The sequence below is a fragment of the Streptomyces sp. NPDC031497 genome (genome assembly GCF_055580905.1).
Window position 1 is genome coordinate 113,459 of record NZ_JBVIKO010000012.1, and the last position, 57,671, is coordinate 171,129.

Sequence of the window (57,671 nt, forward strand, 5' to 3'; positions counted from 1 at the left end):
CCGCCGACCGCACCGGTCCTGGTGATCACCGACGGCTGGTGCGACGTCCTGCGGGTGCGCCGTGAGCACGCCTACCTCGTCCCCGACGGCCGTCGCCTGCCGTTCACCCCCCGTGGGCCGGTCTTCCGCGTGCGGTGAGCCGGGATGTGATCGGATGGAGGCAGCGAAACCGGTTCTTTCGCCTTCACACGCTGAAAGGAACAACCATGGCCGTCACGCGCATCGCGCACACCGTCTGGGAGGGCAACCTCCTTGAGGGCAACGGTGTCATCACCTTCGACTCGTCCGGTATCGGCGACCAGCCGGTCACGTGGGCCTCACGGTCCCAGGAGTCGAACGGCAAGACCAGCCCCGAGGAGCTGATCGCGGCCGCCCACTCCGGCTGCTTCTCCATGGCTCTCTCGCACGCCCTGGCCGGGGCCGGCACCCCGCCCACCAGGCTGGTGACCAACGCCGACGTGAAGTTCCAGCCGGGTGAGGGCATCACCGGGATCCACCTGACCGTCGAGGGCACGGTGCCCGGCCTGGACGAGGCCGGCTTCGCCGCCGCCGCCGAGGACGCCAAGAAGAACTGCCCGGTCAGCCAGGCCCTGGCCGGCACCACCATCACCCTGGACGCGAAGCTCGCCTGACCGTCGTACCCCTTCGGATGCCGCGTCCCCGTCCTGGGGCGCGGCATCGTCGTTTACGGGGTCCCCGGCATTGACAACGGCCCGCTCAAGTTTTGTGCTGGAGTCGGGGAAGTGCCCCGGGCGGAAGGGGACGGACATGACACGTGCGGTCGGGATCGACCTCGGTACGACGAACTCGGTGGTGGCCGTCCTGGAGGGAGGTGAGCCCACCGTCGTCACCAACGCCGAGGGGGCGCGCACCACCCCGTCGGTGGTGGCCTTCGCGAAGAACGGCGATGTGCTGGTCGGTGAGGTCGCCAAGCGGCAGGCGGTGACCAACGTGGACCGCACCGCGCGCTCGGTGAAGCGGCACATGGGCGACGGTGCCTGGCGGTTCCCGGAGAGCGGGAGCGTCGACGGAGCGCGGTACCGGGCCCAGGAGCTGTCGGCGCGGGTGCTGCAGAAGCTGAAGCGGGACGCCGAGGCGTACCTCGGCGAGGACGTCACGGACGCGGTGATCACCGTGCCCGCGTATTTCGACGACTCGCAGCGGCAGGCCACCAAGGAGGCCGGGGAGATCGCGGGCCTGAAGGTGCTGCGGATCATCAACGAGCCGACCGCCGCGGCGCTCGCCTACGGCCTCGACCGGGGCGAGGAGCAGACGGTCCTCGTCTTCGACCTCGGGGGCGGCACCTTCGACGTCTCCCTCCTTGAGATCGGCGACGGCGTGATCGAGGTCAAGGCCACCAACGGCGACACGCACCTCGGCGGCGACGACTGGGACCAGCGGGTCGTCGAGCACCTGGTCAAACGCTTCAAGGGGCAGTACGGCATCGATCTGGGCAACGACAAGATGGCGCTGCAACGGCTGCGCGAGGGCGCCGAGAAGGCGAAGATCGAGCTGTCCTCGTCCACCGAGACGTCGGTCAACCTGCCGTACATCACGGCCTCCGCCGAGGGGCCGCTGCATCTGGAGGAGAAGCTGACGCGTGCTCAGTTCCAGGAACTGACCGCGGACCTGCTGGACCGCTGCAAGAAGCCGTTCCACCAGGCCGTCAAGGACGCGGGCGTGGAGCTGTCCGCGATCGACCATGTGATCCTGGTCGGCGGCTCGACCCGGATGCCCGCCGTCACCGACCTGGTCAGGGAACTCACCGGCAAGGACCCGCACAAGGGCGTCAACCCGGACGAGGTGGTGGCGGTCGGCGCCGCCCTCCAGGCGGGCGTCATCCGCGGCGACGTCAAGGACGTCCTGCTGCTGGACGTCACCCCGCTGTCCCTGGGCATCGAGACCAAGGGCGGCATCATGACGAAGCTGATCGAGCGCAACACCACGATCCCGACCCGGCGTTCGGAGATCTTCACCACCGCCGCCGACAACCAGCCCTCGGTGGGCATCCAAGTCTACCAGGGCGAACGGGAGATCGCCGCCTACAACAAGAAGCTCGGCGTCTTCGACCTCACCGGCCTGCCGCCGGCGCCGCGCGGGGTACCGCAGATCGAGGTCGCCTTCGACATCGACGCGAACGGGATCATGCACGTCTCGGCGAAGGACCTGGCGACCGGGCGTGAGCAGAAGATGACCGTGACCGGCGGCTCCGCCCTCCCCAAGGACGACATCGACCGCATGATGCGGGAGGCCGAGCAGTACGCCGAGGAGGACCACCGCCGCCGCGAGGCCGCCGAGACCCGCAACCAGGCTGAACAACTCGTCTACCAGACCGAGAAGTTCGTCCGCGACAACGAGGACCGCGTGCCGGCCGACACGAGGACCGACGTGGAATCGGCGATCACCGAGCTCAAGACCCTGCTGGACCACGACGCCGACACCGCGGAGCTGCGCCAGGGCGTGGAGAAACTGGCGACCGTCAGCCAGCGCATGGGCCAGGCCATGTACGCGGGTGCGGGTGCCGCCGGCGGCTCGGCCGAAGAGCAGAGGGCGCCCGAGGCCGACGAAGAGGGCGTGGTGGACGCGGAGATCGTGGACGACGAGAGGGGTACGGCTGGGTGAGGCACCGCCGTAGTCCGCCGTCGTGGCTGGTCGCCGCTGCGGCGGAGAGAGAGGGAGGGGCTGGGAGTCAGTGGTGGGTGGTCTCCCAGCCTCGGCGTTCCGGGCGGGGGCCCAACTGGTGGGGGTCTCGGGTGCGGTAGATCACGTAGGGGCGGAAGAGGTACTGGAGAGGGGCGCTGAACATGTGGACCAGGCGGGTGTAGGGGACCAGGGCGATCAGTGTCATGCCGATGACCGCGTGGATCTGGTGGAGGACCGGGACGCCGGCCATGAGGGCCGTCTCCGGCTGGAGGGTGAAGAGGCTGCGGGCCCAGGGGGCGATCGTCTCGCGGTAGGGGTAGCCGTCGCCGGAGGTGCTGCTCAGCTTGGCGGTCATGCCCATCAGGAGCGCGGCCACCAGGAACAGGTACATCACCTTGTCGTTGGCCGTCGTGGCGCGGAAGACCGGTGCCCGGCTGCGGCGGCGGTAGATCAGCAGGGCCAGGCCGGCCACCGCGAGGATGCCCGCCACCGTGCCGCCGTACAGGGAGAACAGGTGGAAGGTGTGCTCGCGCACGCCGATCGCGTGTGTCCAGGACATCGGGACGAACAGGCCGACGAGATGGCCGGCCAGGACGAACAGGATGCCGTAGTGGAAGACGGGCGAGGCGATGTCGAGGAGCTTCGACTCGTAGACCTGGGAGGAACGGGCCGTCCAGCCGTACTTGTCGTAGCGGTACCGCCAGACCAGGCCGGCGACGAGCAGCGCGCATGCGACGTAGGGCAGGGCGCCCCACAGGAGGATGCTCATCGGCGGGCTCCGGCGCGTGCGGTCGGCAGGGCCGCACAGACCGCGTCCAGCACGCACGCGTACGGAGTGCCGAAGTCGGCGAGGCTGCGCCGGAGTTCCGACAGGCAGTCTCGGTGCTCGGTGAGCAGGTCCGTGTTGCCGGTGCGCGCCGTGAACTCCAGGACCGCGGGCAGGAAGTCAGGCAGCTCCTCGCCGGTGAACTCCATGCCGTACGCCTTGTAGACGTCCTTGAAGCGGACCAGGGACATGCCCCGGCGGCTGGTGTCGCCGTCGTGCCACCAACTCAGATAGAGGCTGTGCCGGTTCTTGAAGTCGAAGACCTGCACATAGTGCGCGGCCAGCTCCTGCGGCGGGGTCACCGCCGCATGGTCGGTGAACTCCCGCAGTTGCGGGGCAGCTTCGCGCAGCAGCGGCAGCCGGGCGACGAAGTCGTCGTCCGGGTAGGTGAGGCAGAGCGCCGCCGCCTGGTAGAACACCGCGTCCGTGGACATCAGGCCTCCTTAGCCTCGTCCGGGGTGTCGGCGGTCTGCCGTCTGCGCAGCAGGTGGAAGTTCTCCACCGACACCAGGGGGAGCAGTTTCCGGCCCGAGTCCTGGCCGAGGGGTCCGTCGCCGCCCATGCCCGGGCCGCCGTCGTGGTCGAGGCTGCACCCGTCCGGGAGCGCGGACTCCTCCAGCCGGCGTGCGTCGCCGACCGCCGCGGTCGGGATCACATACCGGTCCTCGTACTTGGCGATCGCCAGCAGCCGGTACATCGACTCGATCTCCGCCGCGGTCATCCCCACCTCGGCGCAGATCCGCGCGTCCGGTTCCTCGCCGAGGTTGAGCGCCCGCATGTGGGAGCGCATGGCGGCCAGCTTCTCCAGGGACGCCCGCACCGGCGCGGTGTCGCCCGCCGTGAACAGCTCGGCCAGGTAGGCGAGGGGGATCCGCAGGGTGTCGATCGCGGCGAAGAGGTTCTGGGCGTCCTCGCCGTCGTGGCCCGTCTCGGACAGGGCCTCCACGACGGGGGACAGCGGCGGGATGTACCAGACCATCGGCATCGTGCGGTACTCCGGGTGCAGGGGCAGGGCCACCCGGTAGGTGTGGATCAGCCGGTACACGGGAGAACGGCGGGCCGCCTCCAGCCAGTCGTCCGGGATGCCCGCCGCCTCGCAGGCCTGCCGCACCGCCGGATCCTCCGGGTCCAGGAAGACGCCCAACTGTGCCTCGTACAGCGCCTTCTCGTCCTTGGTCTCGGCCGCCGCGGTCACCCGGTCGGCGTCGTAGAGGATCACCCCGAGATAGCGCAGCCGGCCCACGCAGGTCTCCGAGCAGACCGTCGGCAGCCCCACCTCCAGGCGCGGATAGCACAGGGTGCACTTCTCGGCCTTGCCGGTGGCGTGGTTGAAGTAGACCTTCTTGTACGGGCATCCGGTCACGCACATCCGCCAGCCCCGGCACCGGTCCTGGTCGACGAGGACGATGCCGTCCTCGGCCCGCTTGTACATCGCCCCGGACGGGCAGGAGGCCACGCACGACGGGTTGAGGCAGTGCTCGCAGATGCGTGGCAGATAGAACATGAAGGACTGCTCGAACTCGAACCGCACCTTGTCCGAGGCCTGTTGCCGGGTCCGCTCGAGCATCGGGTCCAGGTCGCCGTGGGCGGGGGCGCCGGCCAGGTTGTCGTCCCAGTTCGACGACCACTCGATCTTCATCGGCTTGCCGTCGAGCTGGGAGACCGGCCGGGCGACCGGGTAGTCGTCGCCGAGCGGGGCGTCGGTGAGGTTCTTGTAGTCGTACGTCCAGGGCTCGTAGTAGTCCTTGATCTCCGGGAGCCTGGGGTTGGCGAAGATCCCGGCGAGCTTGTGCAGCCGGCCGCCCGCCTTGAGCTTCAGCGCGCCGCGCCGGTTCAGCTCCCAGCCGCCGCGCCAGGTCTCCTGGTCCTCGTAACGACGTGGATAGCCCTGGCCGGGCCGGGTCTCGACGTTGTTGAACCAGGCGTACTCCATGCCCCGCCGGTTGGTCCACGCCTGCTTGCAGGTGACCGAACAGGTTTGGCAGCCGATGCACTTGTCGAGGTTCATGACCATCGCGATCTGGGCCATGGGACGCATCAGTACTCGACCTCCTGGCCGCGTCGGCGGATCACCGTCACCTCGTCGCGCTGGTTGCCCGTCGGGCCCAGGTAGTTGAAGGCCCACGAGAGCTGCGCGTAACCGCCGATCAGATGGGACGGCTTGAGGATCAGCCGGGTGAGCGTGTTGTGGACGCCACCGCGCGTGCCGGTGGTCTCCGTCCTGGGGACGGCCACCGGGCGTTCCTGCGCGTGGTGCGTGTAGACCGTGCCGGGCGGCATCCGGTGCGAGACGACCGCCCTGGCCACGACCACGCCGTGGCGGTTGACCGCCTCGATCCAGTCGTTGTCCGACACCCCGATCGCGTCCGCGTCCTGAGGGGACATCCAGATGTTCTGGCCGCCCCGGGAGAGCGCGAGCATGAACAGGTTGTCCTGGTACTCGGAGTGGATCGACCACTTGTTGTGCGGGGTGAGGTAACGGACCGTCACTTCCGGCTGTCCGTCCGGGCCGAGGCGCGGCTCGCCGAGGAGCCGGTTCGTGTCCAGCGGTGGCCGGTAGACCGGGAGCGCCTCGCCCAGTTCGTGGATCCAGTCGTGGTCGAGGAAGAAGTGCTGGCGGCCGGTGAGCGTGTGCCAGGGCTTGAGATGCTCGGTGTTGAGGGTGAACGCCGTGTAGCGGCGGCCGCCGGACTCGCTTCCCGACCACTCCGGAGAGGTGATCACCGGGACCGGCGCCGCCTGGGTGTCGGCGTACGTGACCCGCTTGCGCTCGTGCTCGGCGGCGAGGTGGGCCATCTCCTGCCCGGTGCGCTGCTCCAGGGTGCGGAAACCCTGGGTGGCGAGCCGGCCGTTGGTGGTGCCGGACAGTGCCAGGATGGTGTTCGCCGCCTTGACCGCCGTGCCGAGGGAGGGGCGGCCTTCGAAGCCGGTGCCGTTCAACTCCCGAAGATACGCGACCTCTTGGTCCGGCCTGAGGGCGATGCCCTTGGCGGGCAGACCCAGTTGCTCCACCAGGGGGCCCAGTGCCGCGAATTTACCGCCGATCGCCGTGTAGTCCCGTTCGACCACGACCAGGTTCGGCATGGTCTCCCCGGGCACCGGTTCGCACTCCCCGCGCTTCCAGTCCCGCACCACCCCGCCGGGCTGGGCGATCTCGCCCGGGGTGTCGTGCTGGAGCGGCGCGGCCACCAGGTCCCTGCGTACCCCTAGATGGCGCACGGCCAGCTCGCTCAGCCGCTCGGCCAGCGCCTTGAAGATGTCGAAGTCGGTGCGCGCCTGCCAAGGCGGGTCCACGGCCGGGGTGAACGAGTGCACGTAGGGGTGCATGTCGGTGGACGACAGGTCGTGCTTCTCGTACCAGGTCGCGGCCGGCAGGACGACGTCCGACAGCAGGGTGGAGGAGGTCTGCCGGAAGTCCAGCGAGAGCAGCAGGTCCAGCTTGCCCTCGGGTGCCTCCTCCCGCCAGGTCACGTCACGGGGCCGCTCGCCCGGGGCCGCCTCCTCGGCGCGCGGCGAGGAGTGCGTGCCCAGCAGGTGCTTGGTGAAGTACTCGGCGCCCTTTGCCGACGAGCCCAGCAGGTTCGCCCGCCACAGCGTCAGGACCCGCGGCCAGTTCTCCGGGGCGTCCGGGTCCTCGCACGCGAACTTCAGCGTCCCCGCCCGGAGTTCGGCCACCGCCTTGGCCACCGGGTCGCCGAACACACCGCCCAGTTCCAGGGGGTTGCGGTCGAAGGTCGGGTACGACGGCATCCAGCCCGAACGGGCCGACAGCGCCAGGCAGTCCGCGCCCGTCATCCCGGCGAACCTGCCCTCGCCGAGCGGCGAGGCCAGGACGTCGGCGCCGAAACGGTCGTAGCGCCACTGGTCGGTGTTGAGGAACCAGTAGGCCGTGCCGATCATCTGGCGCGGCGGCCGGGACCAGTCGTCGGCGGATGCCAGAGTGGCCCAGCCGGTGACCGGGCGGCACTTCTCCTGGCCGACGTAGTGCGCCCAGCCGCCGCCGTTGCGGCCCTGGCAGCCGGTCAGCTGGAGCAGGGCCAGGAAGGTGCGGTAGATGGTCTCCGAGTGGAACCAGTGATTGGTGCCCGCGCCCATCAGGATCATGCAGCGGCCCTTGGAACGCTCCGCCGTCCGCGCGAACTCCCGCGCGATCTTCACGCACTTGGCGGCCGGGACCGAGGTGTGCCGCTCCTGCCAGGCGGGGGTGCCCGGGGTACCCGCGTCCTCGTAGCTCGCCGGCCAGACGCCCGGCAGGCCGTGCCGCCACACCCCGTACTGCGCCACCAGCAGGTCGAACACCGTCGTCACGAGCGGGCCGTCCGCGCCGCCCAGCCGGGTCGCCGGCACCCCGCGCCGCAGCACCTCCCCGTTGCCCTGCCCGTGTTCGCCGCCGTCCGTGTCGAAGCGCGGGAGCAGTACCTCGACCGGGCTCGCGACCTCGGTGCCGTACAGGCTCAACCGGGGCTCGATGGCGCCGAGTTCGAGGTTCCAGCGGCCCTTGCCGGTGTCGGTCCAACGGAAGCCCAGGGAGCCGTTCGGGACGACCGCGCGGCCGGACGCCGTGTCCAGGACGACCGTCTTCCACTCGGCACCCTCGCCCCGCTGCCCGAGATCGGTGGCGCGCAGGAACTTGCCCGGCACGTACGCGCCGTCCCGTTCGGTGAGGGTGACCAGGAAGGGCAGGTCGGTGAACCTCCGTACGTAGTCCGCGAAGAACGGGGTCTCCCGGTCGACGAAGAACTCCTTCAGGACGACGTGTCCCATCGCCAGTGCCAGTGCGCCGTCCGTCCCCGGGTGCGGGTGCAGCCACTCGTCGGCGAACTTGGCGTTGTCCGCGTGGTCGGGGGCGACGACCACCACCTTCTGACCGCGGTAACGGGCCTCCGCGATCCAGTGTGCGTCCGGGGTGCGGGTCGCCGGGACGTTCGAACCCCACATCATCAGATAGGCCGCGTCCCACCAGTCGCCCGACTCCGGGACGTCGGTCTGGTCGCCGAAGACCTGTGGTGAGGCCACCGGGAGGTCGGCGTACCAGTCGTAGAACGACAGCATCGGGGCGCCGATGAGGGAGTGGTAGCGGGCGCCGGCCGCGTGGGACACCATCGACATCGCAGGGGTGGGTGAGAAGCCGGCGATCCGGTCCGGCCCGTAGGCCGCGATGGTGTGCACCTGGGCGGCGGCGACGATCTCCACCGCCTCGTCCCAAGTGGCCCGCACCAGACCGCCCTTGCCACGCGCCCGCTGGTAACGGCGGCGCCGCTCGGGGTCGTTCTGGATGTCCGCCCAGGCGGCCACCGGATCCCGCAGCCGGCGCTTCGCCTCCCGGTACATCTCCAGCAGCACGCCCCGGACGTACGGGTACCGCACCCGGGTCGGCGAGTACGTGTACCAGGAGAACGCGGCACCGCGCGGGCAGCCGTGCGGCTCGTACTCGGGGCGGTCGGGGCCGGCCGACGGGTAGTCCGTCTCCTGGGTCTCCCAGGTGATGATCCCGTCCTTGACGTACACCTTCCACCGGCAGGAGCCCGTGCAGTTCACGCCGTGCGTGGAGTGCACGACCTTGTCGTGGCTCCGGCGGTCCCGGTAGAAGGCGTCCGCCTCCCGGCCGCCGGTCAGGGCCACACTGCGCAGATCGGGCGAGGGCGTGCCGGGGCGGAAGAACCGGGCGGCACCGAGCAGCGCCGCACCGGGCTCCCTGGGAGGTGTCTGCGTGTCGGTCACCTGCGCTCCCTTGCTCACCCGTCGCTTCGACGCTAGGGGCGGGCACGGGAACGCACCTGTCCAGACGATCCGAACGGGTCACCCGGCCGAGCCGTACGAGCGGGTCGTCGGTCCGGGGCGACCGAACGGCTCAGGCCTTGCGGGCCACAGCTCCGTACACCGGCACGATGCCCTCCTGCTGGAGGGCCACGTCCTCGGGGTCCGGGCGCCAGCCGGAGACCGGGATCACGCCGGGGCCGAGCAGCTCCAGTCCGTCGAAGAAGCGGTGGAAGGCGGTCAGCGGACGCGGGTGGAAGGGCGTCCCGCTGCGCCGGAAGTGCGCGGCCGCCTGCGCCACGGCCTCGGGGCTGAGATCCGGGGTGACCTGGGACAGGATCAGATGGCTGCCCGGCGCGAGCGCGTCGACGTACCTCTTCAGCAGGCCGTGGACGTCGTCGCCGTCCGGGTCGTCGTCGAGGTAGTGGGTCAGCGCCACCAGCGACAGGGCGATCGGCTCCGCGAAGTCCAGGGTCTCGGCGGCGCGGGCCAGCAGGGTGCCGGGGTCGCGGACGTCGGCGTGGACGTAGGCGGTGCTGCCCTCGGGCGTGCCGCGCAGCAGGGCTTCCGCGTGCCGCAGCACGATCGGGTCGTTGTCCGCGTACACCACCCTCGACTCCGCCGCGACGCCCTGCGCCACCTGGTGCAGGTTCGGTTCCGTGGGGATGCCGGTGCCGATGTCCAGGAACTGGCGGGTCCCGGACTCGGCGACGGCGCGTACCGCCCGCTGCATGAACCGGCGGTTGGCGCGCGCCCCGCGCAGCACCGTGCCGTCCACGGCGAGGATCCTCCGGGCGAGCTCCTCGTCCACCGGGTAGTTGTCCTTGCCGCCCAGCCACCAGTCGTACACCCGCGCCGGATGCGGCCGGCTGGTGTCGACGGCGGTGGGCGCGGGCTCGGATGCGGTCACGGTCTCTGCTCCTCAGAGGTTGTCACGGTACTCCCGCAGCAGTTCCTCGGTCCGCTGCGCCGACGCGGCACGGGCCGTCATGTGGTCCAGCACCTCCAGATGGGCGCCGACCTCGTCGCGGGAGTCCAGGTACAGGGCGCCGGTCAGATACTCGGTGAAGACCATGTCGGGCAGCTCGGGTTCGGCGAACCGGAACAGCGTGAACGGCGCGTACGTCCCCGGGTGCGGGCCGCTCGCGAACTCGGCGATCTGGAGCGTGATCCGGTCCCGTTCGACGAAGGCGAGGAGCTTGTCGACCTGCTCGCGCATCATCCCGCAGTCGGTGCTGACCGGGCGCCGCAGCACCGTCTCGTCCATGATCACCCACAGGTGCGGCGGATCGTCCTGCTCCAGCAGCCGCTGCCGGGTCAGGCGCAGCGACACATGCCGTTCCACGGCCGTGGGGTCGCTGTGGCCTATCGTCCCGGCCTCCAGCACGGCCCGCGCATACGCCTCGGTCTGCAACAGGCCGGGCAGGAAGTGCGGTTCGTAGGAGCGGATGACCCGGGCCGCGCCCTCCAGGCTCACGTACAGGCTGAACCAGTCCGGCAGCACGTCGTGGAACCGCTGCCACCAGCCCGGCTGGTTGGCCTCCTCGGCCAGCCGCACGAACGCGGCGTGCTCCTCCTCGGGCACCCCGTACGTCTCCAGCAGCACCTGGACGTACGGGATCTTCAGCGCGACCTCGGCCATCTCCATCCGCCGTACGGTCGCCTGCGCCACCCGCAACACCCGCGCCGCCTCGTCCCGGCCGAGGCCCGAGGCCTCCCGCAGTTCCTGCAACCGCTTGCCGAGCACGACCTGCCCTACGGTGGGCGCAGCACGCCGTTCACTCACGCCACGCCTCCCCTACGTGCACAAGTACGGGGAGCAGTGTGCCACGCGATGCCGCCTCGCACACCTGGTCGAGACAACGTCTTGCGTCAACTTGCCAGGGAGTGCAGGTACTTGCTCGTCGCGGGGTCCGCCGGCAGGAACGTCTCGATGGCCAGCTCGGCGACCGTCACGTCCATCGGGGTGTTGAACGTCGAGATCGACGACACGAACGACAGCACCCGCCCCTGGTGCTCGATCCGCATCGGCAGCGCGAACCAGGCGACGGGTTCGGCGGGTTGGCCGTCGTCCACGCCCGCCGGGGCCGGATAGCCGGCGACCTCCTCGTACAACTCCCGCAGCGCGTCCGAGCGGTGCAGCGCGATCTGCCGTTCCATCTGCTCCAGCAGATGCCCGCGCCACTCGCGCAGGTTGCGGATGCGCGGTGCCAGGCCCTCCGGATGCAGGGTCAGCCGCATCGCGTTGGGCGCGGGCGTGAGCAGCGACTCCGGCACGCCCTCCAGCAGCATCGCGATGCCCCGGTTGGCGGCGACCACGGTGTACGTGGCGTCCACCACCAGCGCCGGATACGGCTCGTAGCCCTGGATCAGCCGCTCCATGCCGTCGCGCAGCGCGTCCAGCGCCGGGTCGTCCAGCGGGGTCTCCGGGTAGTGCGGAGCGTAACCGGCCGCCAGCAGCAGCGCGTTGCGCTCCCGCACCGGCACCTCCAGGTGCTCGGCCAGCCGCAGCACCATCTCCTCGCTGGGCCGCGAGCGGCCGGTCTCGACGAAGCTGATGTGCCGGGCCGAGGAGTCGGCGCGCAGGGCCAGCTCCAGCTGGCTGACCCGCCGCCGCTCCCGCCAGGCACGCAGCAGCGGGCCGACGCCCTTCCCGTCGGGGGCGGGCGGGGAGGCGGCGGGGCCGGCGGCGACAGTGGTCATACGGACGACCGTAGCCGAGGGCCCCCGGGTGACGGCGGCCGAGAAGGGGGCGGGTGGCCGTATCCGAGGAGGGGCGGCCGACCGGGGCGAGCCGGCGGCTCCCGTCGAGGGCGTCGGCCGCGAGGCGACGCGCACCGCGGTGCGCACGCGCCCGGAGGGCCCGGTCGTGGCAGGCTGAACCCACGTACGCCTCCGGGCATCTCAGGGAAGGAAGCCGCACCATGGCCGTCGCACCGCTGGCGCAGCAGGAGATCGAGGACCGGTTGGCCGAGCTGCCGGGCTGGTCGGTGGACGGCGACCGGCTCGTCCGCGTCTACCGTCTCGACTCGCACTTCGCCGCCGCCGCACTCGTCGTGCACATCGCCCGGATCCAGGACGAGCTCGACCACCACTCCGACCTCACCCTCGGCTACCACACGGTCACCCTCGCCGTGAACACCCACAGCGTGGGCGGCGCCGTCACCGGCCTGGACTTCGAACTCGCCCGCAGAGTGGAGGACATCGCCCCAGGCCACGGCGCACACTGAGCCATGTGCTCGACTACGACAAGGAAGCCGGGGCCTACGACGCGACGCGCGGTGGCGAAGCGCGCGCCGAGGCGGCCGCCGGCGCCGTCCTCGGGCTGATCCCCGACCGCCCCGGGCGTCTCCTCGACCTCGCCTGCGGCACCGGCATCGTCACCCGCCGCCTCGCCGCCGCCCGTCCCGCGCTCCAGGTGACCGGGGCGGACCGCGCCCAGGGCATGGCGCGGCTGGCCGCGGCCCGGCTGCCGGGGTCGGTCCTGCTGGCCGACAGCCGCCGACTCCCCTTCCCGGACGCCACGTTCGACGCGGTGACCACCATCTGGCTGCTCCACCTCATAGCGGACACCGCCGAGGTCCGCGCCGTCGTCGCCGAGTGCGCACGGGTGCTGCGGCCCGGCGGGGTGTACGTCACCACCGTCGACAAGGCCGCCGCGCACGACGTCGGCAGCGACATCGACGCGATCCTCGCAGCGCGCCCGCGCCGCCCGGCCCCGGACGCGGCCGCTGTCGTCACGGCACACGCCGCGGACAGCGGACTGTCTCCCGCCGGACAGGCCGCCTTCCTCGGCCACGGCCAGGGCCGCACCCCCCGCTCCACCATCGCCGACCTGCGGCGCGGCTGGTTCACGGTGATACGGCCCGGCGACCCCCGCGCCGAGGAGTTCGCCGGGCGACTGGCGGCCCTGCCCGACCAGGACCGCCGCCGCCCCGACCCCCGCTTCGGCGTCCGGGCGTTCGGGAAACCGGCCCACGGCTGAAGCCCATCGCCCTCGAACTGGCCGAAAGACACGGCAACTCCCGGACGGACGGCGCCGACTGACGGAGGACCCCGTCCGTCTCCCGGAAGGCATGTCCCGTGCAGCAGCACCCGCATCGCAGACGCCGCTCAGCCGTCCTGGCAGCGCTCGCCACCGCGGCCGCCCTGGTCGGCGCCAGTCTGACCGTCCTCTCCGCGGGCCCGGCCGAGGCGGCCACGGCCCGCCAGGTCGAGGCCCTCGACCGGGGCGTGGTCAGCGTCCACACCGACGCCGGCAACCTGGTCAGCTGGCGCTGGCTGGGCACCGACCCGGACAACGTCTCCTTCAACGTCTACCGCGCCGGTACGAAGGTCAACTCCACTCCCGTCACCGGCTCCACCGACTACTTCCACGCCGGCGCCCCGGCCCAGGCCGACTACACGGTCCGCGCGATCGTGAACGGCGTCGAACAGGCGGACTCGGTCCACGCGATCCAGTTCCGCACCGGGTACAAGGACGTCCCGATCACCCCGCCCGCGGGCGGCACCACACCCGACGGGGTGTCGTACACCTACGAGGCGAACGACGCCTCCGTCGGCGACCTGGACGGCGACGGCCAACTGGACTTCGTCCTCAAATGGCAGCCGACCGACGCCAAGGACAACTCCCAGTCCGGCTACACCGGCGACACGATCCTCGACGGCGTCAGACTCGACGGCACCCGCCTGTGGCGCATCGACCTCGGCCGCAACATCCGCTCCGGCGCCCACTACACCCAGTTCCAGGTGTACGACTACGACGGCGACGGCAAGGCCGAGATCGCCACGAAGACGGCGGACGGCACGGTCGACGGCACCGGCACCGTGATCGGCAGCGCGTCCGCCGACTACCGCAACTCCAGCGGTTACGTCCTCTCCGGCCCCGAGTACCTGACCATGTTCAACGGGCAGACCGGCAAGGCGATGGGCACGGTCGACTACGTCCCGGCCCGCGGCACGGTGTCGTCGTGGGGCGACTCCTACGGCAACCGTGTCGACCGCTTCCTCGCCGGCACCGCCTACCTGGACGGCTCCCGACCGTCCCTGATCATGGCGCGCGGCTACTACACCCGGACGGTGATCGCCGCCTGGGACTGGCGGAACGGCGCCTTCACCCGCCGCTGGACCTTCGACACCAACTCCTCCACCAACACCGGCAAGGGCTACGACGGCCAGGGCAACCACCAGTTGTCCGTCGCGGACGTCGACGCGGACGGCAGGGACGAGATCGTCTACGGCTCGATGGCCGTCGACGACAACGGCAACGGCCTGTGGACGACGAAGAACGGCCACGGCGACGCCATGCACGTCGGCGACCTCGACCCGTCCCGCCCCGGCCTGGAGGAGTTCAAGGTCGACGAGGACAGCTCCAAGCCCTCCTCCTGGATGGCCGACGCGAAGACCGGCCAGGTCCTCTGGTCCACCGCCCCCAACGGCGACAACGGCCGGGGGGCCTCCGGCGACATCTGGGCGGGCAGCCCGGGCGCCGAGTCCTGGTCGTCACGCGCGGACGGGGTGCGCGACCCGAAGGGCACGGTGGTCGCGAGCCGCAAGCCCTCCAGCATCAACTTCCTCTCCTGGTGGGACGGCGACCCGGTCCGCGAACTCCTGGACGACACCCACATCGACAAGTACGGCACGACCGCCGACACCCGCCTCCTGACCGCCTCCGACGTCCACTCCGACAACAGCACCAAGGCGACCCCGTCCCTGTCCGGGGACATCCTCGGCGACTGGCGTGAGGAAGTGGTCTGGCCGACGACGGACAACACGGCCCTGCGCATCTACTCCACCCCGTACGAGACCAGTACGAAGATCACCACCCTTCTCCACGACACCCAGTACCGCACGGCCCTGGCCTGGCAGAACACCGCCTACAACCAACCTCCGCACCCGAGCTTCTTCATCGGCGACGGGATGGGCACGGCACCTCGCCCGACGGTCTACACACCCTGAGCGGCGGCGGGCGCGTGCCGGCGGTGGCACGCGCCCGCGCCCGGTGACGCGCACGGTGCTGCATCGCACCGGTTGCGGCCGGTCGCTCGGCGCGCGCTCCGTCGCGTGCACCGGACGGAATGCTTGACTGGCCGGAGGAATTGGACATTCGGCAACCACTCCACATCAAGGTGCTAAATCGTGCAGACGATCATGACGGAATCCCCGAACCTCCGATCCGACGCGTTCGACGCGTTGATCCGCGAGCTCGTCGGACCGCTCGCCGACGAGGTGGACCGGAGCGGCCGCTTCCCACGGGAGGGGATCCGGGCGCTGGGCGAGGCCGGGCTGCTGGGGCTGCTCAGCGCGCGGGAGCACGGTGGAGCGGGCGCGGGACTGCGTGAGGCCGCCCAGGTGATCGAACGGCTCGCGGGTGCGTGCGGGTCGACGGCCATGGTGCTGCTCATGCACTACTCGGCCGTCACCGTCCTCGACCGGCACGCTCCCGAGGACGTCCGGCGCGAGATCGCCGCCGGCCGCCATCTGACCACCCTGGCGTTCTCCGAGCGCGGCTCCCGCAGCCACTTCTGGGCCCCGGTGAGCACCGCCGAGCCCCAGGGCGCCGACGCGGTGCGCCTGGACGCGCAGAAGTCCTGGGTCACCGCGGCCGGCGAGGCCGACAGCTACGTCTGGTCCAGCAGGCCGCTGCGGGCGGAAGGACCGATGTCGCTGTGGCTGGTGCCCGCAGGCAGCGCCGGACTCGAAGTACAGGGCGACTACGACGGGTTCGGGCTGCGCGGCAACGCGTCCAGCCCCGTGTCGGCGACGGCCGTCGCCGTGCCCCGGTCCGCGCTGCTGGCCGCCGACGGGGAGGGGCTGAGCACCGCTCTCGAAGTGGTGCTGCCGTGCTTCCTCGTACTGAGCGCGGCCTTCTCGCTCGGCGTGACCGAAGCACTGCTCGGCCTCACCGCCGCGCACCTTCGCCACACCCGCCTGGTGCACCTGGACCAGACGCTGGCCCAGCAGCCGATGACCCGCAACCAGTTCGCGGGGCTGCGACTGCGGGCCGACGCGCTGCGCGCCCTGCTGGAGGAGACGCTCACCGCGACGGAGACCGGACGCCCCGAGGCGACGCTGCGGGTCCTGCAGATCAAGGCCCTCGCCGCGGAGACCGCCGCCGAGGTGGCGGACGGCGCGATGCGCCTGTGCGGCGGCGCCGCCTTCCGCCGCGAGACGGGCGTGGAGCGACGGTTCCGGGACGCCCTCGCGGCCCGTGTGATGGCACCCACCACCGAGGCGCTGCACGACTTCTGCGGCCGCGTGGAACTGGGCCTGCCGCTCTTCGAGGAGGCCTGATGCCAGAGCTGGTCCTCGGCGCCGTCGCCTACGACCCGAAGGTCGTGACCATCTGGTCGGGCTTCCGGTCCTGGCTCCTCGCGCAGGGTCTGGCCTTCGACTTCGTGCTCTACGCCCACTACGAGCGGCAGGCGCAGGACCTGGTCGACGGGCGGATCGACGCGGCCTGGCACTCACCGCTGGCCTGGCTGCGCACCCGCCGGCTGGCCGCCGCCGCGGGCGCGGAGGTGACGCCGCTCGTGATGCGGGACACCGACCGCGACCTGACCTCCGTGGTGGTGGTCCGGGCGGACGGCGAGATCCGCTCGACGGCCGATCTGAAAGGCCGGACGGTCGCCGTCGGCGCGGTCGACTCGCCCCAGTCGACCCTGATCCCCCTGCACCACCTGGCCGATCTCGGCCTGGTCGCGGGCACCGACTTCGAGGTACGCCGCCATGACACCGGGGTGGGCCTGCACGGCGACCACATCGGCGGCGAACGGGACGCGGCCCGCGCACTGATGGCGGGGGAGGCGGACGCCGCCTGCATGATCGACGCCGGCCACCTGCTGTTCGGGCAGGAGGGCACCCTGCCGCCCGGTGGCACCCGGCTGCTGTCGCGCACCGAGCCCTACGACCACTGCGTACTGGCGGCCGGACCGTCCCTGGACAAGGAGCTCGGCGACCGGTTCTCGGCGCTGCTGCTCTCCATGTCGTACAGCGATCCCGAGGTGCGCCGGCTCCTGGACCTGGAAGGGCTCACCCGGTGGCTGCCCGGCCGGGAGACCGGCTTCGGCCAGTTGACCGCGGCCGTCGACGCCACCGGCTTCTACGACGCGAGCGGCCGGATCACCGCGGCCGGCTACCGGCCGTGACCGCCGCCGGCGCGGTCTCGGCCGACCTCGGCACACTCGGCTTCGAGCAGGGTGCGCGGCTGCTGCTGAGCCGCGCCCTGCGGCAGGCACCGCCCGGAACCCGGGTCGACGTGCTCGGGACGGACCCGGCGCTCCTGCCCCATCTGGCCGTCTGGTGCCGCCACGAGGGGCACGAGCTGGAGGCCGCGGACCCGCGGGAAGCGCCGGTGGTCGCGCGGCTGCGGGCGGGTCCTGTCGCCGGCGCCCGCCTGCACGGGGCGGAACGCGCCGGTGGCGTGTCGGCCGGGGGGATCGCGGACCGGGCACCCCTGCACTGGGGCCTCGCCGCGCGCGGAGCGCTGGTGGAGGCGGGCGGACCGGACGTGCCCTTCGCCGTCGTCGACAGGGACGTCGCGTGGACCGACCTCGCGCCCCGTCTGTACCGGCAGGCGGTCACCTCGCAGTGGGACCCCTACCGCGCGGTGGACTGGGACGAGGACTTCACCCTGCCCGACGAGATCGAGACCGCCGTCGTCCAGGTCATGACCTACCTGGTGGAGAACGAGCAGGCCGCCCTGGTGGTCCCCGGGCGGCTGCTGGTCCAGGTCCATCCGCACTTCCGCGAGGTGCTCCAGCTGCTCGCGGTGCAGGCGGCCGACGAGGCCAGGCACGTGGAGGTCTTCACCCGGCGGGCGCTGCTGCGCGGCGGCGAGATGGGCACCTCCTCGGTGGGCGGCCGGGCGTCCCTGGCGACCCTGCTGACCGAACCGGACTTCTCCATCGCGTCCTTCCTGCTGTCCGTGCTCGGGGAGGGCAGCTTCCTCAACCTCCTGTCCCTCCTGGAGCGGCACGCCCCTGACCCGGTCACCCGCCGCATCAGCCATCTGGTCCGCCAGGACGAGGCACGGCACGTGGCGTTCGGTGTCGGGCATCTGGAACACCGGGCCTCCGTCGACCCCCTGCTGCACGGCCGGCTGCGTGCCGCGGTGGAGCGGCGGCACGACGCGCTGACCGGCACCGCGGGACTCAACCAGGACGTCTTCGACTCCCTGGTGCTGCTCGCCGCGGGCTCCTGGGCGCCGCGGGACATCGCCCGCGGCTGGCAGGCGGTGCGGCACCTGCAGAAGGAGATGGACGAAGGACGCCGCCACCGCCTGGCCCGCCTGGGCTTCCCCGACGACGAGGCGGCGGAACTGTCCGCACTGCACACCCGCAACTTCATGTGACAGCCTCGGGCGTCACAGTCGTAGCCGTCGCCGTAGCCGCACCCAGAACCCGGCTCCGTCCGCGACGGCATCGGCCGACGTGGACCGGGCGGCCGGGATGCCGGCCGACGCCGCACGCTCGCTCGCCACCGCAGGTCAGGCCGGGTCCCGGCCCGAGGCGCCCTGAACTTGCCGCGGGCCGCCCCGCGGGTAGCGTGGAGACGAGGTCGGGGGCCCTGACGCGAAGGAGCGGGCGGATGGGCGTGAAACGGTGGGCGGACCTGTGGCCGGTGTACCGGCAGATCACCGGAGCCGACCGGCTGGGCCGGGGCAGGGCGGTCGAGTCGAAGCGGTCGAGGACCCTCACGCCCCATACCGAGGACGCCGACCGGGTCGTGCAATCGGTCTGCCCCTACTGTGCCGTCGGCTGCGCCCAGAACGTCTACGTCCAGGACGAGCGGGTCACCCAGATCGAGGGGAACCCGGACAGCCCGGTCTCACGCGGCCGCCTGTGCCCCAAGGGTTCCTCCAGCAAGCAGCTGGTCACCGGACCGCAGCGCGAGGACAAGGTGCGCTACCGGGCCCCGTACGCCACCGAATGGCAGGACCTGGACATGGAGACGGCCCTCGACATGGTGGCCGACCGGGTCCTCGACGCCCGCCGCCGGGGCTGGCAGGACACCGACGAGCAGGGCAACCCGCTCCGCCGCACCATGGGCTTCGCCAGCCTGGGCGGAGCGGCGCTGGACAACGAGGAGAACTACCTCATCAAGAAGCTGTTCACCGCCCTGGGCGCCCTGCAGATCGAGAACCAGGCGCGCATTTGACACTCCGCCACGGTTCCCGGTCTGGGAACCTCGCTCGGCCGTGGCGGTGCCACGGACACCCCGGAGAGCCTGACGGACGCCGACTGCATCATCATCATGGGCTCCAACATGGCCGAGGCCCATCCGGTCGCCTTCCAGTGGGTCATCGAGGCCAGGAAGCTCGGTGCCCGGGTGGTCCACATCGACCCCCGGTTCACCCGCACCAGCGCGCACGCGGACCAGCACGTGCGGATCAGGGCGGGCAGTGACATCGCCTTCCTCGGCGGTGTCGTCAACCACATCCTCTCCAACGACCTGCACTTCGAGGAGTACGTGCGGGCCTACACCAACGCCACGTTCCTGGTGCGCGAGGACTTCCAGGACACCGAGGACCTGGACGGCCTGTTCAGCGGCTACAACCCGGAGACCGGCAAGTACGACAGCAGCAGCTGGGCGTACGAGTGCGTCGGCGGCGAGGGCGACGGCAGGCAGGGCAGCACCCTCATCTCCGCCACCCCCGCGCAGTCGGCCGGAGGCCACGAGGCGCTGCCCGGCACCGCCGGCCGGATCGCGACGGACCCCACGATGCGGCACCCGCGCTGTGTCCTCCAGATCCTCAAGCGGCACTTCTCCCGGTACACCCCGGAGATGGTGGAGCGGGTCTGCGGCATCACCCGGCGGCAGTTCCTCGACGTGTGCCGCGCCTGGACCGAGAACTCCGGCCGGGAGCGGACCACTTCGCTCGTCTACAGCGTGGGCTGGACACAGCACTCCGTCGGCGCCCAGTACATCCGGGCCGGCGCCATCGTCCAGCTCCTCCTGGGCAACATGGGGCGGCCCGGCGGGAGCATCCTGGCGCTGCGCGGCCACGCCAGCATCCAGGGCTCCACGGACATCCCGACCCTGTACAACCTGCTGCCCGGCTACCTGCCGATGCCCAACGTCACCCACACCAGCCTCACCAAGTTCGTGGACGACGTACGCCATGTGATGCGCAAGGGGTACTTCGCGAACGCCAGGACGTACATGGTCTCCATGCTCAAGGAGTACTGGGGTGACGCGGCCACCCCGGAGAACGACTTCCGCTACGACTGGCTGCCACGGATCAACGGCGACCACGGTACCTACCGCACCGCGATGGACATGATCGCCGGCACGGTGTACGGCTTCTTCCTGGTCGGGCAGAACCCGGCGGTGGGGTCGGCCCACGGACGGCTCCAGCGGCTCGGCATCGCCAACCTGGAGTGGCTGGTCGTACGCGACCTCGCGATGATCGAGAGCGCCACGGTCTGGAAGGACGCCCCCGAGATCGAGACGGGCGAGATCTCCACCAAGACCTGCAAGACCGAGGTGTTCTTCTTCCCGGCCGCCTCGCATGTCGAGAAGTCCGGTACGTTCACCCAGACCCAGCGCATGATCCAGTGGCGCGACCAGGCGCTCGAACCGATCGGCGACCGCCGCTCCGACCTGTGGTTCTTCTACCACCTCGGGCGGATCGTCCGGGAGAAGCTGGCGGGCTCGCAGGACGAACGCGACCGGCCGGTCCTCGATCTGGCCTGGGACTACGCGCTGGAGCACGGGGACGAACCGTCCGCCGAGGACGTCCTGCGCCACATCAACGGCATCGACCTCACCACCGGACGCACCGTCAACTCCTACGAGGAGCTCAGGGACGACGGGACCACCGCGTGCGGCTGCTGGATCTACAGCGGCGTCTTCGCGAACGAGACGAACCAGGCCCGGCGCCGTACCTCGCGGTTCGAGCACCCGATCACGGACAACCAGTGGGGGTTCGTGTGGCCGCTCAACCGCAGGGTCCTCTACAACCGGGCGTCCGCGGACCCCGACGGCCGGCCGTGGAGCGCGCGCAAGGCTCTCGTCTGGTGGGACGGCGACCGCGGTGAGTGGACCGGCCACGACATCCCCGACTTCCAGCGGCGCAAGCCGCCGCACCACCAGCCGCCGCCGGAGGCGACCGGTACGGACGCGCTGGCCGGGGACGACGCGTTCATCATGATGGGCGACGGGAAGGCGGCGCTGTTCGCACCGACCGGCCTGGTCGACGGGCCGCTGCCCACCCACTACGAACCCGAAGAGTCCCCGGTGCGCAACCCGCTCTACACGCAGCAGTCCAACCCGACCCGGCTGACCTACGCCCGCACCGACAACCCGTACAACCCCTCGCCTCCCGAGCCCCACACCGAGGTGTTCCCGTACGTGTTCACCGCCTCCCGGTACACCGAGCACCACACGGCAGGCGCGATGAGCCGTCAGCTCCCCTACCTCTCGGAGCTCCAGCCCGGACTGACGGTGGAGGTCTCCCCGGAACTCGCCGCCGAGCGCGGACTGCACCACATGGACTGGGCACACGTGATCACCAGCCGGACCGCGGTGGAGGCCAAGGTGGTCGTCACCGACCGGCTGGCCCCGCTGCGGCTCGACGGCCACACGGTCCACCAGATCTGGATGCCGTACCACTGGGGCAGCCGCGGCCTCACCACCGGCGACGTCGTCAACGACCTGATCGGCGTGGTGGCCGACGCCAACGTGCTGATCCAGGAGAGCAAGGTGCTCACCTGCGACATCCGGCCCGGGCGGCGCCCGCGCGGCCCCGCACTCCTCGCGTACGTCGAGGACTACCGGCGCCGCGCGGGGATCACCACGAGGACCGGCACCAGCGAGGTGACGGCCCACGGCCACCGGACGGACGAGCCCCCTGACGACGGCCGCCCGGCCACCACCGAAGGGCCGGAGGAACCCTGATGAGCGAGCACGAGAACAGCTTCTTCGGCCCGCTGGCGGACCCGGCCGGGGACGCCGGCCACCCCGAGGACCACCCGCCCCGGGTCGGTTTCTTCACCGACACCTCCGTCTGCATCGGCTGCAAGGCCTGCGAGGTGGCCTGCAAGGAGTGGAACGGCGTCCCGGCGGACGGCTTCGACCTGCTCGGCATGTCCTACGACAACACCGGCGCGCTCGGCGCGAGCACCTGGCGGCACGTCGCCTTCATCGAGCAGGACCTGCGGCTCGGCGACCAGGACTCCGGTCTGGTCGGCCTGCCCACCGGGCCGTCCGGGACGGAGACCACCCGCGAGGTGGTCGAGGAAGCCCTGCACGACGCGGGCCACCGGGCCGGCGCCGAACTCGGCACGGAACCCGTCGACCTGGGCTTCCCCAGCTTCGACCTGCCCGGCGCCGGGAGCGGCGCGGAGACCCGCACGGACTTCCGCTGGCTGATGTCGTCGGACGTGTGCAAGCACTGCACCCACGCCGCATGCCTGGACGTCTGCCCCACCGGGGCGCTCTTCCGCACCGAGTTCGGCACCGTCGTCGTCCAGCCCGACATCTGCAACGGCTGCGGCTACTGCGTCTCCGCCTGCCCCTACGGCGTCATCGACCGCCGCCCCGACGACGGCCGGGCCTGGAAGTGCACCATGTGCTACGACCGGCTCAAGGGCGGCCTGGAACCGGCCTGCGCCAAGGCCTGCCCGACCGACTCCATCCAGTTCGGCGTGCTCGACGAACTGCGCGAACGCGCCGACGCCCGCCTGGAACAGCTCCACGAGGCGGGCGTGCCCGAGGCCCGGCTGTACGGCCGCGACCCCGACGACGGAGTCGGCGGCGACGGAGCCTTCTTCCTGCTCCTCGACGAGCCGGAGGTCTACGGGCTGCCACCGGACCCGGTCGTCACCACCCGTGACCTGGGATCCATGTGGAAGCACGCGGCCGTGGCCGCCGGGATGATGGTGGCCGCGGCCGCCGCGGTCTTCGTCAGGGGAGGCCGTCGGTGACCGGGCACGGCGGGGGCGGGAAGCACCGCGGGGGAGGTGGTGGCGAGGACACGATGGTCCCGCGCGCGGAATTCCGGTCCTACTACGGACGCCCGGTGCTGAAGCCGCCGGTCTGGGAGTGGAAGGTCCCCGCCTACCTCCTCACCGGCGGACTCTCGGCGGGCGCCGCCCTGCTGGCCGTCGGCGCCGACCTGACCGGACGGCCCGAGATGCGCAGGTCCTGCCGCGTCGGCAGCTTCGGGGCACTGCTCGCCAGCAGCTACCTCCTCATCGGCGACCTCGGCCGGCCGCTGCGCTTCCACCACATGATGCGGGTGGCGAAGCCGAGTTCCCCGATGTCGATGGGCACCTGGATCCTGATGTCCTACGGCCCTGGCTGCTCCCTGGCCGGCATCGCCGAACTCGTGCCGAAGACCTGGCTGGACCGGGCCGGGCTCACCACCGCCGTGAAGTGGGCCGCCCGGCTCGGCGGCGTCTCCGCGGCCGTGATCGCCCCCGCGCTGGCCTCGTACACGGCCGTTCTGCTCTCCCAGACGGCGGTGCCGGCCTGGCACGAGGCCCACAAGGAGCTGCCGTTCGTGTTCACGGGGTCCGCCGCGGCGAGCGGCGCCGGTCTGGCGATGATCTGCGCCCCGCCGGCGGAGGCGGCGCCCGCCCGCCGGCTGGCTCTCCTCGGGGCCGCGATGGAGATCGTGGCGGCCCGCCTCATCGACCGCAAGCCGCAGTTCGAGACCTCGACGTTCACCCACGGCGCCGCCCACCGGATGCGCAGGGCATCGGAGTACCTGACCATCGGCGGGGCCTGCGCCGCCCTCACCTTCGCCCGCCGCAGCCGGGTCGCCGCCGCGCTCGGCGGCCTCGCGCTCCTGGCGGGCAGCGGATTCCAGCGGTTCGGGACCTTTGAGGCGGGCGTCGCGTCCACGAAGGACCCGGCATACGTGGTGAAGCCGCAACGCGAACGCCTCGACGCCCGCCGCGAGGCCGAGGGCGGCACGTGACCTCGTCCGTGCCAGGAGCCGTGCTGGTGCGGGGCATGAGCCGTAGAGCCGTACCGGTCCGGGCCGGACCGTGCACGGTGCGGCGCGGGCTCCGGGAGCTGCCGTCGACCTAGCCTGGCCGGGTTGCCGTCGGCAGGGCCGGAGCGAAGGTGGACGAGATGGCGCGCGACCACGCCGGCGCGGCGGACGCAGGACCGCCCGCCGACGAGCGGCGGCGGCTGCCGCGCACCGATGTGCTGCTGGCCGATCCCCGGCTGACCGCGGCGGCGCGGCGGCTCGGGCGGGAGCTGGTCAAGGACGTGGTCGCGGGAGTGCAGTCCCGGGCCCGGGCGGGCGAGGTACCCGTCGACGAGATCGCCGACCGTGCCGTGGCCACCCTCCCCGCCACCGCCTGCGCCCTGCGCCCGGTCGTCAACGCCACCGGCGTACTGCTCCACACCAACCTGGGCCGGGCCGCCCTCTCACCGGCCGCCCGGGACGCCGTGCTGGCCGCGTCCGGCACCACGGACGTCGAACTCGACCTCGCCACCGGGACCCGGTCCCGGCGGGGGCGGGCCGCGCTCGACGCCCTGCTGCGCGCCGTGCCGGCCGCCGAGGCCGCCCATGTGGTCAACAACGGCGCGGCGGCGCTCGTCCTGGCCGCGACCGCGCTCGCCCAGGGGCGGGAGATCGTCGTCAGCCGGGGCGAGATGGTGGAGATCGGGGACGGCTTCCGCCTGCCCGACCTGCTGGTCTCCACCGGCGCCCGGTTGCGCGAGGTCGGCACCACCAACCGCACCACCCCCGCCGACTACGCCGCGGCTGTCGGCCCGGACACCGGCTTCGTCCTGAAGGTCCACCCCTCCAACTTCCGCGTCACCGGCTTCACCCGGGAGGCGTCCGTCGCCGAACTGGCCCCGCTGGGCGTGCCCGTGGTGGCCGACATCGGCTCGGGCCTGCTCACCCCGGAGCCCGCACTGCCCGGGGAGCCCGACGCGGCGACCTGGCTGCGGGCCGGGGCGTCCCTGGTCACCGCCAGCGGCGACAAGCTCCTCGGCGGACCGCAGTGCGGGCTTGTGCTGGGCGACGCGGAACTGGTGCGGCGGCTGGCCCGGCACCCGCTGGCCCGTGCCCTGCGCGTGGACAAGCTCACCCTGGCCGCCCTGGAGGCGACCGTGCGCGGCCCCGTCCCGCCGACGGTCACCGCGCTGCGCGCCGACCCCGTACGGCTGCGGGAACGCGCCCGGGACCTTGCCGCGGACCTGCGCGCGGACGGGTTCGACAGCCGGGCCGTCGACACCGAGGCGGTGGTCGGCGGCGGCGGCGCGCCGGGCGTGACGCTGCCGAGCGCCGCCGTCTCGCTGCCCGCCACCTACGCGGCCCCGCTGCGCGCGACCGACCCCGCCGTCATGGGCCGGGTGGAGGACGGCCGCTGCCTGCTGGACCTGCGGGCGCTGCCGCCGGAGGCCGACGCACTGCTGGCCCGGGCGGTGCGCCTGGCCGAGGTCCCGCCCGGTGCGGCCGGGCCGGGAACAGGGAGCTGACCTGTGCACGTCGTCGCCACCGCGGGACACGTCGACCACGGCAAGTCCGCGCTGCTGCGCGCCCTGACGGGGATGGAGCCCGACCGCTGGGCGGAGGAACGGCGCCGGGGCATGACGCTGGACCTGGGTTTCGTGTGGACGCGGCTGCCCGGCGCGGGCGACGTGGCCTTCGTGGACGTACCGGGGCACGAACGCCTCGTGGGCAACATGCTGGCCGGGGTCGGCCCGGTCCCCGCCGTCCTCTTCGTCGTCGCCGCCGACCAGGGCTGGCAGCCGCAGTCCGAGGAGCACCTGTCCGTCCTGGACGCGCTCGGGGTACGGCACGGCGTCCTCGCCGTCACCCGCTGCGACCTGGCCGGACCGGACGCGGCCCGCGCCGAGGCGCTCGCCCGGATCGCCCGGTCGTCCCTGGGCGACGTACCGGGCGTGGCCGTCAGCGCGGTGACCGGTACCGGCCTCGACGCGCTGCGCGCCGCCCTGGTCCGGATGACCGGCGACCTGCCCGCCCCGGACCTCGCCGCGGACGTACGGCTGTGGGTGGACCGGGCGTTCACGGTGCGCGGCCACGGCACGGTCGTCACCGGCACCCTCGGCGCGGGGACCGTGCGCGTCGGCGACCGGCTCCAGCGCGCGCACGACGGGCGGACGCTCCGGGTACGCGGGCTGGAGTGCCTCAAGGAGCCGTGCCGGGAGGCCGGGGCGGTCGCGCGGGTGGCGGTCAACGTGACCGGACCGGGCGCCGGGGAGCTGCGCCGCGGGGACGCGCTGCTCACCCCGGACCGCTGGCTGACCACCGACCTCGTGGACGTACGGCTGCGCGGCGACGCGGCCCGCGATCTGCCGCGCGACCTCACCCTGCACGCGGGCTCCGCGGCGGTGCCGGTGACGGTCCGCCCGCTCGGCGCGGACACCGCGCGCCTGCGACTGGCCGCACCGCTGCCGCTGCGCGTCGGCGACGGCGCGCTGCTGCGCGACCCCGGACTGCACCGCGTCCCGGCGGGGATCACCGTGCTCGACGTCCGCCCGCCGCGGCTGACCCGGCGCGGTGCGGCGGCGGACCGGGCCCGGGAACTGGCGGCGGCGCCGGAACGCGCCGACGGAGCCGGGGAACTGCGCCGACGCGGCCTGATCCGCCGCTCGGAGCTGCTCGCCATGGGCGTGGCACCGCCGGTGGAGGCGGTCGCGGGGGAGTGGCTGGCGGACCCGGCCCACTGGGCCGCACTGCGGGAGCGCCTGGCCGAGGCGGTCGAGGAGTACGCCGCCCGCCACCCCCTCGAACCCGGCATGCCCCTGGAGGCGGCCCGCCAGACGCTCGGACTGCCGGAGCGCGGCCTCGTCGACGCCCTCCGGGCACAGTCGCCCGGCCTGCGGTACAGCGACGGCCGGCTCTACGGCAGCCACGGCGGCCCCACGCTGCCGCCCGCGATCGAGGCCGCCGTGGCCGCCGTACGCGCGGACCTCGCCCGTGCGCCGTTCCACGCCCCGGACGCCGAGCGGCTGCACGAACTCGGTCTCACTCCCAAGCTGCTGGCGGCCGCCGAGGCCGCGGGAACGCTGCTGCGGATCGGCCAGGGGATCGTGCTGCTGCCGGACGCGGACGTACAAGCCGCGGCCGTCCTCGCCCGGCTGGAGCAGCCGTTCACCACCAGCCAGGCCCGCCAGGCGCTGGACACCACGCGCCGGGTCGCCGTCCCGCTGCTGGAATACCTGGACCGGCACGGCCACACCGTACGGGTGGACGCCGCGCTGCGCCGCTGCCCCGCCACAGCCCTGGACGGCCGGTGACGCGGCCGGCACGCGCTGACCGGCGGAGACGGACGGGAATCGAACCCGCCTGCCCGAGTTGCTCGGACACCTCGGTTTTGAAGACCGGGAGGGCCACCAGGCACCCTTACGCCTCCCCGCAGCGCCATCGAACCGTCGCATTCCCGGGCAAGTCAACGCGCCACACTGCGCTCCCCTTCACCCGCAAGGATTGATGCAGCATGACCGGCACACGAACCGGCGTCCACGAGCCACCACAGCAGGGGACCGTACGGCTCACGCAGTACGCCCACGGCGGCGGCTGCGCCTGCAAGATTCCCCCCGGTGAACTCGAGGAGATCGTCGCCGGACTGACGGCCCCGCGGACGCCCGGCGTCACCACGGGCGACCTGCTCGTGGGCCTCGAAGCCGGCGACGACGCGGCGGTCATCCGGCTGCCGGGCGACGCCGGCGCGACGGCCGCCGTCGCCACGGCGGACTTCTTCACACCGGTGGTCGACGACCCCTACGACTGGGGCCGCATCGCCGCCGCCAACGCGCTCTCCGACGTCTACGCCATGGGCGGCACCCCGCTCGTGGCGGTCAACCTGCTGTGCTGGCCCCGCGACGTGCTGCCGTTCGATCTGGCGAGAGAAGTACTGCGCGGCGGGATGGACATCGCCGCGGCGGCGGGCTGCGTCGTGGCGGGCGGCCACAGCGTGGACGACCCGGAACCCAAGTACGGCATGGCGGTGACCGGCACCGTCGACCCGGACCACCTCCTGCGCAACGACGCGGGACGGCCGGGGACGCCACTGTCCCTGACCAAGCCGCTGGGCCTGGGAGTCCTCAACAACCTGCACAAGACGACCGGCGAGGTCTTCCCGCAGGCGATCGAGACGATGGTGGCGCTCAACCGCGACGCGGCGCGCGCCGCGGTGGCCGCGGGGGCGGTCTGCGCCACCGACGTCACCGGCTTCGGCCTGCTGGGCCACCTGTACAAGCTCGCCCGTGCGTCGGACGTGACCGCCGTCGTCGACTCCGCCGCGGTGCCGTTCCTCGACGGCGCCCTGGAGGCCGCCCGCACCGGGCACATCAGCGGCGGCACCCGCCGCAACCTCGCATGGGTCACCCCGCACACGGACTTCGGCGACGCCGGCGAACTGACCCGGCTCCTCCTCGCCGACGCCCAGACCTCCGGCGGCCTCCTCGTCGCCGGCGAGGTCCCGGGCGCCCCGGTCATCGGCGAACTGGTCCCGGCGGGACCGCACCGACTGGTCGTGCGCTGACCGGACCCGCCGAGCGGTCGAGAGGGCGCGTGCCCGGTGCGGCACGCGCCCTCGGTCCCTCAGGCGACCGTGCAGGTCTGGTCGCCCAGCCTGAAGGACGACGGTTCGGCGTTCGTCCCCGTCCAGGTGCCCGTGAAGCCGAAGGACACCGAGGAGCCGGCCGCGACCGTGCCGTTCCAGCCGACGTTCTTCGCTGTCACGGTCGCGCCGGACTGGGTCCAGTCGGCGTTCCAGAGCTGGCCGACGGTCTGGCCGTTCGGGAAGGACCAGGCCAGGGACCAGCCGGTCCAGGACGCAGAGCCGGTGTTGGTGAGCCGGACGTCCGCCTGGAAGCCGCCCGTCCACTGGTTGGTGATGCCGTAGGCGACCGTGCAGGCGCCGGCCGGGGTGGGATCCGTGCCGCCTCCGCCGTCGTCGCCGCCTCCGGCCGTGTCGCCGTAGATCACGCCCCGGCCGTTCGTGGAGACGTACACCCGGCCGTACACCCGCGGATCGCCCGTGATCGCCGCGCCCGTCCAACCCCACTGGTGGGCACCGTCGTTGATACGCGTCCAGGTCGCGCCCTTGTCCGTGGAACGGAAGATGCCGCGTACCCCGCCGATCTTCGCGCTGGTGTAGAGGGTCTGGTACGAGGCGCCGGTCGCGGCCTTGCCGAAGCCGATCGTGTCGGCCTGGTCGACGTTCGAGAGCTTGCTGAAGCTCGCCCCGCCGTCCGTCGAGTGCCACAGGCCGTACGCGCCGTCCGTGGCGCCGCCGGCCAGCCACACATCGCCCTTCGTGCCGGGCAGCGCCTTGAAACGCACGCTGTCGCCGCTGGGGAGGCCGCTCGCGGCGGACGCCGTGAAGGTGGCGCCGCCGTCCGTGCTCACGTAGAACTTCCCGGACTTGAAGCCGTAGAAGGTCTTCGGGTCGACGCGGTCCGACTCGACGGCCGCCCCGGCCGGGATCCCGCTCGATGCCGACCAGGACGAGCCGAAGCCCGTCGTGTACTGGACGCCGGTGCCCGCCGGGCTCCAGACGAACCGGCTGCCGTCGGCGGCCGCGGCGACCGTACCGCCGCCGCTCACCCCCGAAGGATCCGTCCCCGCGAACCAGTTGGCGCCGTTGTCCGTCGAGAACGCGACGTGCGGACCGGAGTCGAGATTGCCGACCCTCACCACCGTGTTGGGATTCGTCTCCGCGAAGTCCAGGCTCGTCGTGGTCGTGAAGGTGGGGGACGTGTACATCAGCGAGGGGACCTTGGTGAGGTCCGTGTGACGGAAGCCGCCGATGTCACCGAGCGCGCTGAAGAGCTGGGCTCCGCCGGACGGGGGCGCGGCCAGGTCCTCGACCGCCGTCTCCTCCAGGCCCTGCACCATCGGCTTGATCGTGAACTGGCCGCCGGAATCCCAGTCGCCCAGGTTCTCGGTGCCGTAGAGCGTCGCTCCCGTGCCGTACATCATCCGGTTCGAGTTGAACGGGTCGATCTCCAGCGCCTCTGTCATCCAGCCCAGTTTCGGGGTCTGTTCGGGCGGTGACGGGTTCGCGCCGAAGGTGAGCCACGGGCTGGACGAGACGTCCATCGTGTAGCGGTTCGAGCGGTTGGGGTACGACGTGTAGTCCCACGCCTTCGTCCAGGTCGCGCCGCTGTCCGTGGAGCGGAACAGCTGGGTGTCCGGCCACCAGGAGCTGTACGCCGTCGCCATCACCGTGCCGGGGTGCTGACGGTCGACCGTCAGTCCCGAGAAGCCGTAGTACGTGTCGGCCTCCGCCACCGGGCTGATGTCCGTCCAGGTGCCGGTCGCGGTCGCGTACCGCCACAGCCGGCCCTTGCCGCCGTCGTACGGGCCGCCCTTGTCGCTGTAGGAGAGATACAGGTAGCCGTTGACGGCGTCCAGTACGCCCTTGTGCGCGAGGTATCCCGTCGGCTGGCCGGCGAGCCGGGTCCAGGTGGCGCCCGCGTCCGTCGAGCGGTACACCGAGTTCTGCAGGTCGGCGACCCCGACGTAGACCGTCTTCGTCGCCGTACCGGCCGTACCGGTCGACTCGTCGAAGGTGACCCAGGTGATGCCCTGGTTGTCGGAGGCGTAGCCGCTGGAGTCGGCCGGATCCTGCACGTAATCACCGACGTTGGGGAAGTCGGTCACCTGCGCCCAGGTCACCCCGGAGTCCGTCGACCGCCACAGCCCCTTGCCGCTGGGCGCGCCCAGATAGAGCACGCTGTCCTTGTTCGGGTCGACCGCCAGCCGCTCGCCCATGCCCCGGCCGGGCATGTTGCCGCCCAACTTGAAGGGCAGATCGGTCTTCTGCCAGCTGGCGCCCCGGTCGGCGGAGCGCAGCACGGCCCCGTTCGTCGGGTCCCAGCTGTTGGTGTACGTCCCGACGGCCGCGTACACCTTGCTCGGATCGACCGAGTCCGAGGCCAGGCTGACCACGCCCGTATGCCCCCACTCGTCCCAGCCGACCGAGTCCAGCAACGGCGCCCAGGTCTTCGTCGACTCCTGCCAGCGGTAGGCGCCGCCGATGTCGGTACGGGCATAGACGAGGTTCCTCTCGCCGCGGTTGAAGACGATCCCGGGGACGAACCCGCCCCCGTCGATCCGGGCGTTCTTCCAGGTGTAGCTGTCGGCGGCAAGCGTGACTTTCGCGCTCTCGTGGGCGGCGAGCGCGGGCGGGGTGCCCGCGAGCAACCCGGCGGCGAGGGCCAGGACGGCGGTGAGGATGCGGGTTCTTCGCACGGGAAGTCCCTTCCGCGAGAGACGGGTAAGCGCTTTCCGAACAGGGTGAGAGTTGCCGGGCCGCCCCCAGTGCGGGTGAGGACGGCCCGGCTGCAGCGCCCCGAAGGGGCGCGGGGAACTGCGCGACCAGCCACGACGAAACCCGCAGCCGACCACCGCAATCACCGGGACTACTCAAGAAGCTCCGCGTACGACCCCATCGCCAGCGCGATGTCCGCCTGTGCCCAGAACCGGTGATACGTGAACGACGGCGCGGCCCCGCCCGCCAGGTAGCTCTCGATCTTCGACCACGCCGGGTCGTCCTGGTAGAAGGACCGCAGCGAGGCGAACGTCGACGACGAGTTGACCGCGTCGCCGTTCGGCATCTTCCCGGACCACCCGCTCGGCACGTACACGCTGTCGTCGAAGCGGTTGTAGTCGGCCCGCGTCTCCGGCACCGCGATCCCCAGGCTGTCCTGGTAGTTGGCCCACATGCCGTCGAGCAGCGCCTTGGCCGTGGACTTCGCCGTCGCGTTGCCGGACTTGGCGGCGTAGTACGTCAATGTCTTGGCGTACGCGGCCGCCACGCCCACGTCGTTCGTGTAGTCGGCGACGGTGACGTGAAGTCCGCTGTTGGGGCCGGGACTTGAGGCGTTCCAGGTGTCGGGCTGGCCCGACCACTGGAGCGTCGAGGGGATCTGGTAGCTGCCGTCCGGGTTGATCGTGGTCTTGGACAGCGCCCACGCCACCCACTTGTCGAGGACCGCCTTGGCCGTGGCGTTCCCGGTCTGCTGGTAGTACTCGGCGACCCGCTCCATCGACCAGGCCTGGAAGCCGAACCACTGGTTGGACGGCGGGTCGTGGTAGACCGGCTCCCAGTCGTAGTACATGCCGTAGAACGTCGACGTACCGGCCGGCGGACTCGCGTACCTGCCCTGCCAGCTGTTCGTCGCACCGCCCGCGATGGCGCCCTCGGAGGACTGCAGCCAGCGGTAGAACTCCAGCTGCCGGGTGAGGGACGTGCCCCAGTCCGCCGCTCCCGTCGCCGACTTGGGCTTCAGGTCGGCGTACGAACTCAACGCATAGGCGGCCAAGGGATTCTGATAGCCCCCGTGCACATGGCTGGACCCGATCCGCCACGCCCAGCCCGCACTCGTATCGGTCGCCCCGCCCCACGCGTAGTACCAGGACAGCAGATAGTCAGAGGCGTCCTTGCCGGTGCCGGCCGGGCAGGTGGACGGTCCGACGCAGTTGCCGATCTTCTTGAAGTACTTGTCGTACATGGCGTAGCGCAGGTAGTCGCCCATCTTCGCCGCCTTGCCGACGGTGGCGGAGACATCGGCGCCCTTGCCCTGCGCCTTCGCCCACACGTCCGCCCAGTACGCGGCCTGCACCGCACGCGCGTCGGCGTCCGGGGCGTCCGTGTACTTCCACTGCTTGGCGTAGGACGAGTCGCCGGTGAACAGGTCCAGGTACCCGTTCGTGCCGCCGTACTTGAAGGCGTCGCAGGTCGGCTGCGGGACCGTCTCCCACACCGACTCCTGCGCGCCGCGCTGGAAGGTGTTGATGTACGACGGCCCGTCGGCCGTCGGGCCCGCCTCACAGCCGCCGCCCGGCGTGTCGCCGTAGCCGTAGACGTTGTCGACGTCCTCCAGCCAGTGCATGCCGTAGACGTCGTCCGTGCCGTACGCGGTCTTCAGTTCGGCCGCGATCGGGTCCGAGCCCACCGGCACCGTGCTGTCCAGCTTCGCCGGGTACTCGTTCGGGGTGTCCAGCTCCGGGGCGTAGGTGGCCGGCTTGGACGCGTTGTAGAAGGAGTTGGTCGGCTGGTCGGCGTGGGTCGGGATCATGTACTTCTCCATGAGGGCCCACGCGCCGTTGAACTTGGACCAGTCGCCGGTGACCTTGCCGTACATGGCCTGTAGCCAGAGAAGGTAGCTGTAGGCCTCCGACGTGGTCTCATGACCCTGGTCCGGGGCCTCGACGATCAGTGTCTCGACCGAGTGGTACGGGATGCCCTCGGGGGAGAAGTAGCCGTTCGCCGGGTTGGTGATCTTCCCGTAGAGGTCCAGGAAGCGCGCGTCGTACGTCTTCGACGCGGCCAGCTCCGTCACGGTGACCGCGGCGCTCGTGTAGCCGGTCGCGGACGAGGTGAAGGTCGCGGTGCCGGTGCCGGCGGAGTCCGCGGCGACGGTCACCTTCTGCGCGGTGCTCCAGTTCGACGGGGTGAAGGTCAGCGACGATCCGGCGCTCACCGACAGCCCGGTGTTCCCGGCCGTCCTGGCCACCGACACCGTCACGTTCGCGGTCGGCTGCTTCGACAGGCTCACCCCGAAGGTGCCGGTCGCGCCCTGCTGGACGCCCAGCTGGGTGGGCGAGGCGACCACGGCGGGACCGGAGGCGACCGTGATGCCGACCGGGGTCGAGGACGCGGACGCGCCCAGGCTGTCGTACGCCTTCGCCACCAGCGAATGGCCGCCCACGGTCAGACCGGTGGCTGAGAGCGAGTACGGCGACGAGGTGTCCGTCCCCAGCAGCGTGGTGTCGTCGTAGAACTCCACCTTGCTGATCGTCGCGCCGTCCGCCGCCGCCGCGGTCGCCGCCAGCGGCACCGCGTCGCCCTGCGTGTAGACCGCGCCCGCGCTCGGGCTGGTCAGCACGGTGACCGGCGGCTGGTGCGCGCCGGCGCAGGTCGTGCCGTTGACCGCGAAGCCGGTAGGCGCCGCGTTGCTGCCGGTGTACGAGAACTGGGCACCCGTCGAGACCGCCGCGCCCGCCGCGATCGTGCCGTTGTACGACGCGTTCTGCACGGTGACCGAGGTGCCGGACTGGGACCAGGTGCCGTTCCAGCCGTTCGTCAGCTTCTGGTTGCCCGTGTACGCGTACGTCAGCGTCCAGCCGTTGATCGCGTCGGTACCGCGGTTGGTGAGGGTCAGGTCGGCGGTGAAGCCGGTGCCCCAGTCGTTGGTCTTGTAGTCGACGCTGCACTGGACCGTCGCCGCGTGGGCGGGGGTCGTGCCGGTGGCGAGCATCGACAGGGGCAGGGCCAGGGCGGCGATGACGGCCGTCCACAACCGTCGTACGGCTCTGCGTCTCCGCCCGGGGTGCGGGGGGTGTGCGGGATGCATGTGCTGGTTCCTCCTTGCGCTTGCGGCTCGGGAAGAAGTCAAGGCTTGAACCAGTGGGAGCGCTCCCATAGTGGAGACGTGGCATGGTGCGGTCAAGGCCGTTGAAGAGTCGAAAAGATTCGACGGACGCGCTGAGGAAAAGTCAAGCAACTCCCCTGTTCTTTGCTGTCACTTGGCGCTACCTTCCTTCGCACCAGTGGGAGCGATTCCGTTCAGTCGACGCGTCCGTCAGGACGCGCCCGAGCTGCAAGGAGTCGCTCATGCGACACCCTCCGCGTTCAGTTCTCTTAGCCGTCGCCGGTGCGGTCGCCCTCGTCGGGTCCGCGCTGGTGCCGGTGGTGTCGGCGTCCGGAGCAACGCCGGCGTGCACGGTGCGGTACACGGTCACCGGCCAGTGGGACACCGGCTTCCAGGCCTCCGTGACCCTCACCAACAACATGGCCGCCATGAGCGGTTGGAGCCTCGGCTTCGGCTTCGCCAACGGCCAGAAGATCACCCAGGGCTGGAACGCCAAGTGGTCCCAGTCCGGTACGACGGTCACCGCCACGAACGAGAGCTGGAACGGTTCGCTGGCCACCGGCGCCAGTGTCAGCGCCGGGTTCCTCGGCTCCTGGTCGGGGAGCAACGCCGTGCCGACGGCGTTCAAGCTCAACGGCACGACCTGCAAAGTCGATTCCGAACCCACTCCCACTCCGACCCCGACCGAGCCGCCCGGCACCGGCGCGGCGCCCGCCCTGCATGTCTCCGGCACCAAGCTCGTGGACGCCGGCGGCACGGCCCACCGTCTCCTCGGCGTGAACCGTTCCGGCGGCGAGTTCATGTGCGTGCAGGGATACGGGATCTGGGACGGCCCGGTGGACGACGCGGCGATCAAGGCGATCGCCGGCTGGAAGGCGAACGCGGTCCGCATCCCGCTCAACGAGGAGTGCTGGCTGGGCCTGTCCAACGTCAAGCCCGAGTACGGCGGCGCGAATTACATCAACGCGGTCAAGGACCTGGTGGCCCGCGTCGAGTCGTTCGGCATGACGCCGATCCTCGATCTGCACTGGTCCTACGGCCAGTACACCGGCAACTCCGCCGGCTGCTCCGACGTGCACGCCACCTGCCAGAAGCCGATGCCGGACGCGCAGTACAGCCCGTCCTTCTGGTCCTCGGTGGCCGGCACCTTCAAGGACGACCCGGCGGCCGTCTTCGACCTGTTCAACGAGCCGTACCCGGACCGGGCGACCTCCACCACCACCCAGGCCTGGCAGTGCTGGCGGGACGGCGGCACCTGCCCGGGTATCGGCTACGAGGTCGCCGGCATGCAGGATCTGGTGGACGCCGTCCGGTCGGCGGGCGCCAAGAACGTCATCATGATCGGCGGGCTGGCGTACTCCAACGACCTCGGCCAGTGGCCGGCGTACAAGCCCACCGACCCGGCCGGCAATCTCGTCGCCGCCTACCACGTCTACAACTTCAACACCTGTGCCAGTGAGAGCTGCTGGAACTCCACCCTCGCCCCGGTCGCGGCCCAGGTGCCGCTGGTCGCCGGGGAGATCGGCGAGAACACCTGCTCGCACGGGTTCGTGGACCAGGTCATGAAGTGGTTCGACGACCGTGGCCTGTCCTATCTGGGCTGGACCTGGAACACGTGGGACTGCTCCTCCGGCCCGTCCCTGATCTCCGACTACAGCGGTACGCCGACGGCGTACGGCGCCGGGCTGCGTGACCACCTCCAGGCCGTCAACTCCTAGCCCATCCACCGAAGAAGAAGGAACCCGCACTCATGAGTCGTACCAGAACAGCGGTACTCGCCGCCCTGGCGCTCGTCGCCGGGGCGTCCGGGCCGGCGTTCGCCGTGACCCCCTCCTCGGCGGCGGCGGTCGCCGCGATCCCCTGCACCGTCGACTACAAGATCCAGAACGACTGGGGCGCCGGCTTCACCGCCGCCGTCACCGTCACCAACAACTCGGCGGCGAAGTCGAGTTGGGCGGTGAAGTGGTCGTACGCCGGGAACCAGAAGGTGACCAGCTTCTGGAACAGCAAGATCACCCAGAGCGGCACGTCCGTCACCGCGGCCAACGAGACCTACAACGGCACGCTGGCCACCGGCGGTTCGGTCAGCTTCGGCTTCAACGGGTCCTACAGCGGCACCAACGCGCTCCCGACCGCCTTCACCCTCGACGGCGTCACCTGCAACGTCGACGACGGCAGCGGCGGGGGCGGCGGGGACAACGGGGGCGGTGGCAGCGGCACCCGCGTCGACAATCCGTACTCCGGTGCCAAGGTCTACGTGAACCCCGAGTGGTCCGCGAAGGCCGCCGCCGAGACGGGCGGCAGCCGGATCTCCAACCAGCCCACCGGCGTCTGGCTGGACCGCATCGCCGCCATCGCGGGCGTGAACGGAGGCATGGGTCTGCGCGCCCACCTGGACGCCGCCCTCGCCCAGAAGGGCAGCGGCGAAGAGGTCGTCCAGCTGGTCGTCTACGACCTGCCCGGACGGGACTGCGCGGCCCTCGCCTCCAACGGCGAACTCGGGCCGACGGAGATCGACAAGTACAAGACGCAGTTCATCGACCCGATCGCGACGATCCTCGCCGACCCCAAGTACGCCTCGCTGCGAATCGTCACCACCATCGAGATCGACTCGCTGCCCAACCTGGTCACCAACACCGGCAGCCGCGCCACCGCCACCGCCAACTGCGACACCATGCTCGCCAACGGCAACTACGTGAAGGGCGTCGGCTACGCGCTCGCCAAACTCGGCGCGATCCCGAACGTCTACAACTACCTCGACGCCGGCCACCACGGCTGGATCGGCTGGGACGACAACTTCGCCCCGTCGGCCACCCTGTTCAAGCAGGCGGCCACCAGCGAGGGCGCGACCGTCGACGACGTGGCCGGGTTCATCACCAACACGGCCAACTACAGCGCCCTGAAGGAGAACAACTTCACCATCAACGACACGGTGAACGGCACCTCCGTCCGCCAGTCCAAGTGGGTCGACTGGAACCGGTACGTCGACGAGCTGTCCTTCGCCCAGGCCTTCCGCACCCAGCTGGTCTCGGTCGGTTTCAACTCCGGCATCGGCATGCTGATCGACACCTCCCGCAACGGCTGGGGCGGCAGCGCCCGCCCGACCGGACCCGGCGCGACGACCAGCGTGGACACCTACGTCGACGGCGGCCGCTACGACCGCCGGATCCACATCGGCAACTGGTGCAACCAGTCCGGCGCCGGCCTCGGCGAGCGCCCGCAGGCCGGCCCGGCCACCGGGATCGACGCCTACGTCTGGATGAAGCCCCCGGGCGAGTCCGACGGCTCCAGCACCGCCATCGCCAACGACGAGGGCAAGGGCTTCGACCGGATGTGCGACCCGACATACACGGGCAACGCCCGCAACGGCAACAGCATGTCCGGTGCCCTGCCGAACGCGCCGCTGTCCGGGCACTGGTTCTCCGCCCAGTTCCAGCAGCTGATGGCGAACGCCTACCCGCCGCTGTAGGCGCCGCCGGCTGAGCCGCATGGTGAAACAGCCCCGCGCCCCTTTGGGGCGCGGTGTCCGCCGGGGTCAGTCCGTGAGGGCCAGGCCCCGGCGGACCGCGCGTTCGACCGGCGAGTGGTTCCCGTCGGGGCGGTCCAGCACGAGGGGCGCGTTCAGGTACAGGGGCGGCTGGGCCAGGAAGCGCGGACGGGTGCCGTGGTTCGGCTGGGCGGCATGGACCAGGAACGGGTGGCACAGGTAGACGTCGCCCGGCCGGCCGGTGGCGAGGGCGACCGGGCGGTGCGCGGAGGCCGCCGCCACCTGCGGGCCGAGCTCGCCCAGCGTGGCACCCTCCGCGCCGTACGGCTCCAGGATCCGGGGCACGTCCAGGTGCGAGCCGACCCGGATGCGGGTCGGGGCGTCCGCCTCGGTCACCTCGCTGAACAGGAACAGCATCAGCAGGGCGCGCTCCCTTGACCACACGTTGGCGTACCAGTCGGTGGCACCCTCCGGCATGAAGCTCGTGTCGATGTGCCAGCCCGCGTCGTCCGGCTCCTCCCGGTGCGGGAACCGCAGCGGGAAGGCACCCAGCGAATAGCGCGGGTCCCAGCGCCGCTCACCGACCAGCAGGTCGAACGCCCGGTGCAGCGCAGGGGAGTTGGGGGCGGCGGCGAAGGGGCCGTCGGCCAGGCCTGCCACCCAGACCACCGGGTCCTGCCAGGTGCCCGGGTCCTCGGGGTCGTACCCCGTCTCCTGCCACAGCCGCCGGGCGCAGCCCTCGGCGACCCGGGGTGCGACGGCCCCCTCGATCTTCACGAAACCGTCGGTCAGGAAACGCTCCACCAACTCGTCGTCCATTCGCCCATCGTGGCCCGCCGGTCTTGCCGTCCGCATCCTCTTTTTTGCCGCACCGGCAACAGGGCTGGCCTCCGGGCGGTGCGTCGGCGCACCCTGGCGGCACCCGGACGAGAGGCTGCTCCCATGGCGCACGATCACCACCACCAGCACACCGACACCCACGCCCACACGCACACCCACACCGACATCGACTGGGCCGAGATGGCCCCGCACCTGGAGTCGCAGGCGGAGCTGTTCGCCCCGCTCTACGAGAACGCCCTGGGCTGGCTCGGCAAGGAGGTCACCGAGCCGGGGCTGATCGTCGACGTGGGCAGCGGGCCGGGCGTGGTGTCGTGTCTGTTCGCCGAGGTCTTCCCGGGTGCGCGGGTGCTGGCCGTGGACGGCAGCGAACCGCTCCTCGACCGGGCCACGGCCCGCGCCGAGCGGCTGGGCGTGGGGGACCGGTTCGGTGTCCTCGCCGGTGAACTGCCGGGCGTCCTGGACAAGCTGGACTACCCGGCGGATCTCCTGTGGGCCGGGCACAGCCTGCACCACCTCGGCGACCAGCGGGCCGCGCTCACCGCCTTCGGCGAGCGGCTGGCCCCCGGCGGCACCCTGGCCATCCTCGAAGGCGGCCTGCCCAGCCGCTTCCTGCCCCGTGACATCGGCATCGGCCGGGCCGGACTACAGGCACGGCTGGACGCGCTGCAGGAGGAGTGGTTCGCGCGGATGCGCACCGACCTGCCCGGAGCGGTCGCCGAGGCCGAGGACTGGCCCGCGCTGCTCGGCTCCGCAGGGCTCAGGTACGCCCGCAGCCGCAGCTTCCTCATCGACCTGCCCGCCCCGGCCTCCGACCGGGCCCGCGCCTACGTGACCGAGATCCTCTCCCGGCTGCGCGACACCGTCGGCGAGGGTCTGGACGCCGACGACCGTGCCACCCTGGACCGCCTCCTCGATCCGGCCGACCCGGCGAGCGTCCACCGCAGGTCCGACGTGTTCGTCCTCGGCGCCCGGACGGTGCACACCGCCGTACGGCCCGTCTAGCAGCGGCGCGCGTACACGCTCACCCGCGCTCCCCGCACCGCCCGTGTCCCGCACTCCTCGAACCGCTCGGCGAGCGTCCTGCGCTTCATGACCTCACCTGGCGCGGTGTCCGGCGGCTGTCCCACCGGATCCCGCAGTACGACGACCCGGTGCGCGGTGAGCAGCCGGGCCCGGATCACGGACGGGCCGGCCTCCGTGCCGTACAGCGTTCCGGAGGCCGCGGGGGCGCGGGCCAGAGCGAGGTCGCGCAGTCCCCGCACGGTGCCCGGGTCGGCGAGCGACCAGACCCGGCGGCGGGCGGGCAGATAGAGGATCCCGTCGGCGCCCGCGCCCGCCGTACGCACGGCCGCGCCGATGGCGGTGACATCGTCCAGGCGGCTGCCGGGGGTGCGCAGATACGTGGTGACGGGCAGCAGCGCGGCGACGGCCACGCCGACGCCGAGCAGCGCGGCCGCCCGGCGCGGACCGCCGGCCCGGATCAGCCGGTCCAGGGCGGCACCGGCCAGCAGCGCGGTGCCCGCCTGGCCGTAGAGGACGTACCGGTCGACGTACAACGGCTTGGCCGGCGACACCAGCATCAGCAGCCCGGCGGGCAGCACGGTGAGCGGCAGGGCCAGCCGGACCAGCGGCCTCGGCAGCACCGCCGCGCAGGCGCAGCTGAGCAGCGCGACCCCGCCGAAGCCCAGCAGCGCCCCGGCCCCGAGCCTGCCGATCCACGCCACCTGCGCCGACTGCCGCACGCTCAGGACGGCGAGGGGCGCCAGCGCGGCGACGACCGCGCCGGCCGCCCTCAGCCATGCACGCCGGGCCTCGCGGGGTACGGCCACGGCGTGCGCGGCGAGTGCCAGTACCGCGAACTCGTGCAGCAGACAGGCGGTCAGCAGCACCGCGCCGTAGCCGGCCCAGGCCCGGGCGGTGCCGGCGTCCACCGCCCGTACCAGCAGACATGTCGCCCAGACGACGAGGGCGCAGACCAGCGCGTACGACCTGCCCTCCTGCGCATAGCGCTGGACCGGCGGCAGCACCGCGAACACCAGCCCGGCGAGCAGCCCCGCGCGCGGGCCCGCGTACCGGGCGCCGAGCAGGGCGAGCAGTCCGGCCGTGACGGCGACGGCCAGCACGGAGGGCAGCCGCAGCACGAGCAGCGGGTCGGCACCGGGGAAGAGCCGGAACAGGGCGTGGACGAGGAGGTAGTAGAGGCCGTGCACGGCGTCGGCTCGCTCCAACGTGCGCGCCAGATCCGGGAGCGCGCGTCGGGACAGGTCGTAGCTGACCACCTCGTCCCGCCACAGGGCGCCGTCGCGTCTGATCCCCCACAGACCGAGGGCGAGGGAGAGGAAGACCGGGGCGAGAGCGGGTACGGGTCGGTGCCGCGCCCGGGCCGGAACGGGCGGGGGCGCGGTGCGGTCGGCGTGCAGGGTGGCGATGGCGGGCTCCGGTGCAGGTCGGGGGCTTGTGCACCGGCGAGTTCAGCGGCCGGGGACTTGATGGGCAGCCCCGAACCGGCTCTCCTGTCAATCCCGGTTAGGTTGGGGAGAGTTGCTGTCGACGGGGGAGACGTGGATGGGGCGCCGGGAGAAACCGCTTGATCCCGCGGCGGGGGCGGTGGAGCGGTTCGCTTTCGAGCTGCGCAAGCTGCGGGACGAGGCGGGTACGCCGACCTACCGGGCGATGGGGCTGCGGGCCGGTTACTCGGGGCCCACGCTCTCGGCGGCGGCCGCCGGGGCGCGGCTGCCCACACTCCCCGTGGTCACGGCCTACGTCGTCGCGTGCGGCGGCGACCCCGAGGAGTGGGAGCGGCGCTGGCGGACGGCCGCCGCCGAGGCCGCCGGCACCCGGCTCGCCGAGGACGACGAGCCCTGTCCCTATCCCGGCCTCGCCCGGTTCGAGGCCGGTGACCGGGACCACTTCCACGGTCGCGACGAACTGATCGCCGAACTGGTCGCGCACACCCGCCGCAGCCGTGTCGGGGCGGTGGTCGGCGCCTCGGGCAGCGGCAAGTCGTCCCTCCTGCGGGCCGGGCTCGTCCCCGCCTTGCGGGAGGCCGGGGACCCGGAGCGGCGCCCCGCCGTCATCCGGATCCTCACCCCGGGCGCCCACCCCGCCCGCACCCACCCGGCACTCCTCACCCCGCACGACGCCCCCGGCGACACCCTGCTCGTCGTCGACCAGTTCGAGGAGGTCTTCGCGCTCTGCGCCGACCCGGCCGAACGCGAGCTGTTCATCGGCCGGTTGCTGCGGCCGGACCCCCGGCTGCGCGTACTGCTCGCCGTGCGCGCCGACTTCTACCGGCACTGCGCCGAACATCCCCTGCTCGCCGAGGCGTTGCGGGACTCCACCCTGCTCGTCGGCCCGTTGGCGCCGCAGCGGCTCCGGGAGGTGGTGGTCCGGCCCGCGGCAGCCCGGCAGCACATCGTCGAACGCGCCCTGACCGCCCGGATCGTCGCCGACGTCGCCGGTCAACCCGGCGGACTGCCGCTCATGGCCCACGCCCTGCGCGAGGTCTGGCGACGGCGCTCCGCCAAGACCCTGACCCTCGCCGCCTACGAGGCGGTCGGCGGCGTCCGGGGCGCCGTCGCCCACACCGCCGAGGAACTCCACGCCCGCTGCACCCCCGCCGAGGCGGCGGCCGTCCGCGCCCTGCTGCTGCGCATGGTCACCCCGGGCGACGGCACCGGAGACACCCGGCGCCCGGCACAGCGCGCCGAACTCGGCACCGACCCCACCACCGCCCATGTCCTCGAACGCCTGGTCATGGCACGCCTGTTGACCGTCGACGGCGACACGGTCGACCTCGCCCACGAGGCCCTGCTCGGTGCCTGGCCCCGGCTGCGCGGCTGGATCGACGCCGACCGCGAACGCCTGCGTGCCCACCGCCGGCTCACCGAGGCGGCGGCCGCCTGGGCCGGGCTGGAGCGGGACGCGGGGGCGCTGTACCGGGGGGCCCGCCTGACCGAGGCGCGGGAGGCCTTCGCCGAAGCGGGTTCCTACCAGGGGGAGTTGAGCCTGCTTGAGCGGGAGTTCCTGACGGCGAGCGTCGAGTCGTACGAACGCGGGCAGCGGGCCTCCGTGCGGGCCGGGCGCCGGCTGCGGGCGCTGACCGGTGCGCTCGCCGTCCTGCTGTGTCTGGCCCTGGCCGCGGGTGCCGTCGCCTGGCGGCAGAGCGGGATCAGCGCGCGGCAGCGGGACCAGGCCGAGGCCCGCCGGGTGGCCGCCCTCGCCGACGGCCTGCGTACCGCCGAACCGCGCACCGCGATGCGCCTCGCCCTGGCCGCCTGGCGTACCGCCGACCTGCCGGAGACCCGGCAGGCGCTGCGGACGGCGGCCGCGCAGAGCGAACAGGACCTGTTCGTCCAGCCCGAGGAGGGCGGCCGGGCCCTGAACGCACCCGTGTGGCTCAGCACGGACGGGCGGATCCTGACGGCGGTGGCGCACGACCGGGCCGTGCAGTGGGACGTCCGCTCCCACCGGCGCATCCACTCCCTCAGCCGACCCGGCCTGTCCGACGGGGTGATCGCGGTCAGCGACGACGGCCGGCTGATCGCCTCCCGGGCGCCCGGCGGCACCGGCACGGTGATCCGCTCGCTCGCCGACGGCCGCACCCGGCGGCTGGCGACCGGTCCCTGGCGGGACGCCGACGGGATGTTCGGGCCGAACGGACACACTTTCCTGGTGCGACGCCTCGCCCACGACCGGGGAAGCGACCGGGCGACCCTGGACCTGTGGGACGCGGACGCCGCCACGGACGCCGACGACGCGCACCGGCGACACCCGCTCCACCGTTACGCCCACGGCGAGGACGACGGCCCGCTGCCCCTGCCGAGCCCGGACGAGCGGTACCTCGCCTGGTGCGGTCAGGACGGCACCAGGCTGCGTGTCCTCGACCTCGTGGCGGGGCGCCTGCTCTCCGCCCGCCCGCCCCGGTCCACCGAGAAGCTGCTCTGCCAGGGGCAGGAGGTCGTCTTCACCCCGGACGGTCACGCCGTCGCGGCCGCCACCCGAGTGGGCGTGGTGACCTGGGACTTCCGCACCGGCCGGGAACGCCCCCGGCTGCCGTTCGCCGGCGGCGCGAACACCGTCGTCTTCCACGGCGCCTACGCCCTGACCTGGACCCCGGGCTCCCTCGCCCTGTGGCGCACGGACCTCCCGGACCCCGCCGACGGCGGCCCGCGCACGCCCCTGCTCACCTATCCGGTGGCCGGCTCGGCCGTCGGCGGGCTCCGGCTGGACCCGTCGGCGGGCGTCCTGCGCTATCTGCAGGACGGCAGGACCAGCGCCGTGCACACCCTCTCGCTGCACGGGCTGACGGGCTCGGCCTGGCGGCGGAAGGCGGCGGTCCGGGCGGCGTTCGACACGCGCGGCAGGCCCGTGGCGGCCGCCGGACCGCCGGTCGTGAACCGGGAGCACACCGTCGGCGCCGACCCCACCGGCCGCACCGCGCTGACCTACGAGGGCGGGCTCGTGGACGTCACGACCGGCAGGCGGCGAACGGGTGGAGTGACGGGGGAGGACCTGCTGCGCACCGCCGCGTTCAGCCCCGACGCCCGCTATCTGGCCGCCGAGGATCTGGTCGGCAGGGTCACCCTGTGGGACGCGCACACCTGGCGCAGGCTCGCGGTGCTCAGAGCGGCCGGTGCCACCGTGGTCCCGTCGGCCCTGGCGTTCTCCGCCGACGGGACACTGCTCGCGGCGAGCACCGCCGACGGTTCGGCACAGGTGTGGGAGACGGCCCGCACCCGGCTGGACCCGGCGACCGTGCCGGCCGGTGACGGACCGGTCCTCGCCCTCGGATTCACCCCGGACGCGCGGGAGTTGCACATCATCACGCCTCATCTCGCCGTCCGGAGCGTTCCGTTGCGGCCCGAGGAGAGTGCGAGCGAGCTGTGCGCCCGGGCGGACGGGGGTCCGACGCGGGCGCAGTGGCGGCGGTACCTGCCCTCCGTGCCGTACCGCGCGACCTGCGGTGGTTGACATCGAGAGCGCTCGAAGTGATGGACTCCGGCCGATCGCCAACCACAGGGGGAAAGCCATGAACGACTCTCCGGTCGCGCTCATCACCGGCGGCGGCAGCGGTATCGGCGCCGCCGTCGGGCGTCAACTGCTGGACGCGGGGCACCGGGTGGCCGTCACCGGGCTGGGGCGAGCAGCGGCTGCGCGACTTCGCCAGTGAACTCGGCGACCCGGAGGGCCTGTTGACCATCGTGGGTGACAGCGCCGAGTACGCCGACGTGCAGGCGGCGGTCGACAGCACGCTCAAGGCGTACGGCCGGCTCGACACCGTCGTCGCCAACGCCGGTTTCGCCACCCACGACACCGTCGCCGACGGTGACCCGGCGGGCTGAGCCGAGATGGTCCTCACCAACGTCCTCGGCCCCGCCCTGCTGATCCGGGCCTCCGTCGACGCCCTGAAGGCGAGCCGCGGGCGGATCGTCCTGGTCGGCAGCGTCGCCGGGTTCGTGAACACGCCCGGCAATCTGTACGGCGTGACCATGGGGGTCCCCCCCGCTCGAGTGAATTCGAGAGTGGGGGAGGGCGGTCACCGGGCTCGCGGAGAACACCCGTCGCCAGGTCACCGAGTTCGGCATCGGCGTCACGCTGGTCGCGCCGGGCCGGGTGGAGACCCCGTTCTGGGACGCCAACGGCAGCCTGCCGCCCGCCCTCCCCGGGTCAGTTGCTGGCCAGGAACTGCTTCGCCAGTTGGTCGCCGAGGGACACCGCCGCGCTGTGGCTCTCGATGGGGGAGACCTTGGAGTTCTTGAACAGGATGTAGGTGACGCCGGAGTCGGCACCGCCGGTCGCCGGGTCGGGGTCGATGCCGAGCGCCTTGGCGGTGGCGTACGACGCCTCGCCGATGATCTTCGTGGGGCCGGTGTCGCCGACCACCGCGTACTCGACCTTGTTGTTGTAGATGACGGCGACCACGCCGCCGCCCTTTATGCCGGCACTGGAGTAGTTCCAGATGCTGCTGGAGCTGGGCACCACGACGTACGGCAGCGACTCGGCCTTGAGCGGCTTGCCGTCGGACTGGTGGAACGCGGTGTCGTCCTGGTACCAGGGGTCGCGGTCCTCGTTGCAGTTGGTGGTGCGCTGGCCGTCGCAGTCGATGTCCATGTCGGACTTCCAGAACACCGCGCCGTTCTTGCCGCACACGGGAATGGTGGCCGAGGTCTCGTCGTCGGTCTTGTACTTGCCGCTGGAGATCTGGGAGCAGGAGGTCACCTTGGAGAGCAGGTCGGCCGCGCTGACCGAGCCCTCCTGGGCGGACTTCGGGACGGTGCTGCCGGACGCGCTCGCGGGAAGCACTCCGGCGGCCAGCAGTGCGGCCCCGGAGGCCGCGGCGAGGGTCAGTGTTCGGATGCGCACTGTGGGGGGTGCCCTTCTGTTAGGAAAGTTTCCTGACCGGGTGCCGTACAAGGTGGCCCCGGCTGCATGTCCGCGTCAACCCCTGGGTGTGAACTAGAGAAATTGTCATGCATTGCGACGATATGAAGCCCGGGGAACACTGGTGGGGCAGGACATTCCGAACATTTATGCAGGAGCCGTGCGAGGGTTGAGCGGTGGCTCCGGTGGCTCCGGTGGCTCCTGGGAGGCGAGGGGTCATGTTCGTACGCACGGTGTACGCCACCGGCGATCCGGCGCAGATCGAGTCCGCCATCCGGGCGCTGAACAGCGAAGGGCGCAGTCTGCTGGAGGAACGCCCCGAGTACCGGGGCTCGGGCGTCTTCGTCGACCGGGATCTGGGCAAACTGCTCGCGGTGAGCTGGTGGGGCTCAGAGGAGGCCCGGCGCAACAGCGACCAGGTGATGCGCGAGCGGCGCGGGCCGATGCTGGAGCCGTTCGCGGGCACCGTCGCCGTCGAGAACTACGAGGTGGCCGTCTTCCACACGGTGCAGCTGCCGAGGGTGGGCGGCGGAGTGCGGATGACCAGGGTGGAGTTCGACCCGGCCGACGCGGATCTGTTCGTCGAGACGTTCCGGTCGTCGGCGATACCCCGCTTGGAGACCCTGCCCGGTTTCGCGCGGTGTGCCCTGTTCGTCGACCGGCGGCTGGGCCGGGGCACGGTCGGTGTGCTCTTCGTCGACCGCGCCTCGATGGTCGCGTCCCGCGGTGGCCAGGCGGCGGCCCGGCGCCAGGACGTCGCCAAGGCGCATGTGACCGTGGTCGCCCTGGAGGAGTTCGAGGTCGTCCACGCGGACGTGCACTCCGACTGACGCGCTCCGCACCGGAGTCGCGGAACGAGCAGGGGAACGCGAGCGGCCGTCCCGCCGAGAACACGGCGGGACGGCCGGTGTGCACCCGGGCTGCCGCTCAGCCCATGTCGAAGGTGGCCGGGTCCGGGCCGATGCGGCGGTCCTCGTTGAGCGCGCTGATCGCGGCGAGGTCCTCGGTGTCCAGGCTGAAGTCGAACACCTCGATGTTCTCCTTGATCCGGGACGGTGTGACGGACTTCGGGATCACCACGTTGCCCAGCTGGATGTGCCAGCGCAGCACGACCTGGGCCGGGGTGCGGTTGTGCTTCTGTGCGATGGCGACGATCGCCGGCACCTCCAGCAGGCCCTTGCCCTGGCCGAGCGGGGACCAGGCCTCGGTGGCGATGCCCTGCTCGGCGTGGAACTCCCGAGCCGCGTGCTGCTGCAGGTGCGGGTGCAGTTCGATCTGGTTGACCGCCGGGATGACCGACGTCTCCTCGATCAGCCGCTCCAGGTGCTCCGGGAGGAAGTTGGAGACGCCGATCGCCTTGACGAGGCCGTCGGTCAGCAGCTGCTCGAACGCCTTGTAGGAGTCGATGTACTTGCCCCGGGCAGGCAGCGGCCAGTGGATGAGGTACAGGTCCAGGTAGTCCAGACCCAGCTTCGCCAGCGACGCGTCGAAGGCGCGCAGCGTGGCGTCGTACCCCTGGTCGGCGTTCCAGAGCTTGGTGGTGACGAACAAGTCCTCGCGGGGGACGGCGGAGGCGGCGATGGCCTTGCCGGTGCCCTCTTCGTTGCCGTAGATCGCCGCTGTGTCGATGCTGCGGTACCCGGCCTCCAGTGCCGTGGCGACGGCCCGCTCGGCCTCGTCGTCCGGCACCTGCCACACACCGAAGCCCAGCTGGGGCATCTCGACGCCGTTGTTGAGGATTTTCGGGGGGACCTTGCTGCTCACGAGCTCTCGATCCTTAGGTTGTCGACAGGTGGAACTCCCATCGTCAACGATCACCGGCCGTGATGCATTCCTGAGCCCGGAATCCGCCGGAACCGAGCGGTGAGTCAGCCTCCCGGGACGGAGATTGGCCGGAAATGCATCCGACCTTATGGGTCCGGACCATTGACCGCGGCCCGTTTCTGTCGAGACTCTGGTTCGCATCGTCGGACGTATCGCTGAACCCAGTACAGGGATGTGAACCATCCTGTGGGTTTTCCAGCGGATCCCTGTGACCGCGACCCCCTGTGTGCGCTCTGAGACCCCCCGACCTCAGGAAAGCAGGTGTGCACCATGAACGAGACGGCATCCGAAGACCACCAGGCGGAACCCACCCTTCTGCAGACATCCGATGAAAAGGTCTGGCGAAGCCCTGGTTGTCAGGTTGTGGAGGCTGCCCTGGACGTGACCGGCCACGCCCTCGGCGACCGCTGACCCGCACCATGACCGTCACGAGCGCCCAGGCCGGGTCGACCGCCGGCCCCTGGCCGGTCGGGGAGTCCTCCGAACGGCTGCGGGCCGTCACCGCCGACCGCGACGGTACCGCCGACGGCGAGGGCGGCATCGGACGCCGGCCGCGCCACGGCGAGGTGGCGGCCGGCTCACCCGCGACCCGTTGCGGGACAGCTCCCCGATGCGGCCCGGGGTAGGCCTCGCGGCCCAGGGGTCGGTGGCTGAAATGCCCACGGCACGCCCGGCCGGGCTCACTCATGCCTGTCCGTTGCGCCGCGGGTGTTGCTCCAACCTGGTCCGACTGATTGGTCGGTCAGCTGAGCCGGCGGCCGGGCAGTGGGTGGAGATGTTCCGGGAGGCCGATGGGCTGGGCGTGGTGCGGACCCGTCTGGCAGGCGGTGAGCCTCGCCCTGCGCCCCACCGACTCCGGCGGCTGCCGCCGCCAGGCGTACGCGCTCACCGCAGACGATCGCAACACCGACCCGGCCTGCCGTCAGGCACCAGGCCACCGTGCCGTAACCCTCCGGCGGACCACCGTGGCCGCCGCCTACCGAGCAGGAGGACCATGAAACGCCTACGAGCCGCCCTCGCGGCCGTCGCGCTCACCACCGCCACCGTGGCCACGCTCCCCGCCGCGGTATCCCCACCCGCCGCCGCAGCAGCCACCACGGCCCCCGCGACCAGGCCGGCCGCCGTCACCGACTGGTCCACCGCGGTCGTCGAATCCACCATGGCCCGCTCCACACCGAGCACCATCGGCGGCTGGTCCTACCCGGTCGGCCTCTACCTCTACGGCCAGTACCTGACCTACAAGCGCACCCACGACCCCCGCTACCTCGCCTACCTCAAGAACTACGTCGACCGGTTCGTGAAGAGCGACGGCTCGATCGACCAGTCCTTCAACAGCCTGGACAGCATGCAGGCGGGCCGGCTGCTGGTGATCCTGCACCACGAGACCGGCCAGGACCGCTACCGCAAGGCCGCCAGGAAGATCCGCGACCGCCTGAACACCTACCCCCGGACGAGCGAGGGCGGCTTCTGGCACGCGGACACCGCCAGCCGCGCGCACCAGCTGTGGGCGGACGGCGTCTACATGGTGAACCCGTTCCTCGTCGAGTACGGCAAGGAGTTCGGCGACAGCGCGTACACCGACGACGAGGCGGCGAAGCAGCTCGCCGTCTACGGCGGCCACCTCCAGGTCGCGAACGGGCTGCTCAGGCACGCCTACGACGAGTCGAGGAGCGCGAGTTGGTCGGATCCGGGGACCGGTCTCGCGCCCGAGCACTGGTGCCGTGCCGTCGGCTGGTACGCGATGGCGATCGTCAACGTGCTCGACGCCGTCCCGGCGAACCAGTCCCGCCGACCTCAACTGCTCGACATCTTCCGGAAGCTGGTGGCGGGGCTGGAGAAGTACCAGGACCCGGCGACCGGACGCTGGTTCCAGGTGATGGACAAGGGCGGGCGTAGCGACAACTGGACCGAGACGTCCTGCTCCAGCATGTTCACCTACGCCCTCTCCCGCGGCGCCCAGCAGCACTACCTCGACCCGCACTACGCGGACGTCGCCCGCCGCGGCTACCAGGGCGTGCTCGCCGAGCTGTCGGTCGGCCCGGACGGCCGCACCGACCTCGCCGACATCTCCATCGGCACGAACGTCGGCGACTACGCGTACTACGTCGCCCGCACCCGGGCCACGAACGACTTCCACGGCCTCGGGGCCTTCCTGATCATGAACGAGCAACTGCGAGGTTCAGTGTCATGAGCACAACATCCGAACTTTGTGGCCACCAGCTGGTGTGAGGAACCGTCACCATGAAACCCCCCACCGTCGCGCGGCACCGGGCTGCCGCGATCGTCCTCTCCGTCCTCGCCGTCGTCCTCGGGCTCTCCCGGCCCGCGGCCCTGGCATCCCCGCACACCGCGCCCCACGCGGCCACCGTCTACGACGTGCGTGACTACGGCGCCAAGGGTGACGGCTCCACCAACGACACCCCGGCCATCGACAAGGCCGTCGACGCGGCGAGTTCGGCGGGCGGCGGCACCGTCCGCTTCACCGCCGGCACCTACAAGTCCAAGAACACCATCCACCTGAAGAGCCATGTGACGCTCCAGCTCGACAAGGGCGCGACCCTCCAGGGCTCCAGTGCCGACACCTACGACAAGGCCGAGTCCAACCCGAACGACGACTACCAGGACTACGGCCACAGCCACTTCCGCGACGCGATGATCTACGGCGACCAGCTCACCGACATCGGCTTCGTCGGCCAGGGCGTCATCGACGGCGCCGGCGACCTGATCACCGGCAACCCGAAGTCCGGCGAGGCCGACAAGATCATCTCGCTGACCCGGTGCGACGGACTCAGGATCGGCGACGGTCTCACCCTGCGCCGCGGCGGCCACTTCGCGGCCCTGATCAACGGCTGCACGAACGTGACGTCCGACCGCCTGACCATCGACACCGCGAGCGACCGCGACGGCTGGAACATCATCTCCACCACGAACGTCACGGTCACCAACGCGGACATCAAGGCCAACGACGACGCCCTGGTCTTCAAGAGCGACTACGCCCTGGGCGCGAAACTCCCCAACGGGCATGTCCGGGTGAGCGATTCCCACTTGTCGGCCAGGTGCTGCAATGCCCTGATGTTCGGCTCCGAGACCTGCGGCGACTTCTCCGACTACCAGTTCGACAACATCCGTATCGAGGGCGCCGACAAGTCCGGCCTCGGCATGGTCTCCATGGACGGCGCGAAGATCTCCGACGTCCACTACAAGGACATCACGATGACCGGAGTGCACTCCCCGATCATGGAGAAGATCGGCACCCGCAAGCGCTGCGGAAACAGCCCGGGCATCGGCTCGATCAGTGATGTGACGTACGAGAACGTCACCGCCACCGGCACCACCCCGTCCTTCAGCCCGACCCTGTGGGGCGAGAGCGGCCACCGGATCCACGGGATCACCTTCACCCATGTCGACATCACCGTGCCCGGCGGCAACGGCACCATGTCGACCGCCGTACCGGGCAACGACCCCAAGGACTACAACCCCAAGGCCATCGGCACCCGGCCGGCCTACGGCTGGTACCTGCACAACGCCGACGACGTCCGGTTCACCGACAGCTCCGTGAAGTTCGCGGTCGACGACGGACGGCCGGCGGTCATCGCCAACGCGGCGAGCGGCATCCGCCTCACCCGCTTCACGGCGCAGAAGGGCGGGGACTCCCCGTACGACATCGGCCTCCAGGACGTCACGGGCGCCTGCCTGACGGACAGTCACAACACCTCCGGCGGCGCCCTCCGCGTCTCGGGCGGCCAGGACTGCGGTACGGCTGCGAAGCCGCGCGACCTGGAGAACCCCCGTCAGGACTTCCTCCGGGGCTCCGTCGGCGGCCTCTTCCTGCACTGGGGCCTGCGCACCGCCCCCGCCCACACCAGCTGCACCGCCTGGGAGAACGACGTCACCAGCGGCGGCTGGACCCCCGACTACTGGGTGAAGGAGGCACAGAAACTGCACACCCAGTACCTGGTCCTGGCCACCTTCCACAGCCGCCTCGGCTACGCCCGCCCCTGGCCCTCGAAGATCCCCGGCTCCTGCGCCACCAGGCGGGACTTCCTCGGCGAGCTGATCACCGCCGCCAAGGCCAAGGGCATGAAGGTCATCCTCTACATGACCGACGACCCCCAGTGGCACGACGAGGGCGGCCACGAATGGCTCGACTCGGCCGCCTACTCCGCCTACAAGGGCAAGGACGTCGACCTCACCACCCGGGACGGCTTCGGCCAGTTCGGCTACGACAACTTCTTCGAGGTCATGGACCGCTATCCCGACCTCGGCGGCTTCTGGATCGACAACGACAACGCGTACTGGGAGAGCCACGACCTCTACGCCCAGATCCAGCAGAAGCGCCCCGACTACACACTGAGCAACAACAACGAAGACACGCCGATCATGGACATGATCAGCAATGAGCAGAAGACCGGGATGACCCCGGCCTACGACTACCCGCAGGCGGTCTACACGGCCCAACCCCGCCTGACCGAGGCCGACTTCAAGCTGCCCTCGACCGGTGCCTGGTGGTACGACGGCTCGGACCCGGCCGTCGACCGCAGACTCACCCTGGGTCGGCTGGTCACCAACGCCGGCTCCTCGGTGAAGGCCCTGATGGCCGAGACCGCCCAGGTCAACGGCAGGTTCCCGGCCAACCAGGCCGCCTTCAACACCTTCGCCGACTCCTATCTCGACCCCATCTGGGAGTCCCTGCACGGCACCGAGGGCGGCGGCTACCTGTACGGCGGCCTCAAGCCCGGCTTCTGGAACGACGGGGCGCACGGCGTCACCACCGTCGCCAGGACCGACCCGAACCGTCAGTACGTCCACGTCCTGACCCCGCCGTCGACCAGCACCCTGCGGATCCGCGACAACGGCTACCGCATCGCCTCCGTCACCGACCTCCGCACGGGCAAGGCGGTTTCCTGGTCCCAGTCCGGCGGGGTACTCACCCTCACCGGCCTCGGCTCCTGGGACCCGTACGACACCGTCTTCAAGGTCATGACCGCCGGCCGCCAGGGCATCCTCTCCGGAGCCAAGGTCACCGCGAGCGCCTCGGCGAGCGGTCACGCGGGTTCCGCCGCCGGTGACGGCGACTACCTCACCTACTGGGACAGCGACAGGACGCTGCCGGTGAACCTGACCTTCGACCTCGGCTCGGTCGAGAAGGTCCAGTACATCGGTCTCAACCAGCGCGAGGACTCGGTCGCCTACGCCCGTTCCGACACCGAGCAGTCGGCGCGCATCAAGGCGTACAAGGTGTTCCTCAGCAACGACGGCAGGAACTGGGGCAGCGCCGTCAAGTCCGGGGAGCTGCCCAGCCGGCGGGGCATCCAGGGCATCGATCTGGCCGCCGCCACCGCCCGCTATGTCCGCCTGGAGGTGGACTCCACCTGGGCCGCCGCCACCGACACCACACGCTACAAACGGCTGCGCGTCGACGAGGCCTGGATCGGCACGGCCTACGCGACGCCCGTGAACGGAGGACGCCCGTGATTTGGACAAGAGCACTGACGACGGCGGTCGCCGGAGTGCTGGTCGCCGCGGCGGTACCGCTCGTGGGCACCGCCCACCCGGCCGCCGCCTCCGACAACGGCCAGGCCGTCCGGCCCGCCATGGGCTGGAGCAGCTGGAGCTATGTGCGCCGCCGGCCGACCGAGGCCAAGATCAAGGCCCAGGCCGACGCGCTGGTCGCGAGCGGGCTGAAGGACCACGGCTTCGTCCACGTCAACCTCGACGACTTCTGGCAGAAGTGCGACTCGAACGGCTTCACCGTCGACTCGTACGGCCGCTGGGCCGTCGACACCGCCAAGTTCCCCGGCGGCATCAAGGCCGTCGCCGACTACGTCCACTCCAAGGGCCTGAAGTTCGGCTTCTACGTCACCCCGGGCATCGCCAAGAACGCCGTCACCAGGAACACCCCGATCGAGGGCACCTCGTATCACGCGAAGGACATCGCGGACACCTCGAAGACCGAGAAGAACTACAACTGCAAGAACATGTACTACATCGACTACTCCAGGCCGGGCGCGCAGGAGTTCGTGAACTCCTGGGCGGACCAGTTCGCCTCCTGGGGCGTCGACTACCTGAAGATCGACGGGGTGGGCAGCCAGGACGTCCCGGACGTACGGGCCTGGTCCCAGGCGCTGCGCGACACCGGACGGCCCATCACCTTCGGGCTCTCCAACAACCTCCCGATCGCCGACGCCCCGACCTGGCGGCAGCTCGCGAACAGCTGGCGCACCCAGGGTGACGTCGAGTGCTACTGCGGTCCCGGAGACAACGGCAGCGGCTATCCGCTCACCGACTGGTCGCATGTCTCCGCCCGTTTCAACACGGCCGCGAGCTGGCAGCCGTACGCCGGGCCGGGCGGCTGGAACGACCTGGACTCCCTGGAGATCGGCAACGGCGACCAGGTCGGCCTCACCGCCGACCAGCGGCGCTCCCACCTCACCCTGTGGGCGATGGCCGCCGCGCCCCTGCTCCTCGGCACCGACCTGACCGGTCTCGACACCGTCGACAAGGCCATGCTCACCAACGACCGGCTCATCGGCGTCGACCAGGACGGGGTCGCCGCGAAGCGGATCGTGAACAGCGGGGTCGAACAGGTGTGGAGCAAGAAGGAGAGCGACGGCCAGTACGTCGTCGCCCTCTTCAACACCGGCACCTCCGGCAGTTCCACGGTCTCGGTGAACTGGTCCCAGGTGGGCTTCTCCGGCTCCGGCGACGTCACCGACCTGTGGTCCGGCTCCCACAAGGGCGTGACGGCCGACTCCTACAGCGCCACCCTGAGGCCGGGCGAGACCCGTCTGATCCGCGTCGAACCGGTCGACTCGCCCAAAGCGGCAGCGGCTTCACTCCGGTACACGGGCTGAGAGGGAGCAACCTCCATGAACGTCAGGAGAGTTCTGCCTTACGGGCTGGCCGCGGTGCTCGCGCTGCCGCTGGCCGGGCTGAGCCAGGGCACCGCCCTCGCGGCCACCGAATACCAGGCCGAGAGCGCGACAATCTCCCAGGGCACGGTCGCCACCAACCACACCGGCTACACGGGCACCGGCTTCGTCGACTACACCAACATCAAGGGCTCCTACGTGGAGTTCACGGTGAGCGCGACCGTCGCGGGCACCTCGGCGCTCACCCTCCGCTTCGCCAACGGCACCGCCGTCGACCGGCCGATGGACATCTCCGTCAACGGCACGGTCGTCGCGTCCGGAGTCTCCTTCCCGGCCACCGCCGACTGGAACACCTGGACCACCAAGACCCTCGACGTCCCGCTGACCGCGGGCTCCAACAAGATCCGTGCCACCGCGACCACCGCCAACGGCGGCCCCAACCTCGACAAGGCCGGCCTCGACACGGCCGCCGACACCCAGGCCCCCACCAGGCCCGGCCGGCCGTCCTGCTCCGACATCGGCGAAAACGGCCTCACCCTCGGCTGGGGCGCGGCCACCGACAACGTGGGCGTGACGGCGTACGACCTCTACGAACACGGCAACAAGATCGGTGAGGCGCCCGGTGGTTCGACGTCGAGGGCGCTGACCGGGCTCACCCCGAACACCACCTACGACCTCACCGTCATCGCCCGCGACGCGGCAGGGAACACCTCGCCGGCCAGCCCGGTGGTCGACTGCACGACGAAGCCGAGTTCCGACACCACCCCGCCCACCCGACCCGGCACCCTGTCCGCGGCCGGCATCACGGCGAACACCGTCGACCTCACCTGGGGTGCGTCCACCGACGACCGGGCGGTGACCGCGTACGACATCCGCAGCGGGGTGACGGTCTACCAGACGGTCACCGGCGCCACGGCCAGCACCCTCACCGGCCTCGCCTGCGACAGCCCCTACACCCTGGACGTCGTCGCCCGGGACGCCGCCGGCAACATCTCCGAGCCGAGCAACAGCGTCGCCTTCACCACCAAGGCTTGCGCCACCGACGGCGGTGTCCCCTCCTCCGTCGCCACGCTCTCCTCCGGCTGGACGATCCCCTGGGGCACCTACTGGATGCCCGACGGCAAGACCGCCCTGGTCACCGAGCGGGACGACTTCCGGGTCTGGAAGGTGACCAAGGACGGTACGAAGACCCAGGTGGGGACCGTCCCGAACGCCGTCACCACCAACGGCGAGGGCGGACTGCTCGGCGTCGCGGTCGACCCCGGGTGGGAGACGAACCACTACGTCTACTTCATGCACACCGCGTCCGAGGGCAACCGGGTCGTGCGCATGACGTACGACGGCACCAAGCTCAGCGACTACAAGATCCTGCTCCAGGGCATCAAGAAGAACCGATACCACAACGGCGGACGGCTCCTCTTCGGCCCCGACGGCTATCTCTACGTCTCCACCGGCGAGGCCCAGACACCCGATCTCGCCCAGGACAGGAACTCCCTGAACGGCAAGATCCTGCGGATGACGACGGACGGGAAGGCGGCCCCGGGCAACCCGTTCGGGAACTACGTCTACAGCCTCGGCCACCGCAACCCGCAGGGTCTCGCCTTCGACCGCAACGGGCGGCTGTGGGAGGCCGAGTTCGGCAACAGCTCCAAGGACGAGCTGAACCTGATCAAGCCGGGTGCCAACTACGGCTGGCCGACCTGCGAGGGCACCTGCTCGGTCGCGGGGATGACCAACCCGAAGGCCACCTGGAACGTGTCGGACGCCTCGCCGAGCGGGATCGCCATCGTCCGCAACGTCGTCTACATGGCGTCACTGCGCGGCGAACGGCTGTGGCGCATCCCGATCAACGGCGACGGCGAGAGCGTCGGCACACCGACGGCGTACTACGTGGGCACGTACGGTCGCCTGCGGACCGTGACCAAGGTGCCGGGCGCCGACCAGCTGTGGCTGTCCACCACCAACTGCGACAACAACGGCAACGAGCCCGACGGATCCGACAAGATCTTCCGGATCGACATCAAGTGACCGGCTGACGGCCCGTCAGGCCCGGTAGAGAGCCTCGACCTCGTTGGCGTAGGCGTTCTCGATCGCCTTGCGCTTCAGCTTCAACGACGGGGTCAGCAAGCCGTGTTCCTCGGTGAACGGCTGGGCGAGGATACGGAAGGTACGGATCGACTCGGCCTGGGAGACCAGGGTGTTGGCGGCCACCACCGCGCGCCGCACCTCGGTCTCCAGGTCGGCGTCGCGCACCAGCTGGGCCTCGGGCATCCGCGGCTTGCCGCGCATCTGCAGCCAGTGCTCGACGGACTCGGTGTCCAGGGTGACCAGGGCCGCGATGTAGGGGCGGTCGTTGCCGACGACGATGCACTGGTTGACCAGCGGATGGTCGCGCACCCGCTCCTCCAGGACACCGGGGGAGACGCTCTTGCCGCCGGAGGTCACCAGGATCTCCTTCTTGCGGCCGGTGATGGTGAGATAGCCGTCCTCGTCCAGGGAGCCGAGGTCGCCGGTGGCGAGCCAGCCGTCGTGCAGGGAGGCGTCGGTGGCCTTCTGGTTGTTGAGGTAGCCCTGGAAGACATGGCCGCCGTGCAGCCAGACCTCGCCGTCGTCCGCGATGTGCACGGTGGTGCCCGGGACGGCCTGGCCGACCGTGCCGTAGCGGGTGCGCTCGGGCGGGTTGGCGGTGGCGGCCGCCGTCGACTCGGTCAGGCCG

Annotated in this window: 39 protein-coding genes, 1 tRNA gene and 2 pseudogenes (2 of these 42 running past the window's edge); 27 read left to right on the plus strand and 15 right to left on the minus strand. The window is 71.4% G+C overall.

Going from position 1 to position 57,671, the window contains the following annotated elements; translation table 11 throughout:
- From ACZ5K7_RS25085 to dnaK, 3 genes are all read left to right on the plus strand, one after another.
- Positions 1–138 carry the final stretch of a vWA domain-containing protein gene (locus ACZ5K7_RS25085; RefSeq protein WP_468916298.1) on the plus strand. It extends 1,674 nt beyond the left edge of the window, so the window shows 138 of its 1,812 coding nt (coding positions 1,675–1,812); the start codon falls outside the window, past its left edge; it ends in the stop codon at positions 136–138.
- Between the two features lie 68 nt (positions 139–206).
- Positions 207–632, plus strand: coding sequence for an OsmC family peroxiredoxin (locus ACZ5K7_RS25090; protein WP_468916301.1), 426 nt, complete (start codon positions 207–209; stop codon positions 630–632).
- Positions 633–768: 136 nt separating this feature from the next.
- The gene (dnaK, locus tag ACZ5K7_RS25095; RefSeq protein ID WP_351699036.1) at positions 769–2,622 is read left to right on the plus strand and encodes a molecular chaperone DnaK; all 1,854 of its coding nucleotides are present in this window, start codon (positions 769–771) and stop codon (positions 2,620–2,622) included.
- 67 nt (positions 2,623–2,689) lie between these two features.
- On the opposite strand, the gene narI is transcribed toward dnaK, so the two are convergent.
- The 7 genes from narI to ACZ5K7_RS25130 all read right to left on the minus strand — a co-directional run bounded on the left by narI (position 2,690) and on the right by ACZ5K7_RS25130 (position 11,929).
- A complete protein-coding gene (narI, locus tag ACZ5K7_RS25100) occupies positions 2,690–3,412 on the minus strand; it encodes a respiratory nitrate reductase subunit gamma (protein WP_468916304.1) in 723 nt (240 codons plus the stop codon).
- The gene (narJ, locus tag ACZ5K7_RS25105; RefSeq protein WP_468916307.1) at positions 3,409–3,903 is read right to left on the minus strand and encodes a nitrate reductase molybdenum cofactor assembly chaperone; all 495 of its coding nucleotides are present in this window, start codon (positions 3,901–3,903) and stop codon (positions 3,409–3,411) included. Before narJ ends, narI begins: the two co-directional genes overlap by 4 nt.
- A complete protein-coding gene (gene narH / locus ACZ5K7_RS25110; protein WP_468916310.1) occupies positions 3,903–5,507 on the minus strand; it encodes a nitrate reductase subunit beta in 1,605 nt (534 codons plus the stop codon). Before narH ends, narJ begins: the two co-directional genes overlap by 1 nt.
- Positions 5,507–9,190, minus strand: a complete 3,684-nt coding sequence (locus ACZ5K7_RS25115; protein ID WP_468916313.1) for a nitrate reductase subunit alpha — start codon at positions 9,188–9,190, stop codon at positions 5,507–5,509. The genes narH and ACZ5K7_RS25115 overlap by 1 nt, the downstream gene beginning before the upstream one ends.
- 130 nt (positions 9,191–9,320) lie before the next feature.
- Entirely contained in the window at positions 9,321–10,136 is an 816-nt protein-coding gene (locus tag ACZ5K7_RS25120; protein ID WP_351699046.1) for an SAM-dependent methyltransferase, read from the minus strand.
- A gap of 12 nt (positions 10,137–10,148) precedes the next feature.
- Positions 10,149–11,012 (minus strand): helix-turn-helix domain-containing protein, encoded by an 864-nt coding sequence (locus ACZ5K7_RS25125; RefSeq protein WP_351699048.1) that lies wholly within the window; start codon positions 11,010–11,012, stop codon positions 10,149–10,151.
- 86 nt (positions 11,013–11,098) lie between these two features.
- Positions 11,099–11,929 (minus strand): helix-turn-helix domain-containing protein, encoded by an 831-nt coding sequence (locus tag ACZ5K7_RS25130; RefSeq protein WP_468916318.1) that lies wholly within the window; start codon positions 11,927–11,929, stop codon positions 11,099–11,101.
- 221 nt (positions 11,930–12,150) lie between these two features.
- On the opposite strand from ACZ5K7_RS25130, the gene ACZ5K7_RS25135 reads away from it, so the two are divergent.
- From ACZ5K7_RS25135 to selB, 11 genes and pseudogenes are all read left to right on the plus strand, one after another.
- Positions 12,151–12,456 (plus strand): 4a-hydroxytetrahydrobiopterin dehydratase, encoded by a 306-nt coding sequence (locus tag ACZ5K7_RS25135; protein WP_351699052.1) that lies wholly within the window; start codon positions 12,151–12,153, stop codon positions 12,454–12,456.
- Between the two features lie 5 nt (positions 12,457–12,461).
- Positions 12,462–13,211 (plus strand): class I SAM-dependent methyltransferase, encoded by a 750-nt coding sequence (locus tag ACZ5K7_RS25140; protein ID WP_468916322.1) that lies wholly within the window; start codon positions 12,462–12,464, stop codon positions 13,209–13,211.
- A 98-nt stretch (positions 13,212–13,309) separates the two neighbouring features.
- On the plus strand, positions 13,310–15,184 hold the full coding sequence (locus ACZ5K7_RS25145) for a rhamnogalacturonan lyase (protein WP_468916325.1): 1,875 nt from the start codon (positions 13,310–13,312) through the stop codon (positions 15,182–15,184).
- 180 nt (positions 15,185–15,364) lie between these two features.
- Positions 15,365–16,519 (plus strand): acyl-CoA dehydrogenase family protein, encoded by a 1,155-nt coding sequence (locus tag ACZ5K7_RS25150; protein WP_468916327.1) that lies wholly within the window; start codon positions 15,365–15,367, stop codon positions 16,517–16,519.
- Positions 16,519–17,373, plus strand: coding sequence for a phosphate/phosphite/phosphonate ABC transporter substrate-binding protein (locus ACZ5K7_RS25155; protein ID WP_351699058.1), 855 nt, complete (start codon positions 16,519–16,521; stop codon positions 17,371–17,373). Before ACZ5K7_RS25150 ends, ACZ5K7_RS25155 begins: the two co-directional genes overlap by 1 nt.
- Positions 17,370–18,578, plus strand: a complete 1,209-nt coding sequence (locus ACZ5K7_RS25160; protein WP_351699060.1) for a ferritin-like domain-containing protein — start codon at positions 17,370–17,372, stop codon at positions 18,576–18,578. Before ACZ5K7_RS25155 ends, ACZ5K7_RS25160 begins: the two co-directional genes overlap by 4 nt.
- Before the next feature lie 236 nt (positions 18,579–18,814).
- A pseudogene (gene fdh / locus ACZ5K7_RS25165) lies at positions 18,815–22,039 on the plus strand (formate dehydrogenase); the annotation flags it as partial.
- An 86-nt stretch (positions 22,040–22,125) separates the two neighbouring features.
- Positions 22,126–23,154, plus strand: a complete 1,029-nt coding sequence (locus tag ACZ5K7_RS25170; protein WP_468916332.1) for a 4Fe-4S dicluster domain-containing protein — start codon at positions 22,126–22,128, stop codon at positions 23,152–23,154.
- On the plus strand, positions 23,151–24,152 hold the full coding sequence (nrfD, locus tag ACZ5K7_RS25175) for an NrfD/PsrC family molybdoenzyme membrane anchor subunit (protein ID WP_468916334.1): 1,002 nt from the start codon (positions 23,151–23,153) through the stop codon (positions 24,150–24,152). The genes ACZ5K7_RS25170 and nrfD overlap by 4 nt, the downstream gene beginning before the upstream one ends.
- Positions 24,153–24,310: 158 nt before the next feature.
- The gene (selA, locus tag ACZ5K7_RS25180) at positions 24,311–25,675 is read left to right on the plus strand and encodes an L-seryl-tRNA(Sec) selenium transferase (protein WP_468916337.1); all 1,365 of its coding nucleotides are present in this window, start codon (positions 24,311–24,313) and stop codon (positions 25,673–25,675) included.
- Positions 25,676–25,678: 3 nt separating this feature from the next.
- Positions 25,679–27,460, plus strand: coding sequence for a selenocysteine-specific translation elongation factor (gene selB / locus ACZ5K7_RS25185; RefSeq protein ID WP_468916340.1), 1,782 nt, complete (start codon positions 25,679–25,681; stop codon positions 27,458–27,460).
- A gap of 23 nt (positions 27,461–27,483) precedes the next feature.
- On the opposite strand, the gene ACZ5K7_RS25190 is transcribed toward selB, so the two are convergent.
- Positions 27,484–27,576, minus strand: a tRNA-Sec gene (locus ACZ5K7_RS25190).
- Between the two features lie 84 nt (positions 27,577–27,660).
- Here ACZ5K7_RS25190 and selD point away from each other — a divergent pair.
- Positions 27,661–28,707, plus strand: coding sequence for a selenide, water dikinase SelD (selD, locus tag ACZ5K7_RS25195; protein ID WP_468916343.1), 1,047 nt, complete (start codon positions 27,661–27,663; stop codon positions 28,705–28,707).
- A gap of 59 nt (positions 28,708–28,766) precedes the next feature.
- On the opposite strand, the gene ACZ5K7_RS25200 is transcribed toward selD, so the two are convergent.
- Positions 28,767–31,424 (minus strand): cellulose binding domain-containing protein, encoded by a 2,658-nt coding sequence (locus tag ACZ5K7_RS25200; RefSeq protein ID WP_468916346.1) that lies wholly within the window; start codon positions 31,422–31,424, stop codon positions 28,767–28,769.
- A 170-nt stretch (positions 31,425–31,594) separates the two neighbouring features.
- Positions 31,595–34,531 carry a glycoside hydrolase family 48 protein gene (locus ACZ5K7_RS25205; RefSeq protein ID WP_468916349.1) on the minus strand — a complete coding sequence of 979 codons (2,937 nt, stop codon included), beginning with the start codon at positions 34,529–34,531 and terminating at the stop codon, positions 31,595–31,597.
- 260 nt (positions 34,532–34,791) lie between these two features.
- On the opposite strand from ACZ5K7_RS25205, the gene ACZ5K7_RS25210 reads away from it, so the two are divergent.
- Together ACZ5K7_RS25210 and ACZ5K7_RS25215 are read left to right on the plus strand one after the other, a co-directional pair.
- Positions 34,792–36,267, plus strand: coding sequence for a cellulose binding domain-containing protein (locus ACZ5K7_RS25210; RefSeq protein WP_468916352.1), 1,476 nt, complete (start codon positions 34,792–34,794; stop codon positions 36,265–36,267).
- Positions 36,268–36,299: 32 nt separating this feature from the next.
- Positions 36,300–38,018 carry a glycoside hydrolase family 6 protein gene (locus ACZ5K7_RS25215; RefSeq protein ID WP_468916355.1) on the plus strand — a complete coding sequence of 573 codons (1,719 nt, stop codon included), beginning with the start codon at positions 36,300–36,302 and terminating at the stop codon, positions 38,016–38,018.
- Positions 38,019–38,084: 66 nt separating this feature from the next.
- Here ACZ5K7_RS25215 and ACZ5K7_RS25220 read toward each other — a convergent pair whose 3' ends face one another.
- A complete protein-coding gene (locus ACZ5K7_RS25220; RefSeq protein WP_351699083.1) occupies positions 38,085–38,855 on the minus strand; it encodes a phytanoyl-CoA dioxygenase family protein in 771 nt (256 codons plus the stop codon).
- A gap of 123 nt (positions 38,856–38,978) precedes the next feature.
- Here ACZ5K7_RS25220 and ACZ5K7_RS25225 point away from each other — a divergent pair, with 123 nt between their 5' ends.
- Entirely contained in the window at positions 38,979–39,878 is a 900-nt protein-coding gene (locus tag ACZ5K7_RS25225) for a class I SAM-dependent methyltransferase (protein WP_351699085.1), read from the plus strand.
- On the opposite strand, the gene ACZ5K7_RS25230 is transcribed toward ACZ5K7_RS25225, so the two are convergent.
- Positions 39,875–41,155, minus strand: a complete 1,281-nt coding sequence (locus ACZ5K7_RS25230) for a glycosyltransferase family 39 protein (RefSeq protein ID WP_468916360.1) — start codon at positions 41,153–41,155, stop codon at positions 39,875–39,877. The genes ACZ5K7_RS25225 and ACZ5K7_RS25230 overlap by 4 nt on opposite strands.
- 286 nt (positions 41,156–41,441) lie before the next feature.
- Here ACZ5K7_RS25230 and ACZ5K7_RS25235 point away from each other — a divergent pair, with 286 nt between their 5' ends.
- Both ACZ5K7_RS25235 and ACZ5K7_RS25240 read left to right on the plus strand, forming a co-directional pair.
- On the plus strand, positions 41,442–44,849 hold the full coding sequence (locus ACZ5K7_RS25235) for an nSTAND1 domain-containing NTPase (RefSeq protein ID WP_468916363.1): 3,408 nt from the start codon (positions 41,442–41,444) through the stop codon (positions 44,847–44,849).
- A gap of 58 nt (positions 44,850–44,907) precedes the next feature.
- Positions 44,908–45,533: pseudogene (locus ACZ5K7_RS25240) on the plus strand (SDR family oxidoreductase); the annotation flags it as partial.
- A gap of 12 nt (positions 45,534–45,545) precedes the next feature.
- On the opposite strand, the gene ACZ5K7_RS25245 reads toward ACZ5K7_RS25240, so the two are convergent.
- The gene (locus tag ACZ5K7_RS25245) at positions 45,546–46,241 is read right to left on the minus strand and encodes a glycoside hydrolase family 75 protein (protein ID WP_450973198.1); all 696 of its coding nucleotides are present in this window, start codon (positions 46,239–46,241) and stop codon (positions 45,546–45,548) included.
- A 236-nt stretch (positions 46,242–46,477) separates the two neighbouring features.
- On the opposite strand from ACZ5K7_RS25245, the gene ACZ5K7_RS25250 reads away from it, so the two are divergent.
- Positions 46,478–47,089, plus strand: a complete 612-nt coding sequence (locus ACZ5K7_RS25250; protein ID WP_351699093.1) for a hypothetical protein — start codon at positions 46,478–46,480, stop codon at positions 47,087–47,089.
- Positions 47,090–47,186: 97 nt separating this feature from the next.
- Here the strand turns inward: ACZ5K7_RS25250 and ACZ5K7_RS25255 are convergent, their stop codons facing one another.
- On the minus strand, positions 47,187–48,023 hold the full coding sequence (locus tag ACZ5K7_RS25255; RefSeq protein WP_351699095.1) for an aldo/keto reductase: 837 nt from the start codon (positions 48,021–48,023) through the stop codon (positions 47,187–47,189).
- 330 nt (positions 48,024–48,353) lie between these two features.
- Here ACZ5K7_RS25255 and ACZ5K7_RS25260 point away from each other — a divergent pair, with 330 nt between their 5' ends.
- The 6 genes from ACZ5K7_RS25260 to ACZ5K7_RS25285 all read left to right on the plus strand — a co-directional run bounded on the left by ACZ5K7_RS25260 (position 48,354) and on the right by ACZ5K7_RS25285 (position 56,983).
- A complete protein-coding gene (locus tag ACZ5K7_RS25260) occupies positions 48,354–48,494 on the plus strand; it encodes a hypothetical protein (protein ID WP_468916368.1) in 141 nt (46 codons plus the stop codon).
- An 8-nt stretch (positions 48,495–48,502) separates the two neighbouring features.
- A complete protein-coding gene (locus ACZ5K7_RS25265; protein ID WP_351699099.1) occupies positions 48,503–48,709 on the plus strand; it encodes a hypothetical protein in 207 nt (68 codons plus the stop codon).
- A gap of 368 nt (positions 48,710–49,077) precedes the next feature.
- The gene (locus ACZ5K7_RS25270; RefSeq protein ID WP_468916372.1) at positions 49,078–50,274 is read left to right on the plus strand and encodes a glycoside hydrolase family 88/105 protein; all 1,197 of its coding nucleotides are present in this window, start codon (positions 49,078–49,080) and stop codon (positions 50,272–50,274) included.
- Between the two features lie 50 nt (positions 50,275–50,324).
- On the plus strand, positions 50,325–53,558 hold the full coding sequence (locus ACZ5K7_RS25275; RefSeq protein ID WP_468916375.1) for a glycosyl hydrolase family 28 protein: 3,234 nt from the start codon (positions 50,325–50,327) through the stop codon (positions 53,556–53,558).
- Positions 53,555–54,937 (plus strand): glycoside hydrolase family 27 protein, encoded by a 1,383-nt coding sequence (locus tag ACZ5K7_RS25280; protein ID WP_468916378.1) that lies wholly within the window; start codon positions 53,555–53,557, stop codon positions 54,935–54,937. Before ACZ5K7_RS25275 ends, ACZ5K7_RS25280 begins: the two co-directional genes overlap by 4 nt.
- Positions 54,938–54,952: 15 nt before the next feature.
- Positions 54,953–56,983: a PQQ-dependent sugar dehydrogenase gene (locus ACZ5K7_RS25285; protein ID WP_468916381.1), complete on the plus strand. Its 2,031-nt coding sequence runs from the start codon at positions 54,953–54,955 to the stop codon at positions 56,981–56,983.
- Between the two features lie 15 nt (positions 56,984–56,998).
- Here the strand turns inward: ACZ5K7_RS25285 and ACZ5K7_RS25290 are convergent, their stop codons facing one another.
- Positions 56,999–57,671, minus strand: the final stretch of a protein-coding gene (locus ACZ5K7_RS25290; protein ID WP_351699111.1) for an AMP-dependent synthetase/ligase. Its footprint extends 1,154 nt past the window's final position; the window shows 673 of its 1,827 coding nt (coding positions 1,155–1,827); its start codon lies off the right edge, out of view; it ends in the stop codon at positions 56,999–57,001.

What these genes read in the sequence shown, in the direction of transcription:
- ACZ5K7_RS25090 (WP_468916301.1), top strand. Translation starts at nt 207, where the DNA reads ATGGCCGTCACGCGCATCGCGCACACCGTCTGGGAGGGCAACCTCCTT.
- dnaK (WP_351699036.1), top strand. Translation starts at nt 769, where the DNA reads ATGACACGTGCGGTCGGGATCGACCTCGGTACGACGAACTCGGTGGTG.
- narI (WP_468916304.1), bottom strand. Translation starts at nt 3,412, where the DNA reads ATGAGCATCCTCCTGTGGGGCGCCCTGCCCTACGTCGCATGCGCGCTG.
- narJ (WP_468916307.1), bottom strand. Translation starts at nt 3,903, where the DNA reads ATGTCCACGGACGCGGTGTTCTACCAGGCGGCGGCGCTCTGCCTCACC.
- narH (WP_468916310.1), bottom strand. Translation starts at nt 5,507, where the DNA reads ATGCGTCCCATGGCCCAGATCGCGATGGTCATGAACCTCGACAAGTGC.
- ACZ5K7_RS25130 (WP_468916318.1), bottom strand. Translation starts at nt 11,929, where the DNA reads ATGACCACTGTCGCCGCCGGCCCCGCCGCCTCCCCGCCCGCCCCCGAC.
- ACZ5K7_RS25135 (WP_351699052.1), top strand. Translation starts at nt 12,151, where the DNA reads ATGGCCGTCGCACCGCTGGCGCAGCAGGAGATCGAGGACCGGTTGGCC.
- ACZ5K7_RS25155 (WP_351699058.1), top strand. Translation starts at nt 16,519, where the DNA reads ATGCCAGAGCTGGTCCTCGGCGCCGTCGCCTACGACCCGAAGGTCGTG.
- ACZ5K7_RS25170 (WP_468916332.1), top strand. Translation starts at nt 22,126, where the DNA reads ATGAGCGAGCACGAGAACAGCTTCTTCGGCCCGCTGGCGGACCCGGCC.
- selA (WP_468916337.1), top strand. Translation starts at nt 24,311, where the DNA reads ATGGCGCGCGACCACGCCGGCGCGGCGGACGCAGGACCGCCCGCCGAC.
- selD (WP_468916343.1), top strand. Translation starts at nt 27,661, where the DNA reads ATGACCGGCACACGAACCGGCGTCCACGAGCCACCACAGCAGGGGACC.
- ACZ5K7_RS25205 (WP_468916349.1), bottom strand. Translation starts at nt 34,531, where the DNA reads ATGCATCCCGCACACCCCCCGCACCCCGGGCGGAGACGCAGAGCCGTA.
- ACZ5K7_RS25210 (WP_468916352.1), top strand. Translation starts at nt 34,792, where the DNA reads ATGCGACACCCTCCGCGTTCAGTTCTCTTAGCCGTCGCCGGTGCGGTC.
- ACZ5K7_RS25215 (WP_468916355.1), top strand. Translation starts at nt 36,300, where the DNA reads ATGAGTCGTACCAGAACAGCGGTACTCGCCGCCCTGGCGCTCGTCGCC.
- ACZ5K7_RS25220 (WP_351699083.1), bottom strand. Translation starts at nt 38,855, where the DNA reads ATGGACGACGAGTTGGTGGAGCGTTTCCTGACCGACGGTTTCGTGAAG.
- ACZ5K7_RS25225 (WP_351699085.1), top strand. Translation starts at nt 38,979, where the DNA reads ATGGCGCACGATCACCACCACCAGCACACCGACACCCACGCCCACACG.
- ACZ5K7_RS25235 (WP_468916363.1), top strand. Translation starts at nt 41,442, where the DNA reads ATGGGGCGCCGGGAGAAACCGCTTGATCCCGCGGCGGGGGCGGTGGAG.
- ACZ5K7_RS25250 (WP_351699093.1), top strand. Translation starts at nt 46,478, where the DNA reads ATGTTCGTACGCACGGTGTACGCCACCGGCGATCCGGCGCAGATCGAG.
- ACZ5K7_RS25260 (WP_468916368.1), top strand. Translation starts at nt 48,354, where the DNA reads ATGAACGAGACGGCATCCGAAGACCACCAGGCGGAACCCACCCTTCTG.
- ACZ5K7_RS25265 (WP_351699099.1), top strand. Translation starts at nt 48,503, where the DNA reads ATGACCGTCACGAGCGCCCAGGCCGGGTCGACCGCCGGCCCCTGGCCG.
- ACZ5K7_RS25270 (WP_468916372.1), top strand. Translation starts at nt 49,078, where the DNA reads ATGAAACGCCTACGAGCCGCCCTCGCGGCCGTCGCGCTCACCACCGCC.
- ACZ5K7_RS25275 (WP_468916375.1), top strand. Translation starts at nt 50,325, where the DNA reads ATGAAACCCCCCACCGTCGCGCGGCACCGGGCTGCCGCGATCGTCCTC.
- ACZ5K7_RS25285 (WP_468916381.1), top strand. Translation starts at nt 54,953, where the DNA reads ATGAACGTCAGGAGAGTTCTGCCTTACGGGCTGGCCGCGGTGCTCGCG.